This is a genomic window from Shewanella sp. M-Br (assembly GCF_036245925.1).
Classification (GTDB): domain Bacteria; phylum Pseudomonadota; class Gammaproteobacteria; order Enterobacterales; family Shewanellaceae; genus Shewanella; species Shewanella oncorhynchi.
This window is the reverse complement of record NZ_BJBV01000031.1, coordinates 1-46,394: the sequence shown is the minus strand read 5'-3', so window position 1 is coordinate 46,394 and position 46,394 is coordinate 1. Positions and strand designations below refer to the sequence as shown.

The window sequence follows — 46,394 nt, the reverse complement described above, 5'->3', positions numbered from 1 at the left end:
GCTTCTGCAGGGATTTTTATTGAAGATAAGCTGAATAAGCGACACTGACGTCATAGAGTCTTTAGCGGCAATACGTTATTAGCGCATCCCTTCGAGCACTTGCACTCTCTCCTTGGCCCTTGCTGCATAGTCGTTTGAAAACCGCTCTGCCATTTCAATGCTCTGCTGATAAAGCGTTAACGCTGCTTTAGCATCGGCCGGTCCACCCTCGCCTTTATCTAACAGCGTTGCGAACTGGAAGTAAGCATTGCCTAGAATATCCGCCTGCAAACCTTGTTTAGCACCCAAGGTTGTCACTTTTTCTAACCAGAATCGCGCGTTAACCGTATCTCGATAGGGTTCCAATAGCAGGATATTGGCAAGTTCAGCGGCGGCGTAAAGATCTCGCTCGGCGGCAATGATCCAAAACTCCTCGCTCTGCTCAAAATCCTCTTTAAAGTAGTAATAGGTTTCGGCAGCATCTCGCGCTAAATCAGGTTGAGCTTTAACGCTTTGGCGATAATTTTCCAATGCCGTTGTGGCATTAAAGTAAGGGGAGCAAGATAACACTTGATAAAACGCCATCAGACTTCTTGCCTCAGGCAACCCTTGGTCAACTAGCTGATTTAACTGCTGCCATGCTTGCGTTTCACGAACCTTATCCGCACCTGTATTAACCAAGCCACGCTCGATAACCGATAAAGGTAAACGGATTAACTCAAGCTTTGCCGCGTTATCGCCAAAGCTCGCGGCGCGTTCCAGCCAATAGATCTTTTCATCGGCACGCCCCGCGTAACCCGCTTGATCTCGCATCCAATGCAGCGCCTCAATATCGCCAGCTTCAGCGGCTTCACGGTAATATTTCTGTGCCTTAATTTTATCCTTGGGTAAGGCGTGTCCAAGCTCATAGATACGTGCTAACAATCGTTTATCAGTAGCCTTTGAACTCTGAGCTAAGGTATTGATTTGTGATTCAGGTTTACCATAGGCATACAATTCCACATCACCGTTAGCATAAGTATATTGAGTACCATCGGGATAATTCACTTCAACCGTATCAGGCTGATACCAAACATTGACCTCATACTGTTCGGCAATCTGTGGATTAAAATTCACCCGCATCACAGCCTCATCACCGCGGCGAATCGCTTGAGTATAAGGACTAGCCCATAGGCTAGAAATTTGCTGCAAACTGCTTTTCAGCCTAGCCTCGAAGGGTTTGTCTTCCTTAGGAGAATGAATAAATACTGGATAGTAAACTGGCGCTAAAGATAAAGGCGTAGTCGCAAGCAACGAATTATCCGCCTCGCTACCCGCATGAATAGGATCGATATTAAGTTCATGACTTAAATAAAAATCATCGTGGGGTGACACTTGAGTCGGCAACGTCGTTTGGCTAGCAACTTGTGCCGCATCCACAACAGAAGTGCGCTGCAACTTAGCAAGGTATTGTTGTTTAAGTGCTTTAGCCCTTTGCCACAACGGATGGTTCGGCAGTATTGTCACATCGAGCATTAAATCCTCAAGCCGCCACTGACAATCGCCGCCACCATTTAAAGCTAAGGGCAGCGAAAACTCACTCGCTTTGCTACCACTGCTAATCACTTGCCGTAGCACTGAGGTTTCTTCGAATGTCGCGCGGTAGGGATTAGCAATATCACCACTGGGAAAACGGATTTCCTTTCGAGTACAAACAGATGAGACGTAATAACCGACAAGTTCTAATTGCGTATTAGCAGGTAATACACCAACGAACTCGAAACGCGGACTGTCTACAGGTGCAGTCACTTGATCGACGGGCAACTCACTACGAAATAAGGAATCCCAAAAAGAGGCCATGACGGGAGAGGCAAACATCAATCCAGCCGAGCAAACCAAATATAAAAAAGCCCTATGAAAGCAATGTAACAAACTCATAATGCCAGCTCTCCGTCGCTGATGAGGCAAATCCACTCGCACTTAAACACTCGCTTAAATACAACAAAGATCATTAAGTTATCGACAAAAAATTAAGCCAACGCGTTTAGCCGTTGGCTTAAATCATAACGTATTTACAGGCAAGTTGAACCCATGCCTCTCAGTCTAGGCTCGATAAACCCAGCGCATAAAACTCAACTTAAGCACTTCGCAGTCTAGCAAGCACATCCTTGGCCTTCAATTCCGCCATAGCGACATAGGCCACTGGCACTACAAATAACGAGAAGAAAGTGCCCGCTAACAGACCTCCAACTAAGACTAAACCTATGTTAGCTAACCCTAACGAGCCCGGTCCCGATGCCAAGGCTAAAGGAATCGCACTTAAAATCATGGTTAAAGACGTCATTAGAATCGGTCTTAAACGAGATTTGGCACTGCTTCGCGCCGCCTCAATCGCACTCAAACCTTGGTCTTGTTGCTTATTGGCAAACTCCACCAGCAAGATACCGTGCTTAGTCACTAGCCCCACTAAGGTTAATAAACCAATCTGCGAATAGATATTCACACTCTGGCCAAACAAGGCTAAGGTCAATAACGCACCGACAATACACAAGGGCACAGTCAGTAAGATAATTAAGGGATCGACAAAACTTTCGAACTGCGCAGCCAAAATCAAATAGATAAACACCAATGCCAGCAAGAATAGCGACTGAGTGCCCGCCTGCGAATCCATAAGATCCTTTACCACGCCATTGTATTTAAAGCCTTGGGCATCATTAAGCAATGTCGGTAATTGTTCATCTAAGTAGGTTTTGATTTCATCAGTTGAATAGCCGGGCATAATATCTGCCGTCAATTCAGCGCTATCAAGACCCATAAACGTCTTAATGTTAGATTCTGCCGTAGTCTGTTTAATCGACACAAATTGCGATAATGGCAGTGCTTGCCCAGATTCAGAAGTGACATACAGCTTATTCAACACTTTAAAATCACTCAGTTTGTCTAAGTTTACTTGCACTTGAATAGGATAAGTAAAACCATCGGTAGCATGTAAGTCCGCCGCCTTCACTGAGCCAAGAAAGGTAGAAAGTGCATTAGTGACATCACCATAACTCACACCTGAAAGGATAATGGCGTTGCGATCGATAGACAGATCGTAGCGTAGTTGATCCCTAAGCACTGAGTTACCCACGTTATTCAGCCCAGGATAATCCTCGAGTAATTTTTGCACTTTGGCGGCGGTTTCGCTGAGTTCGTCCTTATTCCGATCTAAGGTCGTCAGCTCTAAACGCAAGTTATTGGCAATATTGAGGTTATTTGCTGAGCGAATGCTAAACGACATGTTATAGGCAGAAACGTTTTCCTTTGATGTTGTAATCAAGTCGCTGATCACATCATCTATACCCTCACTGCGCTCACCCCAAGGTTTGAGTAGCACATGGTTCACTGGCTCTCCCTCGATATAGGACAAGTTAGCCCCAACCGCGGGATGCTCGTCCATCACGCCATTAAGCTCAGCATTGTGATTGAGATGATACTGCCGACCGACACCGGTAGGGCCATTAGACGCCACATCAATAAAGCCAGAGTCCTCCGCAGGCAAGAGTATTTTGGGTAATTGCCAGTAAGCAATACCCGCAAGACCCACCAAAACCACAGCCGCGCCAAACATCAAACGCTTACGGAAAAGCCACTTATTCAGCTCATTGATATACAAATGATTTAACTGCTGCAGCGCATTCTCGACTCGGCTAAACCATTTAGGGTGTTGCTCAGTGGTATTGATAAGATAGGCGCTCATCATAGGCGACAAAGTCAACGCCACCACGCCAGAGATCATTACGGCCGCTGCTAAGGTAAAGGAGAATTGCCGAAACAGATCGGCGGTTAAGCCCGACATTAATCCGATCGGTAGATACACGGCGGCGAGCGTTAACGTCATCGCAATGATAGGGAAAATGATCTCCTGACAGCCTTTAATCGCCGCATTGAAAGGCGTTTCACCGTTTTCAATATGGCGATAGCAGTTCTCAACCACCACAATGGCATCGTCCACCACCAGACCAATGGCCAAAATAATCGCCAGAATAGTCAACACATTGATACTAAATCCGAGCGCCGACATCACAGCAAACACCCCAATCACGCACACGGGAATGGTAATAATGGGGATCGATGCCGCCCGCAGGCTACCCAAAAATAACACCACAATCAGCGAAACTAAGATCACTGCTTCAATCAACGCAGAAAACCCTTCGTCGATGGAGGCTTCAATAAAATCAGCCTGGTTGTAAGCCAAGTTCATTTCTAAGCCTTGGGGTAAATGTTTTTGCATGCGTGCAATTTCGGCTTTAATGTTCGAAGCCACTGTCACTGGGTTAGCGTTGCTCAGCGGTAAAATCTGCAATGACATTGCACTATGTCCACCGATAGACAACATACTCGGCGACAGACTTTCCTCGCCCATCACCACATCGGCGACATCGGACACGCGGATGATCTTACCCTCGCTAACCTTAATCACCAGATCCTTCACGTCTTCAAGCGTTTCAACTTGATTCAAAGGGTTAATCGAGAAATCCCGCGACTTACCTTTGATCGCGCCCGAGGTAAAACTGGCATTGTAGGAGCCTAACGTGCCCACCACATCGGCAGCTTTAATATTCAACGCCTTCATTTGTTCAGGATTGAGCCAAACTCTGACCGCCTTTTGTGAGCCGCCATAGGGGCCCCAAACGGCACCAACGCCTTGAACTTGTTTGAGTTGCGGTACTAACTGCTGGCTAATGTAGTCGTACATAGCCTGCTTTTCCATGCCTCCCGCGTTCACAAAGGTGATGATATTACTGGCAGAATCTGTGGCCGAGGTATCGTCGGTGACTGTGGGCTTATCTATCATGCTCTGGGGGAAATCGTTAATCCCTTCGACGCTGCTACGCAACTTGTTCATTAAGTTGGTGTATTCAATATCGCTGGTGTCATCATTGAATTTAATCGTTAATGAGCAACGCCCCTCGCTACAGTCGGTCGACATGGTATCGACTTTATCTATGCCCGAAGCCGCTGCAATCAACTTATCGGCCACGTTACTCGACATAAAATCGGCGCTCGCCCCTGCAATCGACGCATTCACAGATGCCGAGTGGGTGGTATGCTCAGGGAAGTATTGGATATCGAGTTTTTGAAAGGCAATCAAGCCCAGTAACACAGCCATAATACTGAGTACGGAGGCGAAGATAGGATGACGAATACAGACTTCGGGTAAACGCATTATTCAGCCACCTCAATATTTGGAGTAGCGCCTGAATCAGCACCTTTGTCAGCGCTTGATGTTGCCGCTTTATCTGCAGTGTTTCTATCCTGCACGACTTTGATCTTGCTATCGGACTTGAGGTTTTGCATACCCGTTTTAACGACTAAATCGCCTTCGGCTAAACCTTCAGTCACGACGGTATAACCGTCATTCGTATTTTGAGCGAGTTTAACCACTTGCTTTATTACGCTATCGCCCTGCACTAGCCAGACAAAACGTTCATCGTTATTGGCAATAATCGAATTTTGCGGCACTAATAGACGTTTAATCCCTAGACTATAGAACTGCTTAATGTTGGCGAACATGCCAGGAGCAAGCTTAAACTCAGGGTTTTCAAGGGCGGCATGCACTTCAACCCGTCCTGAGCTTTCATCTACCGCAGGAGCAACATAGTTAACTAACCCTTTGAATACCTTATTACCATAGGCCTCAACAGTCACATTCACCTTTTGGCCCTTTTGCGCCTTGCCTAAATCCTTCTGACTGATGGCATAACGCACTTCGACCGGATTTAAACTATAGAGGGTGACTAAGGCCGTACCAGCACCAATTTGACTACCGATAGACTGACTAAAGCTGGTCAACTGACCATCGAAGGGCGCCTTGATCAGGTAATCGTTCATGGTTGCTTGTTTCTGGCGAAAATCCGCATCGGCCAGATTCACATTTTCCCGTAGCTCATCCACATCTTGCTTAGCAAGCGCAAAGGGTTCTTTAATCAGTAAATCTTCGATACGCTCCAGCTTAGTTTTAGCCAGTGCTAAGGTGCTCTTGGCTTTGTCTAAATCAGCCTTGGCTTTAATGTTGTCCTGCTCGGCAATCACTTGGCCTTTAATCACTTTGTCGCCGTTACTAAAATGAATCGCGCTAATTTTTTCGCTAGCATTAAAGTTCAGCGTGGCTGAATCGATAGCGTTGATTTTACCGACTTCATTCACTACATCGGCAAAGGACGTTTCTTTAACGGCCTCGACCGTCACAGGGATGATGTCGACCTTGTCCGCCGACATCACGGCCATAGGGGCTAAAGCGAAAACACTCGCCAGTAGAAACGGCAAAGGCGCGAATAAGGGCGCCTTTGGGAGATGATGGGGATGGCTTTTTAATGAAATATCGCATGCACTGCGTGCTTGTTCAGTTACTCTTTGTATAAACAGCGTTCGTGTAAACATAGTATGCAAACCTATCGTTCTTACTATTCAACGGACATCCTATCCGACAACAGCAAACCGGATTGAACCCAAAACTAATACCAAGTCCCCCCAAAGTGCCTGTTTCAGCAATTTGAGGTTATTTGGGTATACAGCCTATAGGCTTAATCCCAGTCAGTGCCAGTAAAAACTCGGTTACACAACCAAACAAAACAATAACTTAACGATAAACTTAATAGTGAGCACTTAAATCACACAAACAACCATAAAATACAGCAAACTTGAAACAAGTGTAGAGCCAGCCTATTAGCAAGCCACTATTTACCTTTTAACAGGGCTCCGATGGCCTTTTTCACGTCTGCAAAACAGGGGCGCTGAGCCACATCTAACTGCATGCACTCGTCTTTAATCGCACTCAACTGTGTGTAGTACAGAGGGCCAATCGAGGCACTCACATAGGCAGATGCATCCACATAGGCCAACAGATCTTCAATCAAGCAACCAAGCGCCCGCACTTCAATAGCTTCTATCGCTAAGCGTTCTGCTGTCGATAGATTGCGTAAGTTTGATGCCGCACCAAAATCCCCAAACAATAAGCTCATCTGTTGATTAACCATAATATTATGGGCGTAGACATCACCATGGCTTACTTGTTTGGCATGCATGTGCGCCATTGCATCGGCCAACTGGTATGTGATTTTGGCGACTTCATCAAGGCGAAATTGGCTACCGTCTTTAAAGGTATCGCGAGTGCAGGTGACAAGACTTGGTGGTAGCCCTAAGTTACTAAACCCTGGCGGAATAAGTTCCATCACTAAACCCAATTGATCTTTCTGGCTAATGTGCGCCACGACCTTAATAAGGCTGGGATGATCACCCGTTGTGAGACAGCAATCTAACTCATCAGCGGGATAACCATCACTCGTCACTTCACCCTTAAAGAGTTTTACCGCAATCTGCGCCGACCCCGTCGCGGCTATCATGGTTTGATTCAACCAATCGCCTCGATAAATGACCCCAGATGCCCCTTCGCCAAGCTTCTCAGCCAACTTGATATCACCCAGAGTCACATTCGCCACTGTGGCCACATCGGCATGGGGATCGACTAAGGTATGGCTGAATGGATTTCCCGCAAAGGCGAGCCAAGTCAGTTTGGGCAAACTGAGTAACCAAGCTGGCAGTGCGTGGAGTTGATTGGCCGATAAACGCACTAACTCTAAGTTGCGGCAATTGGCCATCGACTCGGGCAAGGTTGTTAAACGGTTACCCGCTAAAGCTAATTTTTGCAGACGATGTAAATCGCCCATGGCCGCAGGCAATGTCTCAATGAGATTATCGGTTAGGATGAGCCAGCGGGTTTGCAGCGGTAATGCCGCAGCAGTCACTGTTTTAATTTGATTGGCCTTAAAGCCAATCATCTCTAAATTTGTGCAGCGCCCTAATGCCTCAGGCAAATGTTCAAAGCGATTATTCGAGGCGAAAATTATCTTTAAATGCGATAAGCGGTGTAAATCCTCGGGCAAAGTGCTCAGTTGATTATTCGATAAATCGAGGATTTCGAGGGTATCGGCTAAATCAAAAATCTCCCGCGGGAACTCGGTTAAATCCTCAACCAATTGTAAACGTGTGATCCCTTGTAACTGCCCTGCCCTTAACTGCGCTAACGTCTGCACTTTGCTACCCAAGTTAATGAAAAATCGCGGCTATGGTAGCGTATAAATCGACAAAGCTAAACGCAGGATCTGCAATCAAAGGGCGGCACAATCGGCCTTAAGACAACTTTGATACTATAGGTAAAACTTGGGGGAGCTATCCAGAAACTCGAAAACAGATTAGCATGTGCACCAATATGGAATGCCCAGTCAACTCATCACAGGACAATCATGCGGACACATTTTCGCCAAACGCACTCATTTACAGTGCTTATGCTTGCCATGCTAATGGCCCTACTGAGCGGTTGTGCTACAACATCAGCAAGCCCATCAACCACTGAATTCAATGCCACAGCAAGTGATGTCAGTAACGATAACGACCACTCGCCACAACAGCATCAAACACCACCCGCAGTGATTGAGCAGTACAGCGATGTGTGGGAAAAGATCCAACACGCCAATACCATTGATGTCCATGATGATGCCGAAGTACGTAAACAGCGTAACTTTTTCGATGATAAACAAAAATTTATGAATCAGGTTGGCGATCGCGCCGAGCCATTCTTGTATTACATAGTCAGCCAGCTCGAAGCGCGTAACATGCCATTAGAATTGGCGTTATTGCCCATAGTCGAAAGTGGCTATAACCCTTTAGCACAAGCTAACGGCCCCGCAGGACTGTGGCAAATGATCCCTGCTACTGGACGTAATTTTGGCTTAACGGTGAATTCAGCCTACGATGGCCGTAAAGATGCGCTGGCCTCAACCGATGCAGTGCTCGACTATCTACAGCACCTATACGACACCTTAGACAAAGACTGGATCAACGCCGTCGCCGCCTACAATACCGGTGAGCTAGTGATCAAAGCCGCCATTGATAAAAACAAAGCCAAGGGCAAACCTACGGACTTTTGGTCACTGGGTATCCCCGCTAAGCGAGTACAAACAGTCCCTAAGTGGCTGGCATTTATTCAGATTATTCGAAATCCCAACCACTACGGTTTAAAAGTCCCCCCTATTGCTAACCGCCCTTTCTTGGAAAGAGTGCCAGCACCTAATGGCGTAGATATTGGCCAGATTGCTAATGCAGCAGGGCTCAGCAAAGCAGAATTTAAAACCTATAACCCAGGCTTTCGCCAAGGTGTAATCCCCAGCAAAGGCAAATATCAAATCGCCTTACCGCTGGAAAACATAGGTCATTATCAGGAAAATCAGGACAAGCTCTACGCTCAAAAACGCTATGATAGCCAAAGCTATATCGTCAAATCTGGTGACAGCCTAGGCACAATCGCAGCCAAGTTTGATATGTCAGTGAAAGCATTAAAACAGGCCAACAATCTGACATCGGACCGCCTAAAAATCGGCCAAGAGCTCACACTGTTAACGCCAATGGCAGGCAATGATAATGAGCCTGAACCCACTAAAACCAAGGCGAAGACAGATAAAAAAGTGAGCAATAAGTCGTCGACCAAAGCTAAAGTGACTACCTCAACATCGGCCGATAAACCTGCAGTAAAAGCGACCACTTACAAGGTGAAATCTGGTGATTCGCTGGATAAAATCGCCCGTAAGAATAAGGTTAAACTGGCTGACTTAATGAAGTGGAACCAGCTCAATGGCAAAAGCATTATTAAGCCAGGCCAAGAACTGAAAATTTCCGAATAACGATTGTAGTTTGAACGGCAAAAAGCCCAACAAAGCGCGGTTCCCAAGCGCTGTGTTGGGCTTGTTTCTATCCCAATATCAGAGTTAACCGCCACAGTTCAGCGTTACTGCTCAGTTGACCTAACCAATGCTCTCGGACAATCATTCCAAAACAAACCACTCCAATTGCAGTGCCATTATTTTGTGTTTTTCTTCGCTAAACCAAGGGGATACAATTGCTGCTTAAACATGCCAACAGGCATGTAATCGCCCACGACACCATATTGCTCTGGCCACTCTTTCTGACCTCGAACTGCAGTCCCAAATAGGTAATCTAAAAAAGAAAAATGGGCAGCATAGTTACGGTCGATTGCCGCCTTATCGGAAGCATGGTGCCAATGGTGGAATTGCGGACTGACAATTAAGTAACGTAGCCAGCCAAAGTTAACCTGCACATTGGCATGATTAAAGACCGCCTGCACGCCAACGATAATCACATAAATACTGATGATGTCTTTGGAGAATCCCAAGATAAAAATCGGCGTGAGCACTAAACAACGGGTAGCAATCAACTCAAACATATGTTGCCTTGAACCAGCCAACCAATCTAAATGTTTCGCGCTATGGTGCACCGAATGGAAGCGCCACAGGAAAGGAATTTCATGGTAGGCACGGTGCGCCGCATATTGCATTAAATCGGCGACCAATAAAATCAACAACAGTTGCAACACAAAGGGGAGACCCGCGATAAAGCTTTGCACTGTGCTGGAAATAGCCCAAGAAAAGGTCGACTGCACAAATTGGTTTGCCACCAATAATACAAATCCAATCGCTAAGTGATTCACCAAAAAATGGTTTAAATCCCCTTGCCACTCGGGTCTCAATATTGCTTGTTCTGGTTTATGGGGTAGCCATTTTTCGATAAAAATGAAAATTAAGGTTGAGCCTAATAAGTCTAAAATAAACCAATCTAAACCCAGTGAGACCTTATGATTAGCAAAAGGCTCGACCTCAACTTGATGACCACCAAAGGCAATCGCTAAACTCACAAATACCCAAGCCACAAAGCCGAAACGCTTATTTTTATTTCGAATAAAATTCAATAAACCTAAACTGCCCGACACCACTAAGGCGACAAATATTAAGCTGCGAATAACATCGACATTATAGCTTTGGCGTAATTCCGGAGTGGTGAGATATTCGGGAAAATGAAACGCCAATACGCCCAGAAACGATAATATCGCTAACATACACGCTATAGTACCGCTAATACTGCCTTCACCAATTTGGAAATGACCGTCTTTAAATCCTTTACTCATCACAGTGAACTCCTTTTCCTATATTGCTCGCGTTATTCACATCACAGCGTTATCCACATCACAGCAATGCTCGGCTTAATTTTTGCCGATCAGCCTACATTAACCCCGCAGCCACAATCAATAAAAAGTGAATGCTAAGACAATAATGCTCAATCTACTAAGCCCACTAAAGCGAGCACAAAAAAACAGCAAAAAAAGCGCTACCTAAGTAGCGCTCTTGTATTAGCTAAGTTCACTCACCTTAGCGGTTAGATCTTAATCAAGTTATAACCAAAGCTAGTAGAAGGATCTTTATTCAGCACCATAGTCACATTGTCTTCATTGCTGAAATCCATTAAATCGGATGCATAGACAACGGTTTTAGTACCGTTTTCCACAGCGATAACCTTAATAGAATATTCGCCAGCTGGCACAGTCACTGACTGAGGGCTCGCAGGATTGACTGCGGTGATCTTATTTACAGCCGTTTCAATCGTGTCATTTGCCTTTAAGAAATACACAGTTAGATTGCTTTTATCGGCAAAACTCACAATGTCGAACTTAAAGCTATAGGGACTTGGCGTCTTAGTTTGCTTCATCTCCATCGCCTTCACTTGGCTGCCCTGCTCGGTCGTTTGCTCATAGATGAAGATGGTTTTAATGTCATCTTGGTTCAGGGTGATCAACACGTTATCGAGCAATTTATTTTGCGTACCGTGGTCGAACACACTCACACCAAAATCATTAAACTCAGCACCTTGATAGCTAGTCACCCCAAAAGATGGCACTTCGCTAAACAGAGTATCTTGCTTACTGCTGGCCACTTTCACATCGATAATGTGCGAACCTAAACCGTTAAAGACGCGATAATCGACACTCGCTTCTAATGCCACATGGTTGCGAACATTGGTGGTTGAATCGACACTGTCTAAGGTGATTTTTGAATCCGAAGCACCAAAACCTTCACGGATGATCAGCTTATAAGGCACCTTAGAACTGAATTTAATGTTTGCAGTTGTATAAGAAACATTGGTTGTTCCCGCTGGTGCGAGGTAAACCTTATATTCACCCGTATCCATCACTTGCGGCTGCGACACTTCACCATAAGCCACACTACCTAACATCACGGCATCAGCAAAGGTTTGGGTCGACTTAGAAACATAAGCGTCAAAGGCTTGGGCATGAACTGCAGTATTGGCAATCAAGAGCTGCATTTTACTGTTTTCAGCCACTTCGTTGAGCTTATCGAGTTCAGTGCGAGAATAGTTGATATTAAGTAATTTAGGTTCGGTAAAATCACCATGTAATACAAAGAAATGGTCCGTTGCAACTTTCAAATCGATATTTTCTTTATAAATAGAGATATCTTTATCAGAGGCATCCTTAGCCATCACTTCAATCGCAGTTACGCCAGCCGTCGACGTAAATCGCGGCATAGTGTCCCCATAGATCACACTTTCATAGGTTTTATCGGCAACTTTGAGTGCAGTAGCAGTGCTTCCAGCTGAAGCATTATAAAATTGCACATAGGTGGCATTTTGATCTGTGCCCTCTTCATTATTATCATCTGAGCCACATGCCGTTACCGCTAAACAGGCAACAGCCACCGCAGCGAATCCCTTTAGCTTACTTTTTATCATTGTTTCCCTCATTAGCAGACAAAAATTCAGTTCAATCTACGCAGTTATACAATGACAACAATGGCAATTTCCACTAAAAACAAAAACAAATATTTTACAAACTAAAACACTTAACAAACATTTCAATAACACACCAAAAAGTGATACAAACCACACTTTTCAGGCCCTTAATTGATACAAATGCGGCTGCTGATACTTTTGCTCGCCTCTCAAAAATTCTGCTCCAGTGGAAAATGACTGTTCTATCGAACACCTCTCTTTTAGGCTTAAAGCGACTATGGATAAACTATCCTCAAACGGTACAAACCTTGTTCGACTAATGCGATTAGGTTACTCTCGCATCGCCAATTAAGCCTTTGGGATGGATAGGATTTGCAAGGGATTCTCAACTACTACAAACAATGTTTTCAACACGATAGTGCCGAAATCAATCTCTGGTCTAGCCACAAGCTTGCCGAGCAAGATCAGCTATTACTCCAACATGAAGACGAGTTAAGCAGTGGCTTCCTACCCCGCTTGCCTGTGCCATTTGCTCCCGCCAGTGCATTACTAGCACGTAGCGCTTTGTATTTACGTGAAAAGGTATTATTGCACTGCTGTCTGTTTTTCTGCGGCACAGTCGACCTTAATGGCGAAAAACGTAAAGTCGTGACACCACTCCTTTATCGCGAATGCCAATTACAGGCTGACGGCGATAATCTCTACCTAGAGAGCAATAACACTCTAGCTGGCAGCGGACCATTCACTATCAATGAAGCTCTATTAGAAAAATTAGTCGTTGAAGGACATAGCCTAAGCCAAGATTTACGCGATAATCCAACGGATGTCAGTGGCTGGATATCTTGGCTGCGAGCGGGCCAAGCCGATGTTGATACCAGTCACTTATTGCATTTTCCCAAGCTGATCGATGAGGCTGAATTTACTAGCTTATGCCGTAAACGTGGGCAGTTTCTTGTCAGTCGAAGCCAAATCATTTTGGCAGAACGTTCGATCGCAAGTCGGGGCATTTTGCACGAACTCGACAAACTAATGACAGCGCCTGAACCATCAGCACCGCTTAAAGCGCTATTCGCAGAAACACAACAAACAACATCAATCAGCGCCAGTGAAGACACACAAGAGGCTTATCTTCCTGGGCTGTTAAGCCGCGCGCAAATTCAGGCCTTAAAGATTGCGGCCAATCATACTTTGGGGCAGATCTCAGGCCCACCGGGAACAGGTAAGAGTTACACCATAGCCACAGTGGCAGCAGAGCAGGTATTAAGGGGAAAATCGGTACTTATCGTCGCCCACACCGATGTAGCTGTTGATGTGATTGCCGATAAATTGCAACAACAATTCCAGCTAGGGAGCAGCCTTATTCGAGCAGGCTCGCCGCAGTTTATAAAAGTCCTTAAAAACCAGATTGATGAAATGCTCCATGGTCAGCACCCTGCATCTGATGAAGCCGTCTCGCATAGGTTGCTACTCAATGCAAAACAACAACTTAATACCGTGACTCGCGAGCAAACCAAAATGGAAGCGGGCTTTATACGTCATTGCCGCCATGCCATACGTCGCGGCCAAAAACTGGCGACCTTACAACAAGGACAATCCCGTTGGCGCTTAGGATTTTACAACTGGGCTTACCATGCAGGTATAAAAAGGTTTGCCCAGCAATGGAATGAACTCGATAAATTAACGGCCCTCATCGCGCAAAAAGAAGACTTAAGCCTCAAATACTTACAATTGGCAACTCACTATCGATTAAACCAATTACTCAAACATAAGCGCAGTACGCTGGTGAGTTTTGCCAGTGCGTTACGCGCCCGCCAGTCCGCTAAGCAACTCGACGGCTTCTACAAGACGGATTTTGATGCCTTAAAACAAACCTTTCCCATTTGGTTATCTAGCCTTGCCAGCTTACATAAAGTGCTGCCTATGGAGCTGCAAATGTTTGATTTAGTCATTATTGATGAAGCCACTCAAGCCAATATTGCCGCATGTTTACCGGCCTTGCAGCGAGCAAAAGCGGCACTGGTGGTGGGAGATAGCAAACAACTGCGCCATTTCTCGTTTTTATCCCGCGCAAAACAAACTCAAATCCAGACCCAACTCGGACTCGCCCCAGATTGTCGCGGCCTAATGAGCTACCGTGATGCCAGTATGCTCGACTTAGTGTCACAGTCCCTCGCGAGCCAATCCCAAGTGGTATTTTTAAATGAGCATTTTCGGAGTAAACCTGAGCTGATCCAATTTAGTAATCAGCAGTTTTATCAAGGCATGCTGAAGATTATGCAGCACAGACCTTGCACAAGTTCGGGACACTTACACAGAGTCCAGGTTACTGGCAGCCGTGACAGTAAGGGAATTAACGCCATAGAAGCGGAAGCATTAATTCAAAAGTTAGCTCAACTGATTGATGAACAAGAAAATGTATTAGTGCCTTCCAGCATTGGTGTACTCTCCTGTTTTCGCAATCAGACGGAGTATTTATCCCAGCAAATCCTCGCGCGCTTTAGCGCACAACAACTCGAGCGTCACCAATTACGGATTGCCACGCCCTTTGGTTTTCAAGGGGAAGAGCGCGATATTATGCTGCTATCGTTTAGCATTACGGCCAACGACAGCCGCGCCGCTGTGTATTTAAATCGAGCCGATATGTTCAATGTCGCGATCACCCGCGCTAAACAAATGCAGTGGCTATTTTTATCGGTACAAGCGCATGAACTCCCCAACAATAATTTACTGGCAACTTACTTAGCATCGGCGGGTCAATTTCAAGCGGCACACAATTATGTCGATTCCCTCGATACCTTCGGCCAGTCTGTGGCACTCGCGATTGAAGAAAAAGGCATAACTGTCTGGCGAGCCTACCATATGGCGGGGCTAGAACTGGATATTTTATGTCGCTATGGTAACCAATATTTAGCAATAGATTTAATCGGTTACCCAGGACCTTGGGCGGACTTTTTCGATATTGAACTGTATAAACTCTTACAGCGCGCGGGCATTAAACTGATCCCCGTCAGCTACGGGCTATGGTGCCAACAGCGAGAACTTTGTATCCAACATATTTGTCAGCAATTGGGAATAACACCCGCCTAAGGAGCAGACAACGCGACTACCAAACTCAATCACAACAGCCGTAACCACATCGCAGTTGAATGGGACAGGAAACGCCACACGTTGACAGTCCCTTATGAGACGTTTGTTAAGCTTTATGAACTAAACGTTTACAGTAAAGATCATTTCCCTTGCCTGTAACGTAGATGACAGCTTGGTTGCGAGAGTTAACTAACGAATTTAAAAGGATTGTATTGTACTTATCTTTAGTAAATTTATTGGATGAGACATCTAGATCCGCTAAGGTCCCCGCCAAATAATCAGGAATTCGAATTAACTCATCATAATGGTTTTTCCCAGACTTCTCTGGTTCTGGGAATAGAAACTGAGGGGTATCTAACATTAACACTGAATTTTCTTTTCGCTCAAAGTGTACAGAATAACTCTGTAAAAATAAAAAGTATGATAGGTCAAAAGCAAAACTATCATATCGCTCAAGCAGCGCATCTCTGTCAGAAATCCACTGAATATATTTGGGCTTTTTAGCTATAGCTAAAACTTCAAAAACGACACTAGCAAATGCTGACACTATGTAAATTTGACGGGCTAATTTTGAATTAAAGTTTTTCTTTGAGAAATCAGCTTCAAAAGCTCTAACTCTTTTCATGACTCCATCAACATAGCCGTTTTGAAATGTTGAGTTACTTGCGATATCTGATACTACATTGCGAAACGCTGGTAAGAATGACAGCATATTTTCATCTGTAGCATAATCTCTAAGCAAGTTAGCCTTTCGGTCAATTACGAAAGTAAACGAAAAGGTAACTGGGGAATTAATATATTGTAAGAATTCGACAGATACCGTCCGAGTTGATTTTATGTCTTTAGGGGCAAAGTGATTGATATATTCTTTGATATTATCCAGCTTGTCGTGATGTAAGAGAACTGTAAATGACACTGTGTCATTTTGCTTAGTTTTGTCCCCGAAACAATAATCCGAAATAACATACCAAGCAGCCCCGTCAGGCATGGAACTTAGCCAGTGCTCTAGGTCATCTTTTGCAGACTGATTTACAGTCTTCTTTAAAGAAATCAACAGTTCTAACATATATCCTCTGTGAAGCTTAACGTCTTAATCATGCGCACGCGGCTGATAAATCACTTTTATCTTGTTTCTTAGCCAAGTGATTTTGGGGTTGTGGCTGTTTCTCTTATGCCAAATCAAGGTAAAAGGAATGGCGAGTTTATCAAGATATTCGTCGCTTAACGGGATGGGGCGACTGACTAAGTCAGGGTGTAATTGGCGAGCATATTGTTCGCAATATTGTGGCGCAATTGCCATCATGTTGTGGTGAGGCTCTGCCGCGACAAACAGTGACTGCTCAAAACTGGCCAAGGTCAGCACAATATTACGACTCAGACCAAGCTCAATAAGCACATCATCTAAGGCCCAAGTTTCGCTCTTTTCCCACAAAATATTGATATGCGAATATTTAAGAAAGGTGTCTATATTCCACTCTTCCTGCAAGGCGGGATGATCGCGGCGCAAATACACCTGAGGAAGATCGGTAAATAAAACCTCAAAATCGATAAAATAGGGTAATAAATCAAGGGATTCCTTAGAACGTGGATGACTTTCTCGGCCAGTAAACCCCATATCCGCTTCACCACGCACAATCGCTTCGAGTGAATCGTAATCCCAATTTCGTACCTTCACCTTTGCATCAGGGTATTGAGTATAAATGGCCTGAGTCAGCTCATTAAGCATGATAAGCAACAAAGGCGACTCAAGCATCAACTCGAAGGTGAGCCCTTTGGTCATCTCGTCACCGCGCTTAGCCATCAGTTGCTTACCCATTTGCAACCATTCGGATAACTCCTGCTCCATACCGTGAGCCAATGGCGTTAACTGAAATCCCTGCGGCGTTTTGACAAATAAGGGATCGTCAAACCAATCCCGTAATTTGGCCAGCGACTTACTCACAGTGGATGGCGTGACATTGAGCTTTTTGGCAGTCTTAGAGACACTCCGCTCCTGTAATAAAAGCTGCAAAATAAACAATAAGTTAAGATCAAGCCGACTCAGGGATTTGGTCATTAAGTACAATTTCCGGCAATTTAGGAACCGCTAAGATCAGTGTAATGCTCACCAGCGCACCGACAGCGAGGATCACTAATAATATATTAATCGCACTCACTTCGAGCAGACCCATCACCCAAATATATAAAGCTGAAGTACACACTTGGGCAATTCCCAGTAATGAGCTGGCAACTCCAGCACGAGTAACAAATGGACTCAGCGCCTGACTCATGGTGACCCCAAATCCAATCGAAAAACCGGAACAAACAAAAGCAAAACCTAACAGGTTGAATGACTGACTAACCCCGCCCAATTGAGTCAAGATAAACACCAATGCCGCGGCGGCAAATAATGTCTGAGAGAACAAAATTAATGATTTTTCTTTAAACAGGTTAAGTAAAAAGGGCGTCGAAAATGAGGCCACCATACTCACAAATGCTGTCATAGCCATAGTGTTGGAATATTGCCCACGGTCAAACCCCATCTGCCCCATGATCAACATGGGAGAGACATTTACATAGCTTAAAATCGTTGTCACACCTAAAGTCGTTATCACCACGCGACTGAGAAAAAACCGCTGTTTAAAGGATTCTTTATATCCACCCGACTCAACTGTGGTGTGAAATTGCGGTTTAGGATAGGTTTCGCGCAATACAAAAATACACAGGGTTAATACCATTAATCCCATCCCCGCCATAGTGTTAAATAGGCTAGGCCATGGGAATTTAAGCATAATTAAATGGCCTATCACAGGTGCTATCACTGGGATAATGCAAGTCACGCCATTGACCATAGAGAGCACTTTTGCTCGGCGCTTATCGTCTAATACATCACGCAAAATCGCAAAAGCCACAACATAGCAAGAACCCGCACCAATGCCTTGTGCAAAGCGTGCCATTAAAAAGAGATCACTGGTTTGCGCACTACCGGCAAAGTAAGAGGCAATAGCAAACAGCAATGCGCCAAACAAGGTAATGGGTTTACGTCCAATCCTATCGGCTAAGCTCCCCGCAAACAGCATAGTGGTTGCCATTCCCGCAAGATACACAGAAAAAGCAATATGCAGCTGCGCCTCACTCGCCCCTAAATCCTGCACAATTTGCGGCAAACCGACCAAGTACATATCTATCCCTGTCGGGTACAAAAGCACTAGACAAAAACTGCACAATAGATATCGAAACATATAACTCACCCCGTTAGCCATCTCACACATAAGTTGCGCCTAGCCTAGTTTCACTCGCGCAGATCTGTGAGTGGTATTTTCGACAACAGGTATTTCCATTGACGACCTATGGGAGGACATAACACCACGAACGTGGAAGAAAAGTTGGTAAAAGAAGATAGAGGAGGAAAGAGGTAGAAAAATATCCCCTGCGGTTTGCGACCACAGGGGATATGTCGGTGAATGATCAGTCTACTATTCTATGAGCCCAACACTCATTGCTGAGGTTCTGGCGGTGCAGGCAGAACTTGGATCATTAAACTGCTATCGTCTTGCAGATATTGCTGCGCCAATTTATTAAGTTCTGCAACTGTCATCTGCTGCGCTAACGCTTGCCTTTGTTTAAAGGCAGCAAAACGACCAGGATGACTCTGGGCAGTTGAGGTGAGATCTAACCAAAAACCATTGGTTTGCGGCGCAGCTTGCATCCACTCAAGCACAGGTTGGCGGGCTCGATTAAGTAAGTCCTCACTGATCCCCGAAGGCGCTTTAACTTGCTTAACTGCGGCGGTGAAATACTCGGCAACCGTTGGCAACATGGCTTGAGTCGTCACGCTAAACAAACCTAAGTAACCATAACCGCTGGCATTGAAATCGTTATAAGAAAAGGCCGATGGCGAATAACTCGCACCCGCTTTCTCCCTCACGTTTTCCGTTAATAGAATGCTTAGCACTTGCTCCAGCAGACCCAATCCCGCGTGTTGACTCAAGTGAGTCATGTCCGTTGTAGGCCACACCATGGCAAGTGCCGCCATATCCAGTTGACCATAATGCGTTAATGTTTTCTGAACGGGCACTTTCGGAAACACAGGTACTATCGACTGAGCATTAGCAATAGCAATAGGGCTACGCTTAATGGCGCCAAGCGTTTCAGCCACAGCAGCAATGGCACTCGCTTCATCAAAATCGCCCACAATAGCGAGTTCAATCGCCCCTTGCTCGACGGCCGAATGGAAACTCGGCGCTAATTCTCCAAAGTGACGTTTGAGAATTTCTTCAGGCTCACCATAACCATAGCGTTTATCACCATTATGGGAGATACGGGCAAACTGATTAGAAAACTCAGATTGTGGGTTGCTATGAATACTTTGTTGCTCGGCAATCACTTGTTCACGAAACAATTGCTCAGCCTGCTTATCCATACCTGGCTCAATTAAATAAGCCGTCATTAAGCCAAGCTGCGTGCGAAGCTCTGCGGCATTAGTGCTAATCTCGCCGCCAAAACTTTGCTCACGCAGGCCTAAGTTGATGGAAATATCTTGCCCAGCAAAAATATCCTGCAGACTGTCATAATCATGGGCCTTGAGCCCACCCTGCACAAACGCACTGTTAAACAGATAAGACAAACCATCCAACTCAGGGAATGGCACTTCACCAAAGCCAATGTTTAGGCTGACCAATGTGGTGCCTTTGTTAAAGTTGGTAGGCTTAAGATTAAGGCGCACGCCATTGGCAAATTGCAGTTGACGAATCCCCGTTTCCTTATCGCGACTGTCAGCCACTAACTTGCCTTGCTCACCAAACTGAGTATAAGCAAACTCATCAATCGCCTTGATTGCTGGTGCGCTCACCGCTTGTTTACGGCTTTTCTCGTAGCTGGCGATAAGCTGTTTTTCAGCATTTTCAATGGGCTTATTGCTGGTCAGATACAAATACGGCGTGGTGTTCCATGTTTGATTAAACACTTGGCTTAGCTTTTGCGGTGTCACTGTTGGCATTATTTTTTCAAAAAATGCGAGCTGCCAATCGGGTTCGACAGGGACGCGATTGCCCGCCACCGAATACACTAGACTCTCGGCAATATTCACACTGTGAATGGTACTGCTACCCGCGACACTTAGCTGATATCCCTTATGCATACGTTTGATTTGCTGGTCAATTTCCTGCTGGCTAAAACCAAACTCTTTTGCTTGACGCAGGGTTTTATCCAAGAGTGCGATTCCCTCTTGCCAGTTATTTTCCTGCGTACCTAGGCTCATTTGTGTGCCATAGGCAATATCAAACTGCGGTCCAACCTGCAGGTTTACACCATATAAACCTTGGCTATGCAGTAATTGCGACTCCATACGGCGATACAAGATGCCGTGGGCAAGCTCGAGCAACATTTCCTGCTCCCGCACAGCAGGGCTATCGGTAATCGCTGAGATGGGTTTTAGCATGCCAAGGGAAACTGACGTTGACAGACTTTGATCAAAAAATGCCGCCGCATCGACACTTTGGCGCTCTGCGACAGTACCAATAGCTTGTTCCTTGGTTTTAGCGGCCAAAGGCGCGGCTTTCCAACTGGCAAACTGTTGTTTTATCTTTTGTTCTACCGCGGCTACCTCGATATCTCCCACCACAATTAAAGTGGTGCGTGAGGGCGTATAAAAACGCTGATATAAAGACAGCAACGCCTCACGATTGGCATTACTGATACTGTTCGCCTCACCCACGGGGAAGCGCTTTGACAGCAATGTGTTTGGCATTAAAAACTGTAATTGGTTACGGTAATTCTCAAGATCCGCACCGCTACGTTCACGCAGCTCAGACAACACCACCGCTTTTTCACGTTCAATTAGCGCTGGGTCGAGTAATAGATTACTGCCAATTTCTCTCATTAAAAACAAAGCAGTATCGATTTTATCTTGGCTATTACTTGGCAAGTTGAATTGATAGACCGTCTGCTGAAACTCAGTCACAGCATTGGTATCGGCGCCAAAACTCAGGCCAAGGCGCTGCAATGTCGGCATCATCTCCCCCGCAGCCAATCCGGTCGAGCCATTAAAGGCCATATGCTCAAGAAAGTGCACTAATCCTTGCTCGGTATCAGACTCAACCAAAGAGCCTACATCCACCCGCATCCGCACTATGACCGCCTGCTCCGGCGTCTTATTGCTAACCAATAAATAACGCATACCATTGGCAAGTTCACCAGTATGGATCCGCTCGCTCATAGGCAAGCCTGTCGTTCCCATCCACAGCGGATCTTCACTCGCCTGCAGTGGCAACGCCATACTCAAAAGCGCCAGCAGTAACCACTGACGCACAAAACTAATTACCTTGAAATTGTTCATTAAAATTCGCACTTTTCCCCCAAAATCAAACAAGAAACCTAGGAAGCGCTCACCTATGTTTCAGATAAAATAAGCTTTCACTATAGTACCTAAAGCACTTTAAGTCACAAAATCAATACCTTATGCCGTACTAAAAATAATTTATCGCCTTGATATATAGTCAGAATATGCCGAAAAATAATGAGCGAGGAAGGAAGCTGAAACAGCTGTGGATTTAATGATTACTGTGGAATGGTATACATATATTAGCGAGATAATGAGTGTTTAATTAGCCAAGCACTTTCTTAAATCTAATTACAGAGCAATATCTTGATTGAAAATCTGAGCTGAACCCTCACAATTTTGGCTTTAAAAATCACACCAAAGTTTAGATATTTCGGCTCATGGCCTCGTGAAAAACCACTTCACAGGTAAGCCATTAATGACAAAATGCAAAAGCCCTACGAATATTCACAGGGCTTTTGTTTTATCACGCAACTGATTCTTAAAACTGTTGAAACCAACGTTGGATCTGCTGTGGATCTTTGCTTTGCGTTAACGACAGCATCAGTAAAATGCGGGCTTTTTGCGGGTTAAGGTTACCTGCTGCGATAAAGCCATATTTAGCATCGTCTATCTCGGCATCAAGCGTGGTTGCGCCTGTGGGCACTCGGCTAGAGCGAACGACTAAGGTGCCTTTTTGACTCGCCTTAGCTAAGGTATCAAATATTGAGTGGTAAATATTACCATTACCTACACCGGCGCTGACTATGCCATCAAAACCCGCTTCAACCATAGCTTTGACAGGTAAATCGCTGGCATTAGCGTAGTTGTAGACAATCCCTACCTGTGGCAATTTGTCGAGTTTGCTAACATCAAAAGGCGTTTGCCTTGTATGTTGACGCTCAGTTTTGCCCATGTATTCAATCTTGCTGTTATGGATAACGCCAAGCGGGCCAAAGTTAGGCGCGGCAAAAGTGTGTACACCTGTAGTGTTAGTCTTAGTCACATCGCGGGCATTCAATACGGTATCGTTCATCACCACCAACACGCCTCGACCTTTAGATTCGAGGTTAGCGGCGGTCGCGACTGCGTTATACAAATTCATCGGGCCATCGGCACTCATGGCAGTTGATGGACGCATTGCCCCAACCAGTACTACAGGCTTATCGCTCTTGATGGTGAGATTTAAAAAATACGCCGTTTCCTCTAAGGTATCAGTACCATGGGTAATGACGATACCGTCGACATCTTTATCAGCCAATAACAGATTGATGCGCTTGGCTAAGGCTAGCCAAACTTTATCGTTCATATCCTGCGAACCGATTTTAACCAGTTGCTCACCTTGAATATCGGCAAGTTGTTTCATTTCAGGCACGGCCGCAATTAAGCTACTAATGCCTACTTCACCAGCCTGATAGTTAGACTCAGTAGCCGATTGTCCGACTCCCGCAATAGTGCCACCCGTGGCAATAATACGTACCTGTGGAAGCGCCTGCGCCGCGGAGGAGAGAAATAACCCTAAAGTGACCGAGAGCAAAAGCTTACGCATTGGAAAATTCATGCTTACATCCTTTGATTAATAATAAACGCCCACAGTGTGCACTATTGTCTAAGCCTCACTGTGATAGCTCTCACTAAAATGAAATAACAGATTTAGCGTTATCTAATTGATTATTTAAACTTTAAGGAAAACACCATGCATTTATTATTGAGTAGATTTAACTAATCAATGATTATTCGCTATTAACGCGGTGACAATTAAATATCGTATGGTTTATTTAAATTTAAAAACACTTGAATAAATATGTCGCCGATTGGTTAACGAATAACAAATCTATAGCTAATTTGCATCAAAAAGTAATGGCTCACACTAGTGATCCGAGTTGAGAGACTTATCTAAGAAACAAAAGAAATACACTATTTCAAACAGTTAAGTGATCACCATCCTAATCCTGTTATTGCCAAAGCGTTAAGATCTACTTCGATAGTCAAGGAGACGATTCTCCTTCATGTTTTCGATGAGTTATTCTTGATGTGTTACGTATACTTATTGTACACATCCACAACTCAATACTCGGAGATATATCTTACTATTAATTGGATTTAATAGGATCGAAATGAAAGATACTAATAGCGTACGGATCGAAGAAGATTTATTGGGCACGAAAGAAGTTTCCAATGAATTTTATTATGGCATACATACATTGCGTGCCATCGAAAACTTTAAGCTGAGTAATCAAAAAATTTCCGATGTACCTGAATTAGTCCGTGGCATGATGCTAACAAAAAAAGCCGCTGCCATGGCTAACAGTGAATTAGGCGCTGTAAGTCCTGAAATCGCTGACAAAATTATTGAAGCGTGCGATCTGATACTCACAACGGGTCGATTTGTTGATCAATTTCCGGTCGATGTTTATCAAGGAGGCGCAGGCACTTCAGTCAACATGAATACCAATGAGGTATTAGCCAACGTTGCACTGGAGATCATGGGGCTAGAAAAAGGCCGTTACGATGTCATCAATCCTAATGACCATGTCAATAAATGCCAATCGACTAACGATGCCTATCCAACAGGTTTCCGTATTGCGGTCATCAACAGTACCGATATTCTGTTAGATGCATTAACCGACCTTATCAGCGCTTTCGACACTAAAGCCACAGAGTTTAAAACCGTCTTAAAAATGGGCCGCACTCAATTGCAAGATGCCGTGCCTATGACCTTAGGCCAAGAGTTTCATGCCTTTGCTGTTACATTGCGAGAAGAAATTAAGTCCATCAAGCGTTGCCAAGAGCTGTTGTTAGAAGTGAACTTAGGCGCAACCGCCATTGGTACAGGGCTCAACACGCCTGTCGGTTATTCCGCATTAGCCATTAAGTATCTGGCAGACATTACTGGCCGCGCCTATGTGCCAGCGGAAGATTTAATCGAAGCGACATCCGATTGTGGTGCCTACGTTATGCTGCACAGTGCAATTAAGCGTATGGCGATTAAAATGTCCAAGATTTGTAATGACCTACGCTTACTTTCATCGGGTCCACGTACAGGTCTGAAGGAGATTAATCTTCCTGAGCTGCAAGCGGGTTCCTCCATCATGCCAGCCAAGGTTAACCCTGTGATCCCTGAGGTCGTCAATCAGGTTGCCTTTAAGATTGTCGGCAACGATATCACTATCACTATGGCTGCCGAAGCAGGCCAATTACAGCTTAACGTCATGGAACCTGTGATTGGACAGGCGATGTTTGAGTCGCTCAGTTTGATGGGCAATGCCTGTATCTCCCTGCGTGAAAAATGCGTTGAAGGTATCACAGCCAATCCAGAGATCTGCATGGCCCATGTGATGAACTCTATCGGGATCGTGACTTACCTTAACCCAATCATCGGCCACCATGAAGGTGACATCATAGGCAAGATTTGCGCCCAAACGGGTAAAAATGTCCGTGAAGTGGTACTCGAACGCGGTTTATTAACGGTTGAAGAACTCGATGACATTCTCTCAGTTGAAAACCTGATGAATCCTAAATATCAGGCTAAACGCAACACCAGCAAAGCCAAAGTGTAACTCAGTGGGGCTGGGGAGCCTTCCCCAGCCCACAACTCGATGATTCAAGAATAAGCCTGCGCAGAGTGAATATGCGCAGGCTATTGAAATTAAAAATAAAATAGAGTTAACACTATGATTATATTAGAGATAATTATCGTCCTCGGGGCTATTTACCTTGGTGCAAGGATGGGTAGCATGGGAGTCGGCTTCGCTGGCGGTGTCGGGGTACTGATACTGACCGCGGGGATGGGACTCAAACCGGGCAATATCCCGATTGACGTGATCCTCATCATTATGTCAGTTATCACCGCAATCGCGGCCATGCAAGTGTCTGGAGGGATGGATTATTTAGTCTCACTGGCAGAAAAATTATTACGTAAGCATCCCAAACAAATCACCTTTCTGGCCCCTGTCGTCACCTATTTCATGACACTTTTTGCGGGTACAGGCCACACAGCATTCTCCACCTTACCTGTTATTGCCGAAGTCGCAAAAGAGCAAGGCATTCGCCCCTCTCGTCCCTTATCTATTGCCGTTGTCGCATCTCAAGTCGCCATTACCGCCTCACCAATTTCAGCGGCTGTCGTGTTCTTCTCAGGTATCTTAGAGCCGTTTGGCGTAGATTATTTAGTACTGTTAGCCGTTTGTATTTCCTCAACTTTCCTCGCCTGCATGGTCGGCGCCGTTGTTGCCAACTTAATGGGTAAAGAACTGGCCGATGATCCTGTCTATCAAGAACGCTTAGCTAAGGGCTTAGTCAAAACACGCGGTAAAACTGAGATCAAAATTAAAGCCGGCGCGAAACGATCTGTGATGATTTTCTTACTGGCGATTGCGGCTGTCATGGCATATGCCACTGCGATATCAGACAAAGTCGGTTTGATTGTTGACCCTGTATTGCCACGCGACGCCGCCATTATGGTGCTGATGCTCACGGCAGCTGCCGCTATTACGATTTTCTGTAAGTTAGACGCAAGCGAAATCTCTAATGCGGCCACCTTCAAGTCAGGCATGTCAGCCTGTGTCTGTGTATTAGGTGTGGCTTGGTTAGGCGATACCTTAGTGTCGAATCATATCGAGGAAATCAAAGATCTTGCCGGCACCTTACTGAAAAGTCAGCCTTGGTTATTATCGGTAACCTTATTCTTTGCCTCCATGCTGCTCTACTCCCAAGGCGCGACAACGAAGGCGCTGATGCCCGCAGCCTTGGCGATTGGTGTAAGTCCATTGACAGCCGTAGCCTCGTTCGCCGCCGTCAGCGCGCTGTTTGTATTACCGACTTACCCCACGCTACTGGCTGCGGTCGAGATGGATGATACCGGCTCGACTCGGATTGGTAAGGCGGTATTTAACCATCCGTTCCTGGTCCCTGGCGTTGTGACGATTGCCACCAGTGTGGCATTGGCCTTCCTGTTTGGCGGCATGATGCTGTAGCTCAATTTTACCCTAAGTGCTCTCAGGGCTAATGCCTACAAATGGATTAACCCTCTTCTTTTAATCTGTATCTATAGACTTTGTTTTGGCGTGATGCAGGTACATTCACGCCATAGCAAATCGAGTAAGAGGTGAATTAATGTCAGCAAAAACGCGTGTTCCTACCGCCATTAACGGCGGACCATTTGGCCAAGCTTGGTCGGCTAAAGCAGACTGCTTACAAAGTGTGACAGGGCTTATATTAGGTATTTTCCTCTTATTTCATATGCATTTCGAGGCGAGCATTTTATTTGGTAAAGAAACCTTCTTTCACATGGTGCAATTCTTAGAAGGCAGTATGTTTAGCTCGACGGGTCATGGCTTCCCCATAGTGACCCAGATCATTTCAGTCATTATGCTCGTGATTGTTGCAGTACATGCCGCCACCGCACTACGTCGTTTTCCGGTGCAATTAGGTCAATGGCGAGCGATGCGTGGCTTCATGTCGACTATCAAGCATAGAGATACCCAAGCATGGTTCTGGCAGATGATCACCGGTTTCTTACTGTTTTTCTTAGTGTCGGCCCATCTTGCCACTATGATTTTAAACCCTGATATTGGCCCTCACCTTTCGGCCGAAAGGGTTTACCACGATAACGCTTGGCTCTTATACGTGGTGTTTTTACCTATCGTGTTATTCCACGGCATCGTTGGTTTATACCGAGTGATATTAAAGTGGGGTGTGAGTAGTAACCGTCCACTTATCCGCACTATAGCGCAAGTATTGATCGTCTATTTATTGTGTTTAGGCACATTAAGCCTAGTGACCTATATCAATATTGGTATCGAATTAGTTTTGCCAGTTCAACCGTTTATTCCTCAGTAATGGGCATGACGCTATCGGCGCACCTAGCCTATATAGCAAGACAAACAACATACGGATCCTCCTCTGATACATAGTTGCAGCGCATCTATGCCCGAGGAGCGCAATGATAAATCCATGAAATGTTATCTAAATTATTAGATAAGGATCTGATTTGAAAATCATTTATACAGACTCATTAGTCATTGGCGCAGGATTGGCAGGCCTTAGAGTCGCGATTGCCACCAAAGAGCGAGGCCTAGATACCTTAGTGCTATCGTTAATTCCCGCAAAACGTTCACATTCGGCCGCCGCACAGGGCGGAATGCAAGCCAGCCTAGGCAATACTGTTAAAGGCATGGGTGATAACGAAGACATTCACTTTCAAGACACAGTCAAAGGTTCTGACTGGGGCTGCGATCAAGACGTCGCACGCATGTTTGCCCACGTTGCACCGAAAGCGATCCGAGAACTCACCAACTGGGGCGTGCCTTGGTCAAGGATTTCCGCCGGCCCGCGCGAAGTCATCATGAACGCGCAAAGGGTAACGCTCAATGAGGCCGAAGAAGCTCACGGCCTGATCAATGCCCGCGATTTTGGTGGCACTAAAAAATGGCGTACTTGTTACACCGCAGACGGCACTGGCCACTCTTTACTGTACGCGGTCGATAACCAAGCTATCTCCATGGGTATTCCAGTACATGAACGGATTGAAGCCCTGTCGCTGATCCATGACGGTAAGCGTTGCCATGGAGTCATTGCCCGCTGTTTAGTCACAGGTGAATTGCGCGCTTATGTGGCCAAATCCACCACCATCGCCACTGGCGGTTATGGCAAGATTTATGAAATATCGACCAATGCCACCATCTGCGAAGGCATAGGCCAAGCGTTAGCACTCGATACTGGTGTCGCCACCTTAGGCAATATGGAAGCGGTGCAGTTTCACCCTACCGCCATAGTGCCCGCGGGGATCCTTACCACTGAAGGTTGTCGTGGTGATGGCGGTATTCTGCGCGATAAAGACGGTCATCGCTTTATGCCAGATTACGAACCAGAGAAAAAAGAACTCGCTTCGCGCGATGTGGTGTCCCGCCGCATGACGGAACACATGCGTAAAGGCAATGGCGTCGAAAGCCCTTACGGCCCGCATCTATGGCTGGATATTACGCAGCTGGGCCGTGAGCATATCGAAACCAACCTGCGCGAAGTGAAAGAGATTTGTGATTACTTCCTCGGTATCGATCCTTGTAAAGACTGGATCCCCGTCAGACCTACCCAGCATTATTCCATGGGCGGCGTGCGCACCAATGCCACAGGTGAGAGTCCACAACTCAAAGGACTGTTCAGTGTCGGAGAAGCGGCCTGTTGGGACATGCATGGCTTTAACCGTTTAGGCGGTAATTCGGTGGCAGAAACTGTGGTCGGTGGCATGATCATCGGCAAATATGTGGCTGATTTTTGTCAGAATAACGACTTAGAAATTGATACCGCGCTGACTCAAAAATTCATTGATAAATTGCAGCAAGAAATCGATGGACTAATCGAAGGCAACGGCACAGAAAACCCCTTCCAAATAAAGAAAGAAATGCAACGCATCATGATGAACTACGTCGGGATCTTTCGTAATGGACCCGAGTTAGATAAAGCCATCAAAGGCTTGAAAGACTTGCTGCTGCGGGCAAAAAATCTTGGCCTTAAATGTAAAAAACGTCACTCTAATCCTGAGTTAGTCGAAGCGCTGCGCGTCACCCGTATGTTAAAAGTAGCCCTAACCGTCGCCTGTGGTGCAGAGGCTCGCACTGAAAGCCGCGGCGCCCATTCACGGGAAGATTACCCACAACGCAATGATAAAGATTGGCTCAACCGCACACTGGCGACTTGGCCAGATGCCGAATCACTTGAACCAGTACTGCGTTATGAAGCGCTAGATGTGATGAAAATGGAGCTACCACCGGGATACCGTGGCTACGGTAACGACAATACTATCGCCCATCCAGATACCGAAAAACGCGTACAAGAAATCAATCAAGTGCTCGCGAGCTTAGGTGATGATCCCGATAGAAACACACTGCAGCGAGCCCTGATGCCATACGAGCTGCCAAGCCACCTGCAGGCTCCTAATGAACGCCTCAGCGATACCTTAGCGATCACTCCAGCCCAACCGGTAGGAAACAAACCACTATGAGCCGTCAAATCAGCTTTAATATCTTTCGCTACGATCCGCAAGATGGCCAAGACAAGCCAAAGATGGAACGTTATCAGTTGACTGAAACACCGGGCATGACAGTATTTATCGCCTTAAATCAACTACGTGAGCTACAAGACCCGTCACTGCAGTTCGACTTTGTCTGCCGCGCGGGCATCTGTGGCAGTTGCGCCATGGTGATCAATGGTTTCCCCACGCTTGCCTGTCGCACGTTAACGGCAAATTATCCTAATGGCGAAATCACCCTAATGCCGCTGCCCGGCTTCGAGCTGATTGGCGACTTATCGGTGAACACGGGTAAATTTATGCGTGAATTAGCCGAACGCTTAAAACTGTGGCTGCACCCTAGACCCGATGATCAGGACATTCATCGTCTCGAAAATCCAATGGCACCCGAAGAAGCCGCACGGATCTATGAGCTAGAACGCTGTGTCGAATGTGGCGTTTGCGTGTCGGCCTGCGCCACCAAACAAATGCGTGACACCTTTGTCGGCGCGGTTGGCATGATGAAAATCGCCCGCTTTGAAATGGATAGCAGAGACAGCCGCAGCGCGGATGATTTCTACCATGTGATTGGCAATCAAGATGGCGTATTTGGCTGTATGACGCTACTCGGCTGCCAAGATAACTGTCCCAAAGATTTGCCACACATGCAGCAAATCGCTTACCTGCGCCGCAAAATGGCCGCAAGCATACTCTAGTTTTCCTTAACCTAAAGTCCCGCTGCGTTAGCGGGGTTTTAGGGCAACACCTTTCCCAAACCAGCGGGTAAATCATATCTGCCCGCTGCAGATATGCGACGCCTTGCCTCTGAGCGAGACGCCTCCTTGAGCACTATCACAAGTGCAGATCCTTACTACTAGCAGTACTGTTCCATCGGCAACAAAATCCATTAACGGCACGCTAGTAGTTGTTATGTAAGGAAACATAAATGAAGCAGTTCAAACTAACATCAGCCGTGCTTGTGCTGAGCTTTGCCACACCTATCTTTGCGGTTCAAGCCAATGATACCGCTGCAACCAATGACGAGTTACGCACTGAGTTACAACAAATTCAGCAGAGACTCGCCATGCTCGAAGCGCAAGAAAATGAGCCATCAGTGCCATCGGATACCCAGTTTAATTTTTATGGTTCTTTACGCCCAACCTTCGGCCTGACCCACACTAACTCGGACGATGTGTGGGATGTAGGCGATGCGAACTCGCGGATTGGTTTTGCTGCAGAGCACCAACTCGGTAATGGCTTAGTCGGGTTTGCGAAAGGGGAATTTAAGGTCGATATCAAAGATGACGGTGACTTTGGCGATGCGCGCAAAGCCTATGTCGGATTAAAGGGATTTTTTGGTAGCGTTGCCATAGGTAAACAAGCCGTCACGCAGGAAATGATTTCCGATCCCGTTGATATCTTTAACCGCTCAGGAACGCCTCTGGCCTATGACAGTGCGAGCCCATTCAGGCTCAATAATCTCGTGACCTATCGTAAAGAGTTTGGCGACCTGTTATTTTCGGCCGATGCGCAATTCGACGGCAATAAAGGTAGTGGTGGCAGTGACTTCGTTAACACGGGCATCCGTTATAAAACCGACTTCATCTACATTGCCGCAGCTTTTTATAATAAAGAGTTAGAGGACAACAAGGATGAAAATACATTCGGTGTAACACTAGCAAAAAATTTCAATTCTCTGTTCCTCGCCGCAGCCTACCAAAACATTGAAAAAGACAGCGTCGATGGCACAACATTGGATGGTTCAACACTGGATGTGGTTGCAAGTTATCCCATCACTGACAGCTATAAAATCAAGCTAGGCGTGTCCAGATATGACGATGGCGACAATGACATCACCTCCGCGAAATACAATGCCTATAACACTACGCTGGAATGGCATAAAACACCGAAATTCAGCACCTTCATCGAATATCAAAAAACAGATTTTGAATACCGCGAAACCAATGACCAGATCATGCTAGGCATGCGTTATAACTTCGATTATACGTTCTAAGTTTCTATCTCAAACGTATCGTTATGTGAGCAAGCGAGGTGAAGGGTTTAACAACCTCGCCTACGGCCTCACAGCACAAAACATAAAGACAAGAAACAACAAAGCCACGACTCGCGTGGCTTTGCTTATTTAAGACGATACCGTCTTTACACTTCGATACGTTCCAAATCAGAACGGAATATCGTCATCCCAGCCATCATCCAAATCTGGAGTGAAGTTTTGCTGTGGTTGTGGTGCTGGACGCTGTGCCGGTGCTGCAGGCGCTTGATAAGCTGGTGCTGGAGCGGCTTGTGGCTTAGGCGCATAACCACCTTGTTGTGGTTGTTGAGCCTGTGGCTGACCATAACCTTGCTGCTGGGCAGGTGCTGGCGGAGCATATTGTTGCTGAGCTGGCGCTTGGTAAGCAGGTGCTGCTTGAGGCGCTGGCGCATATTGATTTTGCGCAGGCGCGGCTTGTTGTGGTGCAGATTGATAACCTGCGTTTTGTGGCATGCCGCCGCCCATTGGCGCGCCTTGTGCTTGTCCACCTTGACCACGGCTACCTAGCATTTGCATGCTACCGCTTTGGTCGATAACCACTTCAGTGCTGTAACGGTCTTGACCACTTTGGTCTTTCCACTTACGAGTTTGCAGCTTACCTTCAAGGTAAACCTGTGAACCTTTACGCAGGTATTCACCTGTAATTTCAGCTAATTTGCCGAACAGAACCACACGGTGCCATTCAGTACGCTCTTGCTGTTGACCCTGTTGGTCTTTCCACGATTCGCTAGTCGCTACTGTAATATTTGCGACTGCATTACCGTTTGGCATATAACGCACTTCTGGATCTTGTCCCAAATTGCCAACCAAAATTACCTTGTTAACACCACGACTGGCCATTGAAATCTCCTGCGATTCTTTAAATAATCTATTAATTCAGTATGTTGTTTATCTGTGTCGCCATAGAGGAAAATCAGCTTCCCCAAATACCACACGGCAGACCAGATATTATTGAGCAGAGCCTAACACAGCTCGTGCTTCTCTTAAATCGAAATGCTCGTCTACCTTGAGATAAGCCACTTTCTCGTCCAGCACGACTATAGCTTCAACAACACCCATTAATTGGGATAACTGGGTTGCCATATCGCGCGCTTGCGCCTTGTCTTTCACTTCAGCTTCTAAGGTGTAACTCTTTAACAACACAGGATTTTGCATGCCTAATGTCAGGAATAACCAAATAGACATTAAGATCACGGCAACAACAAAAACCCCGACTGCGCCCACGAGCTGGAAAGCACCGCCACCGAGCATACCACCACAAAAAGCCCCTAAAAACTGGCTAGTTGAATACACGCCCATGGCCGAACCTTTTTCGCCGACGGGGCAAAATTTGGCAATCAAACTTGGCAGTGAGGCTTCTAAATAGTTAAACCCAGTAAAGAAGAGCACCACGGCAAAACTCAATACCCAAAGATTGCTCGCAAATGCGGCCATCGCCAGCAATGCCACTATCATGATCACGAGGGCAATTTGGAACATCGCCTTAGTATTTTTGCGCTTAACCCCTATGATGATTAACGGCACCATCAAAATAAATGCGCCCACAAAAGCGGGGAAATACAGCATCCAATGTTTTTCTTTCACGAGTCCCGCATCCACCAGATCCAGCGGTAGTGCCACAAATACTGCGGTGAGCACTAAATGCAGGATAAAAATCCCAGCGTTAAGCCTAAACAATTGCGGCTCGAGGAACATACGTTTGAGCTTAGCGGGCGTCGCTAGAGTGTCTCCCTTCGGAGCCTGAGTGATGGGATTAGGCACTAAAAACTGGATCAACAGCATACCGACAATAGCCAATACCGCCGTTAACCAAAACAATCCAGTCAACCCAAGATGTTGCGCAACGATAGGTCCCATTAGCAAAGACAGGGCAAAAGATAACCCGATACACATGCCAATAATCGCCATCACCTTAGTGCGCTGCTCGTCGCGGGTTAAATCCGCGGCAAGCGCCAGCACGGCAGCGGCAATCGCGCCCATACCCTGTACAGCTCGACCAAAGACAACGCCATAAATCGTATCTGCATTAGCAGCGATAACACTACCAATAGCAAACAACACTAAGCCACCAAGAATAATCGGCTTGCGACCATATTTGTCAGATAAAATCCCCATGGGGATTTGCAGCACGGCTTGAGTCAGGCCATAGGCGCCGATAGCAATACCCACCCACAGAGGCGAAAAGCCTTCGAGATGCTGACCATAAAGTGCAAAGACGGGCATGATCATAAACAAGCCCATCATGCGCAAACCAAATACACTGGCTAAAGAAAACGCGACTTTTTTCTCAGTACCCGAAAGTCCGTTGTTACCCATGATTTTGCCCTGGATTGAAGTCTTTTAAGGGGCGCATGTTACCACACCCAAAAGGATTTGCTCAAAAGGAAATAGTGGCCTAAACCACTGACTATACAATTAGCTTTTATCCCGTTTATCACGGACCTATATTGACTGTGTCTGAGTTAACATCTTTATTTTTAACGCTCAGGCACAGGGGAATGAGTCTAACATAGTGTTCACAATTGTCCTGTGAGTCAGTGCGCAACAACAGTATTAATCTTAGTTAATCCATTCCATCCACAACATCCCGCAAAGCAGGCCGACTTAAAGCCAGTGCCAGCCCTAGGATTGGTGCAGATCACAGAATCAACTAAACTCAGCGGCGGAACTGTGCGATACTTGTGCTCATTTTTTTAAGCATATGGCATTAGAGCGATAGATGGATAAGATTGAAATACGCGGCGCACGCACCCACAATCTCAAGAATATCAACCTGACTATCCCAAGGGATAAACTGATTGTCATCACGGGCTTATCGGGATCTGGCAAATCCTCCCTCGCTTTCGATACTTTATATGCCGAGGGCCAGCGACGTTATGTCGAGTCCCTATCTGCCTATGCTCGCCAATTTTTGAGTTTAATGGAAAAGCCCGATGTGGACCATATCGAAGGCTTAAGCCCAGCGATATCCATAGAGCAAAAATCCACCTCCCATAACCCACGTTCGACCGTGGGCACGATTACCGAAATTTACGATTACCTGCGCTTGATGTTTGCCCGCGTGGGTGAGCCGCGTTGTCCGACACACAATCAACCCTTAGCGGCACAAACCGTCAGCCAGATGGTCGATAAAGTGTTGGAAATGCCCCAAGACAGCCGCTTGATGCTGCTCGCACCTGTGGTCAACGCCCGTAAGGGTGAACACGTTAAATTGCTCGAAGGTCTATCGGCGCAGGGTTATATCCGTGCACGTATCGACGGTGAAGTGTGTGACTTAACCGATCCGCCAACCTTAGATTTACACGTTAAACACACGATTGAAGTGGTCGTCGACCGTTTTAAAGTGCGTGACGATATCAAGCAACGCTTAGCGGAATCCTTTGAAACCGCGCTGGAACTCTCCGGCGGCATAGCGACCGTTGCCAGCATGGAAGACGACACGGGTACTGGTAAAGCAAAAGGCGAAGAACTGATCTTCTCGGCCAACTTCGCCTGTCCGCACTGCGGTTATTCGATGGCGGAATTAGAGCCAAGGATCTTCTCCTTTAACAATCCCGCTGGCGCGTGCCAAACCTGTGATGGTTTAGGGGTACAACAATTTTTCGATCCTGAGCGCGTGATCACCAATACCGAGCTTTCACTGGCGGGCGGTGCGATTCGCGGCTGGGATAGACGCAACTTCTACTATTTCCAAATGCTTAGCTCACTCGCCGAACACTATAAGTTCGATGTCGAAGTGCCCTACGAGCAGCTTAGCGAAAAAGTCCGCAAAATCGTACTTTACGGCTCAGGTAAAGAAAGTATTGCCTTTAAATACATTAATGACCGCGGTGATGTGGTGGTGCGTAATCACCCCTTCGAAGGCATTCTAAACAACATGGACAGGCGCTATCGCGAAACCGAAAGCAACTCGGTACGTGACGAATTAGCCAAGTTTATCAATACCCAAGCTTGTCAAAGCTGTGGTGGCTCGCGCTTACGCGAAGAAGCACGTAACGTGTTTTTAGGTGATATCAACCTGCCACAACTCACCACTTGGTCGATTGGCGAAGCCTTGGACTACTTCGAGAAAGTTGAATTTAGCGGCCAAAAGGCGCAGATTGCCGAGAAGATTTTAAAGGAAATCCGCGATCGCTTAGGTTTCCTCGTGAACGTGGGCCTCAATTATTTGAGCCTATCACGCTCGGCGGAAACCCTCTCGGGCGGTGAAGCCCAACGGATTCGACTCGCCAGCCAAATTGGTGCCGGACTTGTCGGCGTGATGTATGTGCTCGACGAACCTTCAATTGGCCTGCATCAAAGAGATAACGAACGTCTACTGCAAACCCTGATCCACTTGCGGGATTTGGGCAACACTGTGATTGTTGTTGAGCACGATGAAGATGCGATCCGCATGGCGGATCACGTGATCGACATAGGCCCTGGCGCTGGTGTTCATGGCGGCGAAGTGATTTGCGACGGTCCAATTGAGAAAATCATCGCCTGTGAAGAGTCAGTTACCGGACAATATATTTCCGGTAAGCGCAGCATTCATATCGATACGCCGCGCATTCCCTTCGACAAAAACCAAGTGATTGAGTTGTTTGGCGCCCGCGGCAACAACTTGCGTAATGTAGATTTAACCATTCCCATTGGCCTATTCACCTGTGTGACGGGTGTATCAGGTTCGGGTAAATCAACCTTAATCAACGATACCTTCTTCAAGATCGCCCATAGAATGCTCAACGGGGCGACTGTGGATGAGCCATCACCCTATGACCGTATCGAAGGGATGGAACTGTGCGACAAAGTGGTCGATATCGACCAAAGCCCGATTGGCCGCACACCGCGCTCGAATCCGGCCACTTATACGGGCATCTTCACCCCAATTCGCGAGATTTTTGCCGGAACCCAAGAGTCACGTACTCGCGGTTATCAAGTCGGCCGTTTCTCCTTTAACGTAAAAGGTGGACGCTGCGAGGCCTGCCAAGGCGATGGCTTGATCAAGGTAGAAATGCACTTCCTACCCGATGTGTATGTGCCCTGTGATTCTTGTAAAGGTAAGCGCTACAACCGCGAAACCTTAGAAGTACGCTATAAAGGCAAGAATATTCACGAAGTACTGCAGATGACAGTGGAAGATGCGCGTCAGTTCTTCGATGCCGTACCTGCCATTGCCCGTAAGCTACAAACCTTGATGGATGTGGGTTTGTCCTATGTGCGTCTCGGCCAAAGTGCGACCACTCTTTCAGGCGGTGAAGCCCAAAGGGTGAAACTTGCCAAAGAGCTGTCTAAGCGGGACACGGGCCAAACCTTGTATATCTTGGATGAACCGACCACGGGCTTACATTTTGCCGATATTCAATTGCTGCTCGACGTGTTGCATCGTCTCAAATCCCACGGCAACACGATTGTGGTGATTGAGCATAATCTGGATGTGATCAAAACCGCAGACTGGATTATCGACTTAGGCCCAGAAGGCGGCGGTGGTGGCGGTATGATTTTAGCCACAGGCACGCCGGAAGAAGTAGCCGAGCATCCAACCTCCCACACGGCACGCTTCTTAAAGCCACTGCTAAAACGGGATATCGAGCTGGCAAAGGCCAATAAAGCTAAGGCTTAACATTCGGCTCACGCAGCCGTTGGTCTGAATAATAAAAGCGCAGTCGCCCTAAGCACTGCGCTTTTTTTCGCTCAGCAATCCAATATGCTTAAGCTATCGCATACATATAGATCTCATTGAATTAGAATCGGATTTAGGCAAAGATGATATTCATCTTCTGGCGAAGGCTTCAGCGATAAGGAATGTCCATGCGTGATAGCACTCAGTCCCCAGTGACTCACCTTATATTACCGAGGCAGTATCAATCACTTTTAAGTAAAAATCTAAGCGACATAAACCTAAGTGCATCGACTCTATTCAACCACAGTCGTATCGGTCAGCTGCTCGCCAAGTTCAAGATCACGCACCTTATAAGACATCAATCCCAAAGACTTGGCTTATTAGCACTGGCCTGCGTTGTTACAACGACCCTCACTGGCTGCGCTAACTCAGCCGAAACCTGTGCACGCACAGAGCTAAAACTCACTTGGGCCGAGCCCACAGAGTTACAAGCGACAGTCACAGTATTAAGTTCGGATGAATTTGAAGGCCGCAAAACCCAAACCCAAGGTGCGGCAAAAAGTCGTGACTATATAAAGCAGCAATTTCAGGGGCTAGGTTTACAGCCTTGGGGAGCGGACTTTATCGTGCCCTTTGAATATCAAACCTTCTTCACACAAGAAACTGGTGCCAACGTGGTCGCCACCGCGATGGCGGCAGAACCGACGAATCGATGGCGCATTATCGTCGCCCACTATGATCACTTAGGATTGAGCGGCAGTAAGATTTACCACGGCGCCGATGATAACGCCTCGGGCGTCGCCGCTATGCTTGCTATTGCCAAACATTGGCAACAGCAATTTGCCCTACGGCCCAATACCTTGCCTAAGGTAAACCTGATGTTTGTGGCAACCGATGCCGAAGAACCTGGGCTCTATGGCAGTATCGCCTTGGTTGAACAACTCAAAACCCGCTTGCCAGAGGCGACATTTGAATTAATGATTAACCTCGATATGGTGAGTCACCCCGGCAGGCCCTATGCGATTTACCTCGAAGGCAGTCGAAACTTCACTCAGTTCAATCAATTTAAACCCCTACTGAATCAACAGAACCGACTTTGCATTAAACTCACGCACCCTAAACCCGTTGGTCGAAGCATACAAAGTACCGATTGGCTGCGGGCGTCGGATCATTACCCCTTCCACAAAGCGAATATCCCTTGGCTGTATTTTGGTGTGCCGACCCATCCCCAATATCACACACCAGAGGATACCGTCGCGACAATCGACATCACTTTTCTTGCGGCAGTGACAGAGTCAGCATTCGAGTTACTTCAATTAAATGTTGAATATTTAAAGAATTAATGGGAAGTGGCGCGTTTCTTGCTCAGTTTTAGCGAAAAAAATGCAGAAAACAGGTTAAATAGCGTGACTCTGATTGGTAAAGTGGCCGCCATGCTGCTATAATCCGTCGTTCGCGGGAAATCGACACGGGGTTGATTTTCTGTCTGTGAAACTTTAGCGCCATTTCGCGCGCGCATCCACAAGGCTACAACCCAATGTCATCCGATGAAAGAACTTTCCGTGAACTCGGCCTATCCGAGAATTTGTTGCGTGCTCTTGACGAGCTAGGTTATGAAAAACCAACGCCAATCCAATCAGCCAGTATTGATCCACTTATGGCTGGCAAAGATATTTTAGGTCAAGCGCAAACAGGTACAGGTAAAACTGGCGCCTTCGCGTTACCACTATTAAACAAAGTTACCAGCCAAACTACACCGCAAATTTTAGTCTTAGCACCAACACGTGAATTAGCCGTGCAGGTTGCTGAAGCGTTCAGTAGCTATGCCAAATTTATGAAGAATTTCCACGTTCTTCCTATTTATGGCGGCCAAAGCATGCAACAACAGTTGAATGCCCTGAAACGTGGCCCACAAGTTATCGTTGGTACGCCTGGTCGTGTTATGGACCATATGCGTCGCGGCACCTTGAAACTCGACTCATTACAAGCTTTAGTGCTAGATGAAGCCGATGAAATGTTAAAAATGGGCTTCATCGATGATATCGAATGGATCCTTGAGCACACGCCAAGCGAGCGCCAACTGGCGTTATTCTCTGCCACTATGCCAGAGCAAATTAAGCGTGTTGCTAACCAGCACTTACGTAATCCTGTACATGTTCGTATCGAATCAAGCCAAACTACGGTTGAGTCAATCGAACAGCGTTTCGTACAAGTATCACAACACAACAAACTTGAAGCTTTAGTACGTGTATTAGAAGTTGAAAACACTGAAGGTGTGATCATATTCGTACGTACTCGTAACTCATGTGTTGAGTTAGCTGAAAAGTTAGAAGCCCGCGGTTATGCTTCATCACCACTACACGGTGACATGAACCAGCAAGCCCGTGAGCGTGCAGTTGATCAACTGAAACGTGGCAAGTTAGACATTCTGATCGCGACTGACGTTGCAGCCCGTGGTCTTGACGTTGAGCGTATCGGTCACGTTGTGAACTACGATATTCCATATGATGCCGAAGCTTATGTACACCGTATTGGCCGTACAGGCCGTGCTGGCCGTACTGGTATGGCGATCCTGTTTGTAACTAGCCGTGAAATGCGCATGCTGCGCACTATCGAACGTTCAACTAACAGCCGCATTTCACCAATGAAAATCCCAAGCCCAGAGACTGTTGCAGAACGTCGTCTGTCTCGCTTAGGTGAGCAATTGGCTGAAACAATCAACGGCGATTTAGATTTCATGAAAGAAGCTGTTGCTCAATTATGCCAACAGTTAGAAGTCGATACTGATCTGCTAGCCGCAGCTTTGTTACAGCAAGTTCAGCAAGAACGTCCTTTGCAATTGCCAGCCATTCAAGAACGTGTTCGTGATGAACGCAGTGAGCGCACTGAACGTAGCGACCGCGGAAGTGATCGTAATGACCGTGGTGGTGAGCGTGGTGAACGCAGAAGTCGCGAACCGCGTCCAATGCCAGCAAGCTTAGGCTCAGCTGAAGCGTTGAAAGACAACCCAGATTTAAAAATGTGCCGTTACGTGATCGACGTAGGTCGTGAGAATGGTGTAGGTGTGGGTAACATCGTTGGCGCTATCGCGAACGAAGCTAACATCGACAGCCGTTACATTGGCGCAATCCAACTTTACGATGCAGTGACCACTGTTGACCTGCCAGACGGCATGCCAAAAGACGTGTTACAGCACCTACGTAAAGTACGTGTTTGTGGCAAGCCATTGAACATCCGCGAAGCTGGCGATCAAGTATTTGTTGATTCAGGCCGCAGTGCTCGTTCAGACCGTCCTGCCGGTGACCGTAAACCACGTGGCGATCGTCCAACAGGTGACCGCCCAGCGGGTGATCGTAAGCCTCGCGCTGCGTCTACTGGTGACAAGCCATTTGCTGACCGCAAACCACGTGCAGACAAACCTGCCGGTGAGCGTAAGCCACGTAAACCACGTGAAGACTAATCTAGCTTAAGCTAGAGACTAAAAAAGGAGCCTAGGCTCCTTTTTTGTTGTCTTGATTTTGTCTTAGTTTGCCTTTAGCAAAGATAAAGCTTAGTGTCTAATCTCCAAAGAGTTTAATGGTATAAGTAATCGACTCCCATGAAAAAAGCCCTTACCGCTGGACTATTATCCGCCTTCGTCGCCCCCGGCAGCGGCCATTTCTATCTGCAACATAAACGCAGCGCCCTAGTGTTTTTTGTGCTGGCAATACTGAGTCTTGGCCTGATGCTGCAACAAGTCATGCAAGTAGCACAGCTTATCTCACTTGATATTCAAACTGGTGTTTTACCGCTAGATATAGGCGTGATTACAGCCGAAGTGACCAAAAAAACCACGGCAACCATTCGTGATGGTGCGGACAAGCTGATGTATGGATTTATCCTCTGCTGGCTAATTGCCTTATTAGATAGCGTACGCTTGGGACTGAAGCAAGATAAGCAAGATGCAGCCCAAAACAATGCCTAGTCACCCACTGTCCATGCTTCAATAAAGCTATGGTAGCAAGTAACGAGCATATCGGCGTTGTGGGCATAATCGGGAATAATTTCAGGACAATAGAGAGCACAGTGACTACCCGCATTGCGCGCAGTTTGTAGATCAAACAGATAATCGCCCACATACAAGATCTCTGCGGGCGCGAGTTGCCACTGCTGGCAAATAAGATGAATACCTTCGGGATGCGGCTTAGGCTGCGCATCATAGCGCGTTAATACCAGTGCGATATCTATGCCGAGTTTATCGATAGTGATTTGCGCCGCTTCTGGCATATTGCGAGTCAAAATAGCCAAGGGCAGTGACTTGGCCCGTAGGCATTCGATAAGCTCCCTCGCGCCATCAATCCAACTGGCCTTGAGTGAACTTTGTCTTTCGTACTCATGGACAATGTCTAACGCCTTAGCCCGTGCTTCATCAGTACTGAGACTCTCGACATGGGCCAAGATATCTGTACCAGAATGAATCCCCAACTCACGCCGCAGCCCAGCAAAATCGGGATTAGAATGCGCTAAGGTGCCGTCGAGATCGAAGATGACGCCACGGATATCCTGGAGTTTCAATTCGCTGAGTCTAGTGATCACTGGCCTTTCCCATAGATAAAATGTCTGCGTTAGACAGCCTGCAAACGCTTCGCCTGACGATTACGATACATAGGCAGCAATTGCACCACCATCACAGACACAATAATCACGCCAATCCCCAGCAGAGATAAACCATCTAATTCATCAGCGCGAAATACTTCTGGCCACCAGCCAAGGCTCACCACTAACGCCGTGGCACTAAAGCTAAATACTGGCGTTAGGGCCAACATGGCACTGACCTGCGCCGTCGGCCAGTACTTCATCGACTGGCCAAAACAGCCATAGGCGATCAAGGTATTGGCGGCGCAAAACAGTGCTATCTGCCAATCGAAGCTGTCCATACGGACAAACTGACTAAAGTCGCTAAAGGGAGCCATTACGAAAATACCTAAGCCATAGATCACTAAGAGCACGTTCGCGGGCGACAAACGATTCAGTAAGGATTTTTGCAATAAGGCATAGCTAGTCCACGACAGTGCTGAGAACTGGATGATCATCACCCCAATCCAAACCTGATGATTATTAGCCCCAGAAAAATTTAAATTAGGATGGAAAAACATCAACATACCTAAAGCTAAGGTTGCAAAACAGCTGAGTTGCACCGCATTCAGCCGTTCCTTAAAAAACAACACACCACCAAACGCGAGGAAAAAGGGTGAAGTCTGGAAATTAAGTTGGGCGGCGCCGGGTGCGAGGTAATCGAGTGAGTAAACAAAAGACACATAATTGAGCATCAAGAAGATGCCAGCAAGCACTAACCTTAACCAAACTTTGGCATCGAGTGCTGCAAATTGCTTAAGACTACCTGCGCTCCATTGGATCACTATGCTGACTAAAAGCGCGACCAGAAAACGAAACCAAGTAAGAGTTACGGGATCAATAAAGGCCGCAGAGAGCTTTAATGCTATCGGTAACATGCCCCAAAATAAAACCGCAACTGAGATGAACAGGAGCCCGAGTTGAGCATGATTATTTGCCTGAGGGGCGTTATGGCTAAGGTTCACGGAGGAGTCCAGTAGAAACCGCAAAATGGACAGCTATTCTGGCACTGAGCCAACACAATATCTAGCCAATCATCATGGAAACATTCGCGTTAGATTGGATACTTTAGCTGACACTTATGTGAGGCAAGTTTCAGCACCTTACGATAATTGGAATATTGGCCGCACTCTTGATTCAACTGCAGCAGATTTACCCCGAAAGCCAACATTGGCATTTCCCGCGTTGCCAATAACCGAGTATATTTGGCCCATAAAAATGGCTTCTGCCACACTCTCTCTAGGCCACTTCTTTTTAAGCTAACGCTTTAAATAGGAAAGTTAATGTTATCTACCGCCACGATCGAACAAGTTAAAACGCATATTAATACCGCAGCCAAAGAATTAGCCGAGCGCCGCGCAGCAGGCACGAGCGGCGATTTACTGATCCCAGAACTAAGGCCAACCAGCTTCGAACAGGCCTTCGCTATTCAGCAAACAGTGGCAGAAATATTTAAGGCAAGCGATAACAATCCTATCGCGGCGTGGAAATGCCTATTACCCACGGCGGAAAAAACCGTCGTAGCGCCTATTTATCAAGATGATGTGTATCAACAATCGACCACTTGCCCACTCTATCCATCGACTAAAGGCCTGGCCCGAGTCGAACCCGAACTCGCCTTCGAGATTGCTCGCGATTTACCGCCAAGAAGCACGCCTTACACAGAGGCTGAAATCGACGAGGCCTTAGGCCACACACGCTTAGCCTTGGAATTGATCAAAAGCCGCTACCACACACCCAGTGAAGCGACGCATTTTGATGCCCTCGCCGATGGCTTAGTCAATCAAGGACTGTGGTTAGGGCCAGTGCTAAATCCGCAAGAAGGTTTAGAGACGAGCAGTTTCGAGCTCAGCGTTGATATTGCCAATGGCGAGCACCAGCAAAGCGACACACTGCAAAAATCCGCCATTCATCCCAACGGTTTCCCTAAGGCGGGACTCTACTGGTTAGTTAACTTTTTATCCGCCCAAGGCATTGGCTTAACTCAAGGGCAATATGTGATCACAGGCTCTTACGCTGGCGTCCTTGATCTGCCATTGGCACAGGTCTGCAAATTTGAATACGGCGCGCTTGGACAGTTCGCAGTGACTTTCACAGCTAAGTGATTGCGACTTATAAAGCGACAAGGCACTGATAAATAAGCGAACTCAGTTTCAGCTGGGCTCGCTTATTTTCAATCTCAGTGCTCAGTGCTCAGTTATCTGCATTCCCCACAAGCATCATTAACAAAAGCCAAACTAACTTGCCTCAAAATGTACACCTATGTATCATCTAAATTCATCAATAATAAGGATATATAGAATGTCGCACGGAAAAATGCTGCCAATCGCCTGTCTTCTTGCCCTCACTTTAGGCACTTCTCTTAGCGTGCATGCCTCAGAAAATAGCTTTACCAAAGCCTATAGTGACTATCAAGCCGCCGTAGAAAAAGGCGATGCTGCAAATATTGAAGCAAGCGCAAAAACCGCTTATCTACTCGGCGAAGCCCAATATGCCAAAGACAGTGTCGACTTAGCGAATCTCGCCATGAACTGGGCCAGCGCGATAGAAAAGCAAGTCGCCCCTTACCCATTTGCAGAAAAGAATCTGCCAAAAACGGCGAAGGCAAATGAGTTGTATCAGCTCGCTCTGGCTAACTATAAAGTTCATTATGGCAAAGAAGCGCTTGAGCTTATCGACCCCTTACTGGGGACTGCACAAACCGCCGTTGAAGCCAAAGATGCGAAAAATGATTTGCTTACTGCTATCGCAATTGCTGAAAAATCCGATAAAAAGAAACTGCTCGCCGATGTAAAAATGGCCGCCTTCAACCGCTTATCAAATACAGAGCTATACACCAAAAGCGTAAGACGCTATGCCTTCGATGCCTATGATATTTATAAAGAGATTTTACCAGAGAACGCCATAGACAGAGTCAAGGCAACCTATGTGGTGGGTGCAGTTGAGTATGCAGAAAAGCATGATGACAAGGCGATGCCATTGCTTTTAGAAGTCGTGAAGCAGTTTGAAGCCCTTAACTTTAGCCATCCCTATGCCTTAAGTGCCCACGCTTATTTAGTCGAACTCTATGAGCGCCAAGGAAAGCGTGACGAGTCCACCGCCCACTGTATTGCTATCGGCAAAATGCGTCCTTGGGCCGACGCACAGGAACAACAACCTATTTTCCGTATCGTACCAGACTATCCAATGTCCTATGCTAAGCAACGTAAAAGTGGCTGGGTTCAGCTTAAATTTACTGTCGATGAACATGGGTTCGTGAAAAATCCTGAAATTTTAGCCTCTAAGGGTGGTGCTTTATTTGAAAAAAAGAGTATTGAAACCTTAAATAAATGGCGTTACGCACCCAAGTTTGAAAATGGTATAGCCGTGGAAGCACAAACTAGCGTGCAAATGGATTACACCATAAACTAATAGCCCGCTATTTCACCTCATAACCTAGCCCGTCGCTCACACTCGATGGGCTTTTTTCATCATGCGTTGCAAGCTGCCCCAGACTTAACCCCTGCTTAAGTTGGATTAAACAAGCTTGGCAAATACACGCATCGGCAGACGGTAAAATATGGTTGATGACCCCTAGCGGCGAATCTGATGCTTGCGCTTGCAAGGCGGCCAAAGGTGGAAATGTTTGCAGAGCGCACCAACAATCCTCAATACCCTTACCTAAAATCACAGCACATTGATTCGCGCCTTGGCACAGAGGGCAAATTTGCGCAGTTTCTAACTTAGGTACTTCCAATGGCTGAGACACGGTAATCCTTATAGCAAGATAAGTTGTTATAGCGCGGAGATCATAATAGATTTTTGCAACTCAAACTTAGTTGATTGGCACCAAAGTGAGACTTTAAAACTTTCCAAACTACGTTTGAATGCTTTAGTTAAAAAGTCGTGGGGCTTCCCCTCAGGCTAATATTGGTGCTGTTTAGCACAATGCTATATTGATTGCGGCCTTACGGCCGAGATAAATCAAAGTTGTGGGTCTTCAACCCACACCCGACCAAGAGGGGATCAACAGCAATTCCCTCTTGGATCTCCCTTGCCGCCCCTAGCGAAGTTACATGCATTAGAGACTGGCCTTGGTCTTATGGATAAATTGCTATCGCTTCCGATGGTACATCCTGTACCCCGAAAGCTAGCCGGA

General features: G+C 46.5%; 30 protein-coding genes. 14 read left to right on the top strand and 16 right to left on the bottom strand.

What is annotated here, in order from left to right:
* Positions 1-78: 78 nt before the first annotated feature.
* The 4 genes from AAA952_RS20515 to AAA952_RS20500 form a co-directional block, all read right to left on the bottom strand.
* Complete coding sequence (locus AAA952_RS20515) at positions 79-1,896, bottom strand: sel1 repeat family protein (RefSeq protein ID WP_338259291.1); 1,818 nt, start codon at positions 1,894-1,896, stop codon at positions 79-81.
* A gap of 199 nt (positions 1,897-2,095) precedes the next feature.
* Positions 2,096-5,167, bottom strand: a complete 3,072-nt coding sequence (locus AAA952_RS20510; protein ID WP_338259289.1) for an efflux RND transporter permease subunit — start codon at positions 5,165-5,167, stop codon at positions 2,096-2,098.
* Positions 5,167-6,381, bottom strand: a complete 1,215-nt coding sequence (locus AAA952_RS20505) for an efflux RND transporter periplasmic adaptor subunit (protein ID WP_338259288.1) — start codon at positions 6,379-6,381, stop codon at positions 5,167-5,169. The genes AAA952_RS20510 and AAA952_RS20505 overlap by 1 nt, the downstream gene beginning before the upstream one ends.
* 296 nt (positions 6,382-6,677) lie before the next feature.
* On the bottom strand, positions 6,678-8,033 hold the full coding sequence (locus AAA952_RS20500; protein ID WP_338259286.1) for a leucine-rich repeat-containing protein kinase family protein: 1,356 nt from the start codon (positions 8,031-8,033) through the stop codon (positions 6,678-6,680).
* 210 nt (positions 8,034-8,243) lie between these two features.
* Here AAA952_RS20500 and AAA952_RS20495 point away from each other — a divergent pair, with 210 nt between their 5' ends.
* Positions 8,244-9,677 (top strand): LysM peptidoglycan-binding domain-containing protein, encoded by a 1,434-nt coding sequence (locus tag AAA952_RS20495; protein ID WP_263255587.1) that lies wholly within the window; start codon positions 8,244-8,246, stop codon positions 9,675-9,677.
* Positions 9,678-9,853: 176 nt separating this feature from the next.
* On the opposite strand, the gene AAA952_RS20490 is transcribed toward AAA952_RS20495, so the two are convergent.
* Both AAA952_RS20490 and AAA952_RS20485 read right to left on the bottom strand, forming a co-directional pair.
* A complete protein-coding gene (locus AAA952_RS20490; RefSeq protein ID WP_338259283.1) occupies positions 9,854-10,975 on the bottom strand; it encodes a sterol desaturase family protein in 1,122 nt (373 codons plus the stop codon).
* A 248-nt stretch (positions 10,976-11,223) separates the two neighbouring features.
* Entirely contained in the window at positions 11,224-12,594 is a 1,371-nt protein-coding gene (locus AAA952_RS20485; RefSeq protein ID WP_338259280.1) for a DUF4397 domain-containing protein, read from the bottom strand.
* Positions 12,595-12,966: 372 nt separating this feature from the next.
* On the opposite strand from AAA952_RS20485, the gene AAA952_RS20480 reads away from it, so the two are divergent.
* The gene (locus AAA952_RS20480; protein ID WP_338259278.1) at positions 12,967-15,681 is read left to right on the top strand and encodes a DEAD/DEAH box helicase; all 2,715 of its coding nucleotides are present in this window, start codon (positions 12,967-12,969) and stop codon (positions 15,679-15,681) included.
* A gap of 106 nt (positions 15,682-15,787) precedes the next feature.
* On the opposite strand, the gene AAA952_RS20475 is transcribed toward AAA952_RS20480, so the two are convergent.
* From AAA952_RS20475 to ansB, 5 genes are all read right to left on the bottom strand, one after another.
* A complete protein-coding gene (locus tag AAA952_RS20475) occupies positions 15,788-16,747 on the bottom strand; it encodes a hypothetical protein (RefSeq protein WP_338259276.1) in 960 nt (319 codons plus the stop codon).
* A gap of 24 nt (positions 16,748-16,771) precedes the next feature.
* Entirely contained in the window at positions 16,772-17,737 is a 966-nt protein-coding gene (yidZ, locus tag AAA952_RS20470) for an HTH-type transcriptional regulator YidZ (RefSeq protein ID WP_338259274.1), read from the bottom strand.
* A complete protein-coding gene (locus AAA952_RS20465; RefSeq protein WP_338259273.1) occupies positions 17,712-18,902 on the bottom strand; it encodes an MFS transporter in 1,191 nt (396 codons plus the stop codon). Before AAA952_RS20465 ends, yidZ begins: the two co-directional genes overlap by 26 nt.
* 254 nt (positions 18,903-19,156) lie before the next feature.
* Positions 19,157-21,997 carry a M16 family metallopeptidase gene (locus tag AAA952_RS20460; protein WP_338259271.1) on the bottom strand — a complete coding sequence of 947 codons (2,841 nt, stop codon included), beginning with the start codon at positions 21,995-21,997 and terminating at the stop codon, positions 19,157-19,159.
* Positions 21,998-22,481: 484 nt separating this feature from the next.
* Entirely contained in the window at positions 22,482-23,540 is a 1,059-nt protein-coding gene (gene ansB / locus AAA952_RS20455; protein WP_113940026.1) for an L-asparaginase 2, read from the bottom strand.
* A gap of 556 nt (positions 23,541-24,096) precedes the next feature.
* Here ansB and aspA point away from each other — a divergent pair.
* From aspA to AAA952_RS20425, 6 genes are all read left to right on the top strand, one after another.
* Positions 24,097-25,539, top strand: a complete 1,443-nt coding sequence (aspA, locus tag AAA952_RS20450; RefSeq protein ID WP_212600104.1) for an aspartate ammonia-lyase — start codon at positions 24,097-24,099, stop codon at positions 25,537-25,539.
* A gap of 114 nt (positions 25,540-25,653) precedes the next feature.
* Complete coding sequence (locus AAA952_RS20445) at positions 25,654-26,955, top strand: anaerobic C4-dicarboxylate transporter (protein WP_338259267.1); 1,302 nt, start codon at positions 25,654-25,656, stop codon at positions 26,953-26,955.
* A gap of 139 nt (positions 26,956-27,094) precedes the next feature.
* On the top strand, positions 27,095-27,820 hold the full coding sequence (locus AAA952_RS20440; RefSeq protein WP_168825590.1) for a fumarate reductase cytochrome b subunit: 726 nt from the start codon (positions 27,095-27,097) through the stop codon (positions 27,818-27,820).
* 151 nt (positions 27,821-27,971) lie between these two features.
* A complete protein-coding gene (locus AAA952_RS20435) occupies positions 27,972-29,981 on the top strand; it encodes a fumarate reductase flavoprotein subunit (RefSeq protein ID WP_338259264.1) in 2,010 nt (669 codons plus the stop codon).
* Positions 29,978-30,703, top strand: a complete 726-nt coding sequence (locus AAA952_RS20430; RefSeq protein ID WP_113940031.1) for a fumarate reductase iron-sulfur subunit — start codon at positions 29,978-29,980, stop codon at positions 30,701-30,703. Before AAA952_RS20435 ends, AAA952_RS20430 begins: the two co-directional genes overlap by 4 nt.
* Positions 30,704-30,933: 230 nt before the next feature.
* The gene (locus AAA952_RS20425) at positions 30,934-32,001 is read left to right on the top strand and encodes a porin (protein ID WP_338259261.1); all 1,068 of its coding nucleotides are present in this window, start codon (positions 30,934-30,936) and stop codon (positions 31,999-32,001) included.
* A gap of 168 nt (positions 32,002-32,169) precedes the next feature.
* Here the strand turns inward: AAA952_RS20425 and ssb are convergent, their stop codons facing one another.
* Together ssb and AAA952_RS20415 are read right to left on the bottom strand one after the other, a co-directional pair.
* Positions 32,170-32,880, bottom strand: coding sequence for a single-stranded DNA-binding protein (gene ssb, locus AAA952_RS20420; RefSeq protein ID WP_011790777.1), 711 nt, complete (start codon positions 32,878-32,880; stop codon positions 32,170-32,172).
* A 108-nt stretch (positions 32,881-32,988) separates the two neighbouring features.
* A complete protein-coding gene (locus AAA952_RS20415) occupies positions 32,989-34,356 on the bottom strand; it encodes an MFS transporter (protein WP_168825599.1) in 1,368 nt (455 codons plus the stop codon).
* Positions 34,357-34,759: 403 nt separating this feature from the next.
* Between AAA952_RS20415 and uvrA the strand changes: the two genes are divergently transcribed.
* The 4 genes from uvrA to AAA952_RS20395 all read left to right on the top strand — a co-directional run bounded on the left by uvrA (position 34,760) and on the right by AAA952_RS20395 (position 41,606).
* The gene (gene uvrA, locus AAA952_RS20410) at positions 34,760-37,642 is read left to right on the top strand and encodes an excinuclease ABC subunit UvrA (RefSeq protein ID WP_338259252.1); all 2,883 of its coding nucleotides are present in this window, start codon (positions 34,760-34,762) and stop codon (positions 37,640-37,642) included.
* A gap of 188 nt (positions 37,643-37,830) precedes the next feature.
* Positions 37,831-38,985: a M28 family peptidase gene (locus tag AAA952_RS20405; protein WP_338259249.1), complete on the top strand. Its 1,155-nt coding sequence runs from the start codon at positions 37,831-37,833 to the stop codon at positions 38,983-38,985.
* Positions 38,986-39,179: 194 nt separating this feature from the next.
* On the top strand, positions 39,180-41,102 hold the full coding sequence (locus AAA952_RS20400; RefSeq protein WP_011847889.1) for a DEAD/DEAH box helicase: 1,923 nt from the start codon (positions 39,180-39,182) through the stop codon (positions 41,100-41,102).
* 138 nt (positions 41,103-41,240) lie between these two features.
* The gene (locus tag AAA952_RS20395; RefSeq protein WP_338259245.1) at positions 41,241-41,606 is read left to right on the top strand and encodes a DUF6677 family protein; all 366 of its coding nucleotides are present in this window, start codon (positions 41,241-41,243) and stop codon (positions 41,604-41,606) included.
* On the opposite strand, the gene AAA952_RS20390 is transcribed toward AAA952_RS20395, so the two are convergent.
* Together AAA952_RS20390 and AAA952_RS20385 are read right to left on the bottom strand one after the other, a co-directional pair.
* Positions 41,603-42,217, bottom strand: coding sequence for an HAD family hydrolase (locus AAA952_RS20390; protein ID WP_338259244.1), 615 nt, complete (start codon positions 42,215-42,217; stop codon positions 41,603-41,605). The two genes, AAA952_RS20395 and AAA952_RS20390, sit on opposite strands and share 4 nt — an antisense overlap.
* Before the next feature lie 29 nt (positions 42,218-42,246).
* The gene (locus tag AAA952_RS20385) at positions 42,247-43,221 is read right to left on the bottom strand and encodes a DMT family transporter (RefSeq protein WP_113940039.1); all 975 of its coding nucleotides are present in this window, start codon (positions 43,219-43,221) and stop codon (positions 42,247-42,249) included.
* A 318-nt stretch (positions 43,222-43,539) separates the two neighbouring features.
* Between AAA952_RS20385 and AAA952_RS20380 the strand changes: the two genes are divergently transcribed.
* Both AAA952_RS20380 and AAA952_RS20375 read left to right on the top strand, forming a co-directional pair.
* Entirely contained in the window at positions 43,540-44,361 is an 822-nt protein-coding gene (locus tag AAA952_RS20380; RefSeq protein WP_338259242.1) for a hydratase, read from the top strand.
* 196 nt (positions 44,362-44,557) lie between these two features.
* Positions 44,558-45,667 (top strand): energy transducer TonB, encoded by a 1,110-nt coding sequence (locus AAA952_RS20375; protein WP_338259240.1) that lies wholly within the window; start codon positions 44,558-44,560, stop codon positions 45,665-45,667.
* 7 nt (positions 45,668-45,674) lie between these two features.
* Here the strand turns inward: AAA952_RS20375 and AAA952_RS20370 are convergent, their stop codons facing one another.
* Complete coding sequence (locus tag AAA952_RS20370) at positions 45,675-46,004, bottom strand: cysteine-rich CWC family protein (protein ID WP_338259238.1); 330 nt, start codon at positions 46,002-46,004, stop codon at positions 45,675-45,677.
* Positions 46,005-46,394 lie beyond the last annotated feature (390 nt).

What these genes read in the sequence shown, in the direction of transcription:
- AAA952_RS20515 (WP_338259291.1), bottom strand. Translation starts at nt 1,896, where the DNA reads ATGAGTTTGTTACATTGCTTTCATAGGGCTTTTTTATATTTGGTTTGC.
- AAA952_RS20510 (WP_338259289.1), bottom strand. Translation starts at nt 5,167, where the DNA reads ATGCGTTTACCCGAAGTCTGTATTCGTCATCCTATCTTCGCCTCCGTA.
- AAA952_RS20505 (WP_338259288.1), bottom strand. Translation starts at nt 6,381, where the DNA reads ATGTTTACACGAACGCTGTTTATACAAAGAGTAACTGAACAAGCACGC.
- AAA952_RS20495 (WP_263255587.1), top strand. Translation starts at nt 8,244, where the DNA reads ATGCGGACACATTTTCGCCAAACGCACTCATTTACAGTGCTTATGCTT.
- AAA952_RS20490 (WP_338259283.1), bottom strand. Translation starts at nt 10,975, where the DNA reads ATGAGTAAAGGATTTAAAGACGGTCATTTCCAAATTGGTGAAGGCAGT.
- AAA952_RS20485 (WP_338259280.1), bottom strand. Translation starts at nt 12,594, where the DNA reads ATGATAAAAAGTAAGCTAAAGGGATTCGCTGCGGTGGCTGTTGCCTGT.
- AAA952_RS20475 (WP_338259276.1), bottom strand. Translation starts at nt 16,747, where the DNA reads ATGTTAGAACTGTTGATTTCTTTAAAGAAGACTGTAAATCAGTCTGCA.
- yidZ (WP_338259274.1), bottom strand. Translation starts at nt 17,737, where the DNA reads ATGACCAAATCCCTGAGTCGGCTTGATCTTAACTTATTGTTTATTTTG.
- AAA952_RS20465 (WP_338259273.1), bottom strand. Translation starts at nt 18,902, where the DNA reads ATGTTTCGATATCTATTGTGCAGTTTTTGTCTAGTGCTTTTGTACCCG.
- AAA952_RS20460 (WP_338259271.1), bottom strand. Translation starts at nt 21,997, where the DNA reads ATGAACAATTTCAAGGTAATTAGTTTTGTGCGTCAGTGGTTACTGCTG.
- ansB (WP_113940026.1), bottom strand. Translation starts at nt 23,540, where the DNA reads ATGAATTTTCCAATGCGTAAGCTTTTGCTCTCGGTCACTTTAGGGTTA.
- aspA (WP_212600104.1), top strand. Translation starts at nt 24,097, where the DNA reads ATGAAAGATACTAATAGCGTACGGATCGAAGAAGATTTATTGGGCACG.
- AAA952_RS20445 (WP_338259267.1), top strand. Translation starts at nt 25,654, where the DNA reads ATGATTATATTAGAGATAATTATCGTCCTCGGGGCTATTTACCTTGGT.
- AAA952_RS20440 (WP_168825590.1), top strand. Translation starts at nt 27,095, where the DNA reads ATGTCAGCAAAAACGCGTGTTCCTACCGCCATTAACGGCGGACCATTT.
- AAA952_RS20430 (WP_113940031.1), top strand. Translation starts at nt 29,978, where the DNA reads ATGAGCCGTCAAATCAGCTTTAATATCTTTCGCTACGATCCGCAAGAT.
- AAA952_RS20425 (WP_338259261.1), top strand. Translation starts at nt 30,934, where the DNA reads ATGAAGCAGTTCAAACTAACATCAGCCGTGCTTGTGCTGAGCTTTGCC.
- ssb (WP_011790777.1), bottom strand. Translation starts at nt 32,880, where the DNA reads ATGGCCAGTCGTGGTGTTAACAAGGTAATTTTGGTTGGCAATTTGGGA.
- AAA952_RS20415 (WP_168825599.1), bottom strand. Translation starts at nt 34,356, where the DNA reads ATGGGTAACAACGGACTTTCGGGTACTGAGAAAAAAGTCGCGTTTTCT.
- uvrA (WP_338259252.1), top strand. Translation starts at nt 34,760, where the DNA reads ATGGATAAGATTGAAATACGCGGCGCACGCACCCACAATCTCAAGAAT.
- AAA952_RS20405 (WP_338259249.1), top strand. Translation starts at nt 37,831, where the DNA reads ATGCGTGATAGCACTCAGTCCCCAGTGACTCACCTTATATTACCGAGG.
- AAA952_RS20400 (WP_011847889.1), top strand. Translation starts at nt 39,180, where the DNA reads ATGTCATCCGATGAAAGAACTTTCCGTGAACTCGGCCTATCCGAGAAT.
- AAA952_RS20395 (WP_338259245.1), top strand. Translation starts at nt 41,241, where the DNA reads ATGAAAAAAGCCCTTACCGCTGGACTATTATCCGCCTTCGTCGCCCCC.
- AAA952_RS20380 (WP_338259242.1), top strand. Translation starts at nt 43,540, where the DNA reads ATGTTATCTACCGCCACGATCGAACAAGTTAAAACGCATATTAATACC.
- AAA952_RS20375 (WP_338259240.1), top strand. Translation starts at nt 44,558, where the DNA reads ATGTCGCACGGAAAAATGCTGCCAATCGCCTGTCTTCTTGCCCTCACT.